This is a genomic window from Streptomyces sp. NPDC020898 (assembly GCF_044333925.1).
GTDB lineage: Bacteria > Actinomycetota > Actinomycetes > Streptomycetales > Streptomycetaceae > Streptomyces.
In genome coordinates, this window is record NZ_JBIRRV010000017.1 from 1 (window position 1) to 57,671 (window position 57,671).

A 57,671-nucleotide genomic window follows, 5' to 3' on the forward strand; every position below is an offset into this window, starting at 1 on the left:
CCGGACGGGCTGAAGATGCCGGCCCGCGCTGAGAGGTACCGCCTGGGCTGGAGAAGCGGTGGGGGCGGGTGGGTGGGAGAGAAGCCGGGCCTGGAGTGGCCTTGTTCCCGGACGCCGGACGGGCTGAAGATGCCGGCCCGCGCTGAGAGGTACCGCCTGGGCTGGAGAAGCGGTGGGGGCGGGTGGGTGGGAGAGAAGCCGGGCCTGGAGTGGCCTTGTTCCCGGACGCCGGACGGGCTGAAGATGCCGGCCCGCGCTGAGAGGTACCGCCTGGGCTGGAGAAGCGGTGGGGGCGGGTGGGTGGGAGAGAAGCCGGGCCTGGACTGGCCTTGTTCCCGGACGGCGGTCGGGCTGGGAATGCCCTCTCACGCGCCGAACATCAGGTCCGCCACGATTGCCGTCGCCGCGCGGTAGCCGCCGCTCGCCGCGTGGATGACCTGCTCGCCGAAGCCGATCGCGTTGCCCGCCGCCCAGACGCCGGGCACGGTTGTCAGGCCCGTCGCCTCGACCTTCGGGTACGTGCCGAACGGGGTCTCCGTCAGTTCGGCGCCCAACGACTCGAACAGGGCGTTGCGGGGGACAGGCCGTGGGGCGACGAACACCGTCTCGCGGGCGTACGTCGTGCCGTTCGTCAGGCGTACCCCGGTCAGACGGTCCGCGTCCGTCGTCAGGGACTCGACCTCGCCGGGGATCACCGCGACGCCTGCCGCAGCGAGCTTGCGAAGGTCGTCGTCCGTCAGGTCGTCCTCCGTGACCGTGTGCAGGAACAGGGTCACGTCCTTCGACCACCGGGTGACCAGCAGCGCCTGGTGCACGCTCGCCGGGGTCGAGGCCAGCACGCCGAACGTCCGGTCCCGTACCTCCCAGCCGTGGCAGAACGGGCAGTGGATCACGTCCCGCCCGAAGCGCTCGGCGACGCCCGGTACGGCCGGGAGTTCGTCCCGCAGCCCCGTGGCGATGACCAGCCGCCTCGCGTGCACCGTCCGGTCGCCGTTCGCCAGTGTCACCGCGAAGTCCTCGCCCTTCGTGACATCGACCGCCCGGTCCTGGACCAGCTCCACCCCGTAGCGCGCGATCTCCTCCCGACCCGCCGCCAGGAACTCGGCCGGCGGCATGCCGTCGCGGGACAGATAGCCCTGCATGTGCGCCGCCGGTGCGTTGCGCGGCTCGCCCGCGTCGATGACGAGGGTGCTGCAGCGGGCGCGGCCGAGGATCAGTGCGGCCGACAGTCCGGCCGCGCCGCCTCCGATGACGACGACCTCGTACGTCTCGGTCCTGTGCTGTTCGGTCCTCTGTTGTTCGGTCATGGTGACCACCTCCACCATGACCGTCGCTCGTTCGCTGCCGTATTGACAAACCTCTTTGCCGAAACTGCAATGAGGTCATGGACGCCAACAATGACGACGACACCGACCACGTTCTCGCGGAGGTCGGGCCGCGCCTGCGGCGGATTCGTAAGGAGAGGGGCGCGACCCTGGCCGGGTTGTCGGCCACGACCGGGATCTCCGTCAGTACGTTGTCGCGGCTGGAGTCCGGGCTGCGGCGGCCCAGCCTGGAGCTGCTGCTGCCGATCGCCCGTGCGCATCAGGTGCCGCTCGACGAGTTGGTCGGGGCCCCGGCTGTCGGGGATCCGCGGGTACGGGCCAAGCCGATCGTCCGGCACGGGGGGCGGACGTATCTTCCGCTCACCCGGCAGCCCGGCGGGCTCCAGGCGTACAAGGTGATCCTGCCGGGGCGCAGCGAGGAGCCCGAGCCGCGGACGCACGAGGGGTACGAGTGGGTGTACGTGCTGTCGGGGCGGCTGCGGCTGGTGCTCGGGGAGCATGACGTGGTGCTCGGGTCGGGGGAGGCCGCGGAGTTCGACACGCGGGTGGCGCACTGGTTCGGGGCGGCGGGGGACGGGCCCGTGGAGTTCCTGAGTCTCTTCGGGCCGCAGGGGGAGCGGATGCATGTACGGGCGCGGCCGACTCGATCGAAAGACGCGCGGTCGTGACGTACGCGACTGTTCCGGACCTCGCCTCGACGGTTCCCTGATCTGCAAGCGACCGCTTAGTATGCGGTCGAGCCCGGTCCGGTGAACAAGACGAACGCAGTCCCGTGGAGGCCCCCGATGCAGGCATGGCAAGTGCACCAGAACGGTGAGCCGGGCGAGGTGATGGTCCTCGGTGAGGTGGAGCGGCCGGTGCCCGGCGACGGTCAGGTGCTGCTGAAGGTGCGGGCCGCGACCATCAACTTCCCGGACGTACTGATGTGCCGTGGGGAGTACCAGGTCAGGCCGCCCCTGCCGTTCACCCCCGGGGTGGAGATCTGCGGTGAGACCGAGGACGGGCGCCGGGTGATCGGGAATCCCGTGCTGCCGTACGGCGGGTTCGCCGAGTACGTGCTCGCCGACCCGCGTGGCCTGTTCCCCGCCCCCGAGTCGCTGGACGACGCCGAGGCCGCCGCCCTGCTCATCGGCTACCAGACGGGCTGGTTCGGCCTGCACCGCCGGGCCGCTCTGGAGGCCGGCGAGACGCTGCTCGTGCACGCCGCCGCGGGCGGGGTCGGCAGCGCCGCCGTACAGCTCGGGAAGGCCGCCGGGGCCACCGTCATCGGGGTGGTCGGCGGGGCCGAAAAGGTCTCCGTGGCGCGGGAGTTGGGCTGCGACGTCGTCATCGACCGGCGTACGGAGGACGTTGTCGGGGCGGTGAAGGAAGCCACCGGCGGGCGTGGGGCCGACGTCGTCTACGACCCGGTCGGCGGGGACGCCTACACCCAGTCCACCAAGGTCGTCGCCTTCGAGGGGCGGATCGTCGTGGTCGGGTTCGCGAGCGGGACCATCCCCAGCCCCGGGCTCAACCACGCCCTGGTGAAGAACTACTCGATCATGGGCCTGCACTGGGGCCTGTACAACACCAAGAACCCCAAGCTGGTCCAGCACTGCCACGAGCAGCTCACCGAGCTGGCCGCCCGGGGCGCCATCAAGCCGCTGGTGAGCGAGCGGGTGCCGCTGAGCGGGGCCTCGGCCGCCGTGCAGCGTGTCGCCGACGGGGTCACCACCGGCCGGGTCGCCGTGCTGCCCTCGGCGGAGACCTCACCGGAGAACGGAGCCGCCGCATGACCGACGCCGCTGAACTCACGCGCCTGACCCGGGAGTTGCTGGCCGCGCATCCGCCCGCCACCACCGACCGGCTCGATTTCCTCAAGGCCCGCTTCGACGCCGGACTCGCCTGGGTGCACTACCCGGAGGGGCTGGGCGGGCTCGGCGCCCCGCGCACCCTCCAGGCCGTCGTGGACGCCGAGTTGGAGGCCGCCGGGGCTCCCGGCAACGACCCGCGGCGCATCGGCATCGGGCTGGGCATGGCCGCGCCCACCATCCTCGGCTTCGGTACGGAGGAGCAGAAGCGGCGTTTCCTGCGGCCGTTGTGGGTGGGGGAGGAGGTCTGGTGCCAGCTGTTCTCCGAGCCGGGGGCCGGGTCCGACCTTGCCGCGCTGGGTACTCGGGCCGTCCGGTCCGGGGACGGCTGGGTCGTCAACGGGCAGAAGGTGTGGACGTCCAGCGCCCATCTCGCCCGGTGGGCGATCCTCATCGCGCGGACCGATCCGGATGTGCCCAAGCACAAGGGGATCACGTACTTCGTCTGCGACATGACCGACCCGGGTGTCGACGTACGGCCGCTGCGGCAGGTCACCGGTGAGGCCGAGTTCAACGAGGTGTTCCTGACCGACGTCCGTATCCCGGACGCCCATCGGCTCGGCGAGGTCGGCGACGGCTGGCGGGTCGCGCAGATGACGCTGAACAACGAGCGCGTGGCCATCGGGGGCATGCGGCTGCCCCGCGAGGGGGGCATGATCGGCCCGGTCGCGAAGACCTGGCGCGAGCGCCCGGAACTGCGCACCCACGACCTGCATCAGCGGCTGCTCAAACTGTGGGTCGAGGCCGAGGTCGCGCGGCTCGCCGGCGAGCGCCTGCGTCAGCAGCTCGTCGCCGGCCAGCCCGGCCCCGAAGGCGCGGGCATGAAGCTCTCCTTCGCCCGCCTCAACCAGGAGATCAGCGGCCTGGAGGTCGAACTCCTCGGCGAGGAAGGCCTGTTGTACGAGGACTGGACCATGCGCAGGCCCGAGCTGGTGGACTTCGTCGGGCGTGACGCCGGTTACCGCTACCTCCGCTCCAAGGGCAACAGCATCGAGGGCGGGACCAGCGAGATCCTGCTGAACATCGTCGCCGAACGCGTCCTGGGCCTGCCCAGCGAACCGCGCACCGACAAGGACGTCGCCTGGAAGGACCTCGCCCGATGACTGACCTTTTGTACTCGGAGGAGGAAGAGGCGCTGCGCGCCGCCGTCCGGGATCTGCTCACCGACCACTGCGACCCGGCCGGCGTGATCACCCGCATGGAGACGGACGCCCCGCACGACCTCTCCCTGTGGAAGTCCCTCGCCGAGGGCATGGGCCTCGCCGGTCTCCTCGTCCCCGAGGAGCAGGGCGGCCAGGGTGCCTCGCACCGCGAAGCCGCCGTCGTGCTGGAGGAGTTGGGGCGCGCCGTCGCACCCGTTCCGTACCTCACGAGTGCCGTCGTCGCCACGGAGGCACTGCTGGCCTGTACGGGTGACGCGGCGGGCGAGCTGCTCACCGCGCTGTCCTCCGGGCGGCAGATCGGTGCCCTCGCCGTCGCGCTGAACGTGGCTCCCGGTGGCGCCTACAAGGTCGTCCCGCACGAAGGGGGCCTGCTGCACGGCGAGTTGACCGGCATCGCGGACGCGACGGCTGCCGACGTGCTGCTGGTGCCGGCCGACGACGGCGGGCTGTACGCGGTGTCCGCCGACGCCGATGCCGTCACCATCACCCCGCAGGTCTCCCTCGACCTCACCCGGCCCCTCGCCACGGTCACCTTCGACGGAGCGTCGGCCCGGCTGCTCGGCGACGCCGAACCCGCCGTACGACGTGCCCTGCGGGCCGGGGCCGGGCTGCTCGCCGCTGAGCAACTCGGGCTGGCCGAATGGGCGTTGACCGAGACCGTGCGCTATCTGAAGGACCGTAAGCAGTTCAACCGGCCCGTCGGCGGCTTCCAGTCGATCAAGCACCGGCTGGCCCAGCTCTGGCTGGAGGTCGTCAGCCTGCGCGCGGCTGCCCGGGGCGCGGCGGACGCCCTCGCCACCGGCGGCGCGGACACCGACGTCGCGGTCGCCGTCGCCCAGTCCTACGCCGCCCCCGTCGCCGTCCGCGCCGCCGAGGAGGCGCTCCAGCTGCACGGCGGCATCGGTATGACCTGGGAGCACCCGGCCCACCTCTGCCTCAAGCGCGCCAAGGCCGACTCGATCGCGTACGGCACCTCCGGCGGCCACCGCTCCGCCCTCGCCGAACTGATCGACCTGCGCGCCCCCTGACGTACCCGCCCCGCGTACGGCTGCGAAAGCCCGCCCCCTGGAATTCACCGAGGGGCGGGCTTTTTCGTGTGCGCGGCGCGGACGAAATGAACGCACAGCGGCACCAATGAACACACAGCGGCAGTCCGGCCAACACCCGTGCCGGGCCCTGCTGCTGGGCCCATCCGCCCCTCATACTCGCGGTGGCTCCGTACCTCGGCCAGCTCCAGAGTCAGCCCCACGTGAACTCCAGCCAGGGAGGCAGCGCATGGCCCTCACCACCCGTCGCAGAGCCCTCACCGCCTTCGGCGCGGCCCTCGCGGGCACCGTCGCCCTGCCCGCCGCACGCGCTGTCGCGGGCGAACCGACGTACGGCCCGCGCCCGTTGTGGCGCGCTCACGCCCACAACGACTACGAACACCCCCGGCCCCTCCTCGACGCCCTCGACCACCGCTTCGGCAGCGTCGAGGCTGACATCTACCTCGTCGGCGCCCAGCTCCTCGTCGCCCACGACCCGGCGGACCTCGACCCGGCCCGGACCCTCGAATCCCTCTACCTCGACACCCTCGCCGCCCGGGTGAAGGCCAACCACGGTTCCGTGTACCGGGGTTACCGCCGCTCCTTCCAGCTTCTCGTCGACATCAAGACCGAGGGCTCGTCGACCTATCTGGAACTCGACCGCCATCTCCGCCGCTACCGGCACCTGTTCACGACGTACGCCCATGGCCGCGTCCACCCCGGCCCGGTCACCGCCGTGATCTCCGGCGACCGTGCCGCCCGGCTGCCCATGGAGGCGCAGAGCGTGCGGCGGGCCTTCTACGACGGGCGCCTCGCCGACCTCGGCAGCTCGGCCCCCGCCTCCTTCGTCCCGCTGATCTCCGACAACTGGACGCTCAACTTCACCTGGCGGGGCGTCGGCACGTTCCCGGACCCCGAGCGCGCCAAGCTGCGCGGCATCGTCTCGGCGGCCCACGCGCGTGGGCAGCAGGTGCGGTTCTGGGCCACGCCCGATGTGGCGGGGCCCGCCCGGGACGCGCTGTGGGGTGAACTCCTCGCCGCCGGCGTCGACTACCTCAACACGGACGACCTGGCAGGGCTCGAAGCGTTCCTCGACGCCCACGGGACGCCGTAGACGTCACGAGAGACCACACGTTCGGCGGACACGTAAGCCGCCCGGACGAACCCTCCACTACGCCACACTTACGGCCGAAAGCCGCGAAGCGGGCGTGGCGGAGGAGGTTGACGATGGCCATTTCCATCTCTGTGGTGGTACTGCTCCTGATCCTGGCGGTGGTCTTCCTGCGCAACGGCGCGCTGAAGCTCACCCATGCCGTGGTCTGTATCCTGCTCGGCTTCTATCTGGCGAGCACGAGCGTGGCGCCGACCATCCACAGCGGGCTCACGGCGACGGCGGACATCGTGAGCAGCCTGAAGCCCTGAGCCCGTGGTCCTGGATGCGCTACGACGTCAGGAACACTCCGATGGCGTTCGGGACGAGCCGTTCGGCGCCGCCGGTCGGATGGTTGCGTACGGTGGCGGCCCCCGACCCGGGTGCTCTGGCGACGAAGGTCGTGGAGCCGCCGCCGTCCAGGCTGAAGGCATCCACTGAGCCCAACTTCCGCATGGCGACGGCGACTTCGGCGACCGTCAGCCCGCTGCGGTACTTGGGCGCACCGTCCACGGCGAGCAGCAGCAGCTTGCGCCCGCCGTTGGCGATGCCGACGGCGGTGCGCACCGCGGAGGTGTTGGTGTCGAGGCCGGTCAGCGGCCGGCCGCCTCTGAGTACCGGGTATCCGCCGAGGGCGAAGCGGTACGGGACGCGGCTCGCGGCCGCCACCAGACGGTGCTTGACCGTGACCTTCGCGCCGACCCACAGCTTCCGCAACTGCTGGGCGCCCGCCTCCCGCCCCAGGAGGACGGTGGTGTCGGCGACGATGGCACCGGCGCCGGGGGAGTCCGACAGCCGTACGACCTTGCCGCGCCGCACCGTCACCTCGTAGGTGTCCGTACTGCACGGCGCGCCCCGGTCGGTGTCCGTGCCGCACACGGCCCGCGCCCGGGAGACGCTGCCCCAGACCGGGGTGAACGCGCCGACGGAGCCCACCGGCAGCGCGTACTGGTTGAGTCCGCCGAGCGCGAACCGCCCCGAGGGTGTGCCGACGGTGCCCGACAGGGCGAGGTTGTCCAACCGGGCCTTCCTGTCGGTGCCCACCCCGAGGACGGCCGTCGTGGTGATGCCGGCCGGCATGGCGGGACCGAAGCGCTGGCCGTTCGGCACCGCCGCCTTGAGCACCGCGCCGCTCGCGATCGCCGGGCCCACGGACGCGCCCGTGACCGCGACCCCGGGATGCTGGATCTCGCTGATGTTGAAGAAGTCGCCGTTGACGGCAGCGACGGCGCCCTTGGCGTTGGCCAGCCTGGAGACGGCGGCGCGTGCCGCCACCGCTCCCGGGTGGAGGAGGTTGACCCGGACCCGCGCGTTGCTGAGATCGACGCTCAGCAAATGCGCGTGGGTCACCCCCTTGGCCGCCCTGATGTCGAAGTGCGCATAGCGCACACCCGGTGAGATCTGTATGGCTCCGGGCGCGGCGCCGGCCGGTGCCGCCCCTGTCAGGGCCGCGCCGGCCAGCGTTCCGAGTGCCGCGACTGCCGATATCGCCGTTCTGCCCGCTCTGAACCGTCCGCTTCGCCGCATTCAGACCCCCCTGATGTCCCGTCAACTGTCCCAGGGCGCCGGGGGAGCGCACCAGATGACGATGAGCCGCAGCAGGGGGCTCACGGAAGCTAAGCGCTCCGCGGGATATGCGGTTCGTTTGCCGCGGGCCGGTGGGTGCTGGTCGCGCCCCGCGGCGGAGCCGCACATCGATACAGCCCCGCGCCCCTTTGGGGCGCGGGTTGCGCACCCGACTTCACCAGGACCGCTCAGGCGTTGACTACACGGGAACGGATGAGGAAACGCACTCCTTCGGGTGCCTCCAGGGAGAAGCCGCTGCCGCGGCCCGGTACGACGTCCACGATGAGGCGGGTGTGGCTCCAGACCTCGTGCTGGCTGCGTGAGATCCAGAAGTTCACCGGTTCGTCGACACCGTCGACCGTGAGTTCCGCGAGCAGTACGTCGGAGCCGCCGGTCCGGAACTCGCCCTCCGGGTAGCACATGGGCGCGCTGCCGTCGCAGCAGCCGCCGGACTGGTGGAACATCAGCGGGCCGTGCGCCGCGCGCAACCGCCGCAGCAGTTCGGCGGCGGCCGGGGTCAGTTCGACGCGCGCGCTCTCCTCGGGCATCTCCATCGTCTCAGTGAACTCCGGACGAGGTTGCGAGAGGGTTGCGGTCCGCCCCGGACATGCGGAAGGCCGCCTCTCCGTGACCGGGGGTCACGGAGAGGCGGCCGTCGGGAAACGACTGCCGGGTCAGCTCCGGTCGGTCACGTCCGCGACCCTCCAGCGCTGGTTCGAGCCGGAGTTGGGCGTCCACGTCGTGACGGCGGCGCCTTCGTTCGTGGCCTGGCCGCCGACCTCCAGGAGGCGGCCGGTGGCCCAGTTGACCAGGGTCCACGTCCCGTCACCGGTGGTCGACATGATCCACTCGGTGGCCGGGTCCCGCTCGCCCGTGTCGGGCTCCACCACCGGCACGTTGTCGCGGACGGCCAGGCGCTTGCCCTCGGCCGGGTTGGCGAACACGTACCGCTGGCGGGCGCCCTTGTCGCCGTGCCGCGCGTCCAGCTGCCACTCCTGCGCGACCGTGCCGTTGGCCGAACCGAGGACCAGGTTCGTGCCGTTGGCGGCGACCGTCATGGCCTTGCCGCTCTGCACACCGGTCAGCGTGTAGGAGTGCCCCTTGCTGAACAGGCCGGCGTTCTTCGCGACACCCGAGACGCCCTTGACGGCGAAGGAGGTCACGGACTGCGCGGGGACGGTGTACGTCGCCTTGCCGTCGACGACCTTGACCGGGGCCTGCTTCTGGAGCTTGCCGTCGGGGCTGGTCACGGTCGGCGTGACGGTCGCGTTGCCCTTGACGGTGCGGAACTTGGACAGGTCGATGGTGACGTCACGTGCCGCGGTGGTGGAGTTGACGTGGACGAGCGAGGCGCCCTTGCCGTCCTTGGTCACGGCGGCGGCGCTGGAGGTGTCGTCCACCTTGATCAGCTTGTCGCCCGGCTTGATGAAGTGCGTGAAGTTGCGGGCGGTGTCGAACTTGGTGTTCGTGTAGATCGGGCACGACGCCAGCGTGTCCGTGGACTTGCAGCTGAACGACAGCTGGATGCTGCCCCAGTTGCCGCCCTTGGCGGACTCGCCGCCGGGCTTCATGTTGTCGTAGTCCTCGACCGGCTGCCAGAACACCCAGGCCTGGGGCTCCAGTTCACGCAGGTCGTTGACGATCTGCTGGGCGAGTCCGAGACCCGGACGCATGTCCGTGAAGCTCTGGCCATCGCCCCAGTCGCCCTCGACCTCGCTCATCCACAGCGGCTTGTCGGCCGCCTTGGCGAGGTCGCGCGCGGTGGTGCGCTGCCCGGTGCCGTAGGTGTGGACGTTCAGCTGGTCGACGAGGTCCTTGGAGGCCTGCGAGTAGGAGTTCCAGTTCGTCGCGAAGATGGACGGGTTGGTCTCGTCCATCGCCGAGATCTCGGCCTTGACCTTGGCCTTCTTCAGCGCGGGGGCAAGTGCGGCGAGGACCTTCTCCTGGAGCGCGGGGCCGATGTGAGCGCCCTCCTGGCGGCCGCCGACGGGCTGGCCGTCCGCGCCCAGACGGGTGCCCCAGTAGCCGGTGTTGGGCTCGTTGAACGGGTCGACGGTGTCGACCTTGATGCCCTCGGCCTTCTCCAGCCGCTTCGTCGCCCCCGCCACGTACGCGGCGAAGTCGTCGACCGAATCGGCCTTCAGCTGGTCGGTGTTGGCGTTGAAGCCGCCGGAGACATAGCCGCTCTCCGTCATGAACCACGGCGGGGAGTTGCTGAACGTCTCCCAGTGGGTGATGTCCTTCTTGATGCGGTCCACCCACCAGCGCTGGGTCTGGTCCGCGTTCGGGTTCCAGTCGGCCGCTTCGTCGGCGCTCCACCAGTCGGTGTCCTCGCGGGTGGTGCCCGCTGGTGCCTTCCACCAGCCCTCGACGGCCCCGCCGGCCCGCAGGTAGTCCTTCACGTCGGGGGCGTTGCCGCCGCCGATGTTGTAGCGGGCGATGTTCAGCGCCAGCCCGTCGTTGCCGAACAGCAGCTTCGCGAGCTTCTCGCGGACCGCCGGGGGATAGTCGCCGGTCGCGTTCGCGAACCAGACGAGACTGGTGCCCCAGCCCTCGAATTTGTCCTGGCTGTACGAGGGATCGGGGGTGACGGTGACGGACGAGGCCGCTGCCTCGACCGCCGCCTGCGCGTCCGGCGAGGGCGCGGAGACCAGGGCGGCCGAAGTGGCCAGAGCGGTGATGCCGACGACTCCCAGAAGGCGTCGTGTGCGGGTACGGCGTGCCAACGTGTGCTCCCAACTCAGATGTGGTCGCTGCGGTGGACCGCCGTGCCCGCACCGTACGCGGTGCGTACGGAGACGGGGCACGACGGTGTGCCCCTTGGATCAGGGGAGTTCAGGGAAGTTCAGCGGAGGTCAGAGGGCGGGTCGGCGCAGCACGGCGACCTCCCTCGGCGCGAGGACGAGGACGCCGTCGGCATCCGAACCGCCGTACAGCCGCTCGCCGTCGAGGCCCGGCAGTGGCACCGTCTCCTCGGTCCGGTTCACCAGGAACAGGAAGCGGCTTCCGCCGCCCTGCCGTACGGTCAACTCGATGCGCCCACGGGCCGGTTCGGGCAGCTCGCTGTCGACACCGGCCGTCGCGAGCAGCGTCGGCAGCAGTGCCGCGAGGCCGTCGGTGCCCAGGCGCGTGGAGACGTACGACGCCGAACCGCCGCCCGTCGTACGGCGGGTGACCGCGGGCCGGCCCGCGTAGGCACCCGTGCGGTAGTGGGCGAGGACCTCGACCTCGGGGTCGGTCACCTCGACCCGGTCGGTCCACACCGTGCCCGTACCGCCGCCGTCGACCTCGACGGACTCGCCGTCGAGCAGCGGGCCGAACTCCTCGACGCGGATGCCGAGCAGGTCGCGCAGGGCGCCCGGGTAGCCGCCGAGCCAGATGTGGTCGTTCTCGTCGACGACTCCGGAGAAGTACGTGGTGACCAGGTGGCCGCCCGTCTCGGCGTACCGCGTCAGGTCCTTGGCGAGTGTCGCCGGGACCATGTGCAGGACCGGGGTGATCAGCACGTCGTAACGGCTGAACTCGGTGCGGGTCGTGACGACGTCGGCGCGGATGCCGAGGGAGAGGAGCGCCGAGTACCAGTTCAGCCCCTCCTGGCGGTAGTCGAGGAGGGCCGTGGGGTGCGAGTCCTGCTCGCTCGCCCACCAGGACTCCCAGTCGAACACGATGCCGACGCGGGCCGTCTCGCGCTCGCTGCCCGCGATCGGTGCCAGGTCCTTCAGGGTCTGTCCGAGGGCGGCCACCGCGCGGAAGACCTCGCTGTCGGCGCCGGCGTGCGGCACCATCGCGGAGTGGTACTTCTCGGCGCCGGCCGCCGACTGGCGCCACTGGAAGTAGCAGACGGCGTCGGCGCCGTGCGCGACGTGCAGCAGCGAGTCACGGGCCAGCTCGCCGGGCCGCTTGGCCACGTTGACGTGCTGCCAGTTGACCGCGCTGGTGGAGTGCTCCATGAGGAACCACGGGCGCCCGCCCGCGATACCGCTGGTCAGGTTGGCGGAGAAGGACAGCTCGTCACGGTCCTGCGGGCCAGGGTGGACGTAGTGGTCGTTGGAGACGAAGTCGATCTCGCCCGCCCAGTCGGGGTAGTTCATGCCCTTCGTGCCGCCCATCACCATGAAGTTGGTGGTGATGGGAACCTCGGGGGTGTACTCGCGCAGGATGTCCCGCTCCGCCACCAGGTAGTCCTTCAGCGCGTCCGAGGAGAACCGCTTGAAGTCCAGTTGCTGGGTGGGGTTCGGGTGCGAGCCGGCCAGCCGGGGCGGCAGGATCTGCGCCCAGTCGCTGTAGCGCTGGGACCAGAACGCCGTGCCCCAGGCGTGGTTGAGGGCGTCGAGCGTGGTGTACCGGGCGCGCAGCCAGTCACGGAAGGCGCGGGCCGCGTCGTCCGAGAAGTCGTAGATGTTGTGGCAGCCCAGCTCGTTGGAGATGTGCCAGGCCACGAGGGCGGGGTGGTTGGCGTATCGTTCCGCCATCTTCCGTACCAGGCCGAGCGCATGGGTACGGAAGACGGGCGAGGTGGGGCGCCAGTGCTGGCGCGCGCCCGGCCAGACCGTCTCGCCGGCGGCGGTCACCGGGAGGATCTCCGGGTGCGCGGTGGTGAGCCAGGGCGGCGGGGACGCGGTCGCGGTCGCCAGGTCGACGCTGATACCGCCCTCGTGCAGCAGGTCCATGACATCGTCGAGCCACCCGAAGTCCCACGCGTCCGCGGTCGGCTGGATGCGGGCCCAGGAGAAGATCCCCACCGAGACGACGTTGACGCCGGCCTCGCGCATCAGTCGTACGTCCTCCTCCCACACCTCCCGGGGCCACTGCTCGGGGTTGTAGTCGGCGCCGTACATGAGACGGGGCGCGGAGTCACCGTCCGGCCCGTACGGGAGACGGGACGGGGAGGCGGAGGTCATGGTGGTCCCCAAGAAAGGTCGGCGGTGTGCTGCGGGGGGTGTACGAGGAGCGGCCGGCGGTGATGCTGTCCGGCCGCTCCTCGGCTGTTACTGCCCAACTGTTACTTCGTGAGAGCTACTACTCGACGGTGAAGCCCTGCTCCGTGCCGTACTTGATGGACGCGTCCTGCCAGGTCTTCAGGGCCTCGGGGAGCTTGGTGCTCGAGACGTAGGCCTTGCCGACGGTGTCGTTGAAGATCGAGTTGGCGTACTGCTGGAAGGGCAGGTACGACCAGTCGCTCGCGACGTTGGCGGCGGACTCGGCGAAGATCTTGTTGGCCTCCTGGCCGTCGAAGTACTCGAACTTCTTGCTCAGGAACGCCGGGTCCTGGAGCTGAGCGGTGGTCGCCGGGAAGGCGCCCTCGTCGACGCGGGTCTGCACACCGTCACCGGCGTTCGCGTACTCGACGAACGCGTAGGCGAGCTCCTTGTTCTTGCCGAGCTCGGGAAGGGCCAGCGAGCTGCCGCCGTTCTCCGCGCTCGCCTTGTCGCCCTTGGTCCAGGCCGGCATCGGGGCCGCGCGCCAGTCACCGGCCGCCTGCGGGACACCGGTGACGAAGTTGGCGGGCATCCAGGCGCCGGTGGTCAGGGTGGCGATGGTGCCGTCGCCCAGACCCTTGTACCAATCGTCGGTCCAGCCGTTGATGGGCGAGACCAGCTTCTGGTCGATCAGCTTCTGCCAGGTGTCCGTGTACTTCTTGGCGCCCGCGTCGTCGAAGTTGACCGACACCTTGGTGCCGTCGACCTTGTAGGGGCGCGAACCGGCCTGCCACAGCATGCTGGTGGTGAAGCCCGCGTCGCCGGCGTCGTTGGCGATGTAGACCTTGGGGTCGGCCTTGTGCAGCTTGGCGGCCGCGTCGACGTACTCGTCCCAGGTGGTCGGGACGGCGACCTTGTGCTTGTCGAAGACCTTCTTGTTGTAGAACATCGCCATGGGGCCGGAGTCCATCGGCAGGCCGTAGACGGCGTCACCGTCGCTCACGGCGTTCCACGGGCCGGGGGTGTACTGGGCCTTGAGCTTGTCGGCACCGTAGGGGGCCAGGTCGGTCAGGCCCTTGGTGAGGGAGTACTGGCTCAGCGCGAAGTACTCGACCTGCGCGACGTCGGGGACGCCCTTCTTGGCCGAGATGGCGTTCGACAGAGCCGTGTAGTGCTTGTCGCCGGACCGTTCGGCCAACAGGTTGATCTTGACCTTGGGGTACTTCTTCTGGAAGTTGGCCGCGACCGACTTCAGCGTGGGCTCCCAGGCCCAGACATCGACCGTGCCGCCCTTCTTGAGGGCCGCCTGGATGTCCGCGGCGGAGACGGCCTTCTGGTCCGAGCTGTCGTCGTCGGAGCTGCCGCAGGCGGTCGCGCCGAGGGCGAGGACGGAGAGCAGGGTTATGCCGCGCATCAGGCGGCCGGTGGTTCTACGCATCGAGGTGCTTCCACTTCTTCGTGGGTGGGACGGGGTGAGGGTGAATGCGGTGAAGCCGAGGGGGGTGTGGGGCTTGAGGGTGGGGTTACTCCTTGACACTTCCGGCGGCGAGGCCGGACTGCCAGTACTTCTGCAGCAGCAGGAACGCGGCGATCAGCGGGATGATGGTGAGCAGCGAACCGGTGATCACCAGGTTGGTGACGACGTCGCCGCCGATCGTCTGGGCCTGGTTGTTCCAGGCGTCCAGTCCCAGGGTCAGCGGGTACCAGTTCGAGTCCTTGAGCATGATCAGCGGCAGGAAGTAGTTGTTCCAGGTCGCGACCGTGGTGAACAGCAGGACGGTCACAGTGCCGGGGGCGAGCAGGGGCATGGCGACCTGGAAGAAGGTGCGCACCTCGCCCGCTCCGTCGATGCGGGCCGCCTCCATCAGTTCGGTGGGAATGGCCTCGGTCGCGAAGACCCACATCAGATACAGACCGAAGGGCGACACGAGCGAGGGGATGATCACCGCCCACGGGGTGTCGGTGAGGCCCATCTTGCTGAACATCAGGAAGGTGGGCACCGCCAGGGCCGTGCCGGGGACGGCGACGGCACCGATGACCGCCGCGAACACGGCACGCTTGCCGGGGAAGGTGAACTTCGCCAGCGCGTAGCCGCCGAGGATCGCCAGCAGGGTGGCGCCGCCGGCACCGAGCACGACGTACAGCAGGGTGTTCAGCAGCCAGCGGACGAAGATGCCGTCGTGGTACGTGAACGTGTCGTGGATGTTCTGCCAGAGGGCGAAGTCGCTGCTGAACCACATTCCGGACGAATTGGCCAGCCCGGTCTGGGTCTTGGTGGCGCTGATGACCAGCCAGATCAGTGGCACGACCGTGTAGACCAGGATCAGGCCGGTGAGCACGGTCAGCAGGATGCTGCGCTTGGGCCGGCCGGGGGAGTGCTTACGGCGGGTACGCAGCCGGGGTGCGCCCTTCGAGCCGCCGGTGGCCTGTGCGGTTGCGTCCGGGGAGGTGGTGGTGACGGAGCTGCTCATGCTTCACGCTCCCTTGCGCATGCCGCGGAGCTGCACGACATAGGCGATGACCATGGTGATCAGCCCCATGATGATGGCGACCGCCGCGGAGTAGTTGTGCTGCTGGCCGTTGAAGGACAGCGAGTAGGTGTAGAAGTTCGGGGTGAAGTCGGTCGTGATGGCGTTGCGCGCGATCAGCCGCAGGACGGCCGGCTCGTTGAAGAGCTGGAAGCTGCCGATGATCGAGAAGATCGTCGCGATGACGAGGGCGCCGCGGATCGCCGGGAGCTTGATGGCGGTGATGACGCGGAACTGCCCGGCGCCGTCGATCTCCGCGGCCTCGTAGAGCGAGAGCGGGATGACCCGCAGCGCGGAGTAGAAGATCAGCATGTTGTAGCCGATGAACTCCCAGGTGACGATGTTGCCGATCGACGCCAGGACCAGGTCGGTGGAGAGCGGGTCGGGCAGGGTGACGCCGAACGCGCTGTTGATGTCACCCACCAGCCCGTACTTGGTGCCGTACATGAAGCCCCACATCAGGGTGGCGACCACGGAGGGCACCGCGTACGGCAGGAAGATCGCGATGCGGAAGAAGTCCTTGCCGAACAGACGGCCGCTGTCCAGGGCGAGGGCGATCAGCAGGGCGATGCCCAGCATGATCGGCACCTGGACGACCAGGAACAGCGACACCCGTATCAGGGAGTCCCAGAAGTGGTCGTCCTCCAGAGCCTGCTGGTAGTTGTCCAGCCCGACGAACTGCGTGCCGCCGATCAGCTGGTCCCTGAAGAGACTGAGGTAGATCGAGTACGCGATGGGTGCCAGGAAGACGAGGGCGAACACCGCCACGAACGGGCCTATGAACCCCCATCCCGTCCATGAGCGGCGGTCCCTCTTCGCCGCGGGCGGGGCCGGGGCGCGCTTAGCGGCCACCGGCGGTTCTAGGGTCGTCATGTGTCGTGCCTCGCTCGTCCGTCTCGGAACCGGCGCTGGTCCGCCGCCGCCCCGATGTTTACGTAAACATCCGTCCCCGCAGGAACCCCACGAGAGGTCCACCGGCTGTTATGTTTACGTAAACATCTGATGGCGGCATGTCTACACCGCTCCCCCGACGCTGGTCAAGGGTCGTCCGGAGCAACTGTGGACCGGGCAGCGAGGGTTGAACGGGTGGACACAGCGGACGGCACGTCGGCGGAGCCGGCGCGGGCGCGCCCACGCACCAGGAAGCGGGCCGCCCGCCGTACACAGAGCGCCTCCATGGCGGACGTCGCCGGGCTCGCCGGTGTCTCCTCGCAGACCGTCTCCCGGGTGTCGAACGGCTTCCCCGGTGTCAACGAGGAGACCCGGCGCCTGGTCCTGACGGCCATGAAGGAGCTGGGCTACCGGCCCAACAGCGCCGCCCGGGCCCTCAAACGCGGCGAGTTCCGCACCATCGGCGTCATCACCTTCGGTCTGTCCACCACGGGCAACGTCCGCACCCTGGAGGCGATCGCCACCTCGGCGGCGCACGAGGGGTACTCGATCACCCTGCTGCCGGTCGCCGTGCCGACGCAGGACGAGGTGCGCGGCGCCTTCTCGCGGCTCGGTGAACTCGCCGTCGACGCGGTCATCGTCATCCTCGAAGTGCACCTCCTCGATGCGTCGACCCTCTCCATGCCGCCCCACGTCCAGGTGGTCGTGGCCGACTCCGACGCGGGCGACCGCTACACCGTGGTCGACACCGACCAGGCGGGCGGCACCCGGACCGCTGTACGGCATCTCCTGGACCTCGGGCACCGCACGGTCTGGCATCTCGCCGGCCCCGAGGGCTCGTACGCGGCGCAGCGTCGCACCGACGCCTGGCGGGCCGAACTCCTCGCGGCGGGACGGATCGCGCCGCCGCTGGTGCACGGTGACTGGTCGGCGGAGTCCGGCTACCGTGCCGGGCTGCGGATCGCCGAACTGCCGGACTGCACAGCGGTGTTCGTGGCCAACGACCAGATGGCGCTGGGGCTGCTGCGGGCCCTGCACGAGAGCGGGCGCCGGGTCCCCGAGGACGTCAGCGTGATCGGCTTCGACGACATCCCGGAGGCGGGCTCCTTCCTGCCGCCGCTGACCACCGTGCACCAGGACTTCGCCGAGGTGGGGCGGCTGTGCGTGGAGGGCGTCCTGCGGCAGATGCGGCAGGACGCGACGGAACACGGGACGACGCTGGTGCCGACACGGCTGGTCGTGCGGAAGAGCACGGCTCCGCCGTCTTCCCCGTGAGCCGTCCTTTTTGTGCGCCGTCCTGACCGTCGAACCGTGCGTTCACGCGGGCTTCGGGCGCCCCGAACGGGGGTGCCCGAAGCCCGTCTGTGTCCGCCCAGGTGCTCAGTCGCCCGGAAAACGTCAAGACATTCTTAGCGACCGGGGGTACTGGGCTGCCCGGTGATCGGTGAACGGCGGCCCGGCTGACCTGGGCGGACTCTTTCGAACCACCCGAATGAGTAGCCCCGCTGCGTCGAAAACCTTGTGGGCTCTACTCGGTTGGGTGGTGACGGTTCAAGCACCGGCAATGAATCTTGAAACCACAACTGAGGTGAACTCGCGGCAGTGCGAAGCCGCCGTGGTCGTGGGAGGTGCCGCGCATGTCGTCCACCGAATTCGCTGACGCCGCCCGCCTGTCGGCCGCGAGACGCACGAGCCGCCGACGCCGGCGCGCAGCCCAGTGCCACGACCCCGCCCGCCCCGGGGGCCGGCTCGTGTCCGCGCTCCCCGGGTGACGGACGCGACCGGCGGGCCCGGGCGGCCCGGCACGGCGGATGACGGTGACACGGCGCGAGGCGCACGGCACACGGCAGTCAGGAACGTGGACATGGCCAGCAGGAACCCGGAAACGGCGGGCAGCGACATGGACAGGAACGACAAGCGCACGGCACTGCTGCGCCTCCTGCGGGACGCCCGGGCCGCAGGCCCCAAGGCACCCGAAGGGATCGCCGTCATCGGACTGGCCGGCCGCTACCCGCGGTCCGCCACCCCCGACGAACTGTGGACACGTGTACGCGACGGGGAGAACTGCGTCACCGAGTTCACACCGGGGCACGGCCGCGGGGAGCCCGGCACGGAGGCGTACGGGGAGCCGGGGGCCGACGGGGGAGCGGAGCGGCGGCGCTGGTGGGCCGGGCTCATCGACGACGCCGACGCCTTCGACCCGCTGTTCTTCGGCATCGCGCCCGTCGACGCCGAGAACATGGACCCGCAGGAGCGCGTCTTCCTGGAGACCGTCTGGGCCACCCTGGAGGACGCCGGATACCCGCCCCGGCGCCTCGCCCGCCAGAACAACCCCGTCGGGGTGTTCGTCGGCGTGATGAACAGCGACTACGAGTGGATGGGCGGCCACGCGGCGGCCCTCGGCGCGGCCAACGCCGCCCGCTCCAGCCATTGGTCGATCGCCAACCGGGTCTCCTACGTGCTGGACCTGACCGGCCCCAGCCTCACCGTCAACACGGCGTGCGCCGCCTCCCTCACCGCTGTCCACCTGGCCTGCGAGAGCCTGCGCGCCGGGGAGTGCACGGTCGCCGTCGCCGGCGGGGTCAACCTGATCCTGCACACCTCCCACCTGCGCACCCTCGCCGACAACGGCATGACCTCCCCCTCGGACACCCTCCGCAGCTTCGGCAAGGGCGCCGACGGCTTCGTCGACGGCGAAGGAACCGGCGCCGTCCTGCTCAAGCCGCTCGCGCGGGCGGTGGCCGACGGCGACCGGATCTACGGGGTCATCAGGGCCTCCGCGGTCAACGCGGGCGGCAAGACCGGCGGTTACACCGTGCCCAGCCCGCACGCCCAGGCCGAGGTGATCCGGGCCTGCCTGCGCCGGGCCGGGATCGACCCCCGCACCGTCGGCTGTGTCGAGGCCCACGGCACCGGCACGCCGCTCGGGGATCCGATCGAGATGTCCGGGCTGGCCGAGGCGTTCCGCGAACGCATCGACAACGGGCTGGTGCGGGGCGTGGAACGCGTCGCGGTGGGCTCCGTGAAGTCGAACATCGGGCACCTCGAATCCGCGGCCGGCATCGCGGGCCTGACGAAGGTGCTGATGCAGTTACGGCACGGCACCATCGCGCCCTCGCTGCACTCGGCCGAGCTGAACCCGGCCATCGATCTCACCGGCACGCCCTTCCACATCCCCCAGGAGGCGCTGCCCTGGACCCGGACGATCGCCGAACACGCCGACGGCAGGCGGGTGGAGCTGCCCCGGCGGGCCGGCATCAGTTCCTTCGGCGGGGGCGGCGCCAACGCGCACCTGATCGTGGAGGAGTACCGCACCGACGGTGCCACGCCGCGTGTCTCCACCCGCCGCCCCGAACTCGTCGTCGTGTCGGCGCGCGACGAGGAACGCCTGCGGGCATCCGCCGCCCGGCTGGCCGCGTTCCTGGAGCCGTCCCCGACCCCGGCCTCGGACCAGGCCGGGACTCCGCCCGTCGGCGCCGAGGTGGACTGCCTGCGGCTCGCCGCCGAGGTCGTCCAGGCCGACGCCACGGATCTCGACGCCGTGACACCACTGGGGGAGTACGGCTTCGGCGCCGCCGAACTGGCGCTGCTCGGCAAGAGGATCGACGGGGCCTTCGGCGTACGGCCGAGTCCGGAAACCCTGGTCGGCAGCGCCACCGTAAGGGCGCTCGCCCTGGCACTGGCCGGCCCTCCGGCGGAGCGGCCGGACGCCGAGCACTCCCTCGCGCTCTCCGACGTCGCCCACACCCTGCAGACGGGGCGCGAGCCGCTGGAGGCCCGGCTGGCCTTCGTCGCCACCGACCTGACCCAGGTCCGCGACACCCTGCGCGCGTACGCCGCCGACGGCTCGGCACCCGGCGCGAGCACCGGTCGCGCGCCCGCCCGTCCGGCCGCCGAGGACCGCGACCGGCTCGCCGACGCGCTGAGGGACGGGGATCTCGAAGCGGTGGGGCGCTGCTGGACGCGCGGCGCCGACGTGGACTGGGGGCAGGCGCGGGGCGAGGACACGCCGGTGCGGCGGGTCGGGCTGCCGACGTATCCGTTCGCACGGAAGCGGTACTGGCTGCCCGAGCCTCCGGCGCGGACGGAGGGCAGCGCACAGGTGCCGCCGGCCGCCGTCGCGGAGCGGTCCGCCGGGCGAGCCGTGGTGGACGCGCGGATCGCCCCGGAGGGACCGGCCAGCGACGCCGGGACGGTTCCGGCTGCCGCGCCGGCCGGCGTGAACACCCCGTCGGTGACTGCCGGTTCGGCCTCGGACCTGCCGCCGGCCGGCGCTCCTGCCGGTCTTGCGGGCACCGTCTCCGCCCTGCTGAACAACCCCACCGCTCCGTCGCAGCAGTCCCCGTCCACCGCACCCTCGGGCATGGTCTGCCACCGGCCGACCTGGGTGCCGGAGGCGCGTCCCGTGGCCGGTACGCCGGTGGAGCGACGGCTCCGGGTGCTGGTGCTGACCACCGCCGACGCGGGCGGGCTCGCCGACGGGCTTGGCCGGTACCACCGGTACGACGACGTCCGCACTGTCGACCTGGAGCGCGACGACCTCCCGCAGGCCCTCGCCGAGGCCGGGCCGGTGGACCGGGTCTACCACCTCGGAGGCATCCGAGGCAGTCGGTCGGACGGTCCCGGTCCGCTCGACGGCAGCCTCCGTCGTGGCGTCCTCGCGTTGTTCCAGGTGGCCCGGCAGCTGCCCCGCGCCGAGCGGCCGACGCAGCTGACCGTCGTCACGGACGATGCCGTCGCCGCCTTCGGCGGGCCGGTGGCCAACCCGTTCGCCGCCGGACTGCACGGGCTGACCCGGGTGCTGCCGAAGGAGCGCGCCGACGTCAGGGCCGTGTGTGTGGACTTCGCCCGGCAGGAGCTTGCCGACGACGCCCCCGACGCCTGGGACGGACTGGCCGCCGCCGTCGCGGCCGAGACCTGCGACGCGTCCGGCCGTACCGTGCTGCTGCGCGGCGGCGGACGCTACACCCTCGCGCTCCAGCCCGTGGAGCTGCCCGTCCCCGAACGGCCGCCGTTCCGCGAGCGCGGCGTCTATGTGATCGTCGGCGGCACCGGTGGCATCGGCCGTGAACTCACCGCACTGCTCGCCGAGTCGTACCGCGCCCGCGTCGTCTGGATCAGCCGGGGCGAACTCACCGCCGAACAGCGGGAGTCGGCCGACCGTGCGGAACTGCTCGGCGGCGAGGTACTGCATCTGCGGGCCGACTGCTCCGACGTCGACGAGCTGCGGCGGGCCGCCGCCGAGGCCAAGGCCCGGTTCGGCGCCGTGCACGGTGTGATCCACGCCGGGATGACCTTCGACCCCGGCCCCTTGGCCACCCTGGACGAACGGGACTTCCGCGCCGCGCTCGCCGTCAAGGCCGACGGCAGTGTGGCCGTCGACGCGGTCTTCGGCGACGAACCCCTCGACTTCCTCGCGTTCTTCTCCTCGGTGGGCGCCTTCGTCGGTACGACGGCCAACGGCGCCTACAGCTGTGCAGCCGCCCTCCAGGACGCCTACGCCCTGCACCTGGGCCACCGGCGCCCGTACCCCGTCCGGGTCGTCAACTGGGGCTACTGGGGCGGGATCGGCTCCGGTGCCCGGCCCGGGCTGAAGGAGATCTTCCAGGGCCTGGGCATCGGTGAACTCTCCGTCGCCGAAGGGCTCGACGCCGTCCACCGGGTGCTCGGCAACCGGCTGCCGCAGGTGATCTCCATCAACGCCCGCGACTTCGCCCTCGCGGCCCTCGGGGCCCGGGTCGCAGCGCCCGCACAACTCGTCGCGGGCGGCGGCGGACCGTCCCTGCGTGACACCGCGGACGCCCTGGGCCACCTCCGCACCGACGGCGCCGACGAGGTCGACCATGTGCTGGCCGGCCACCGCCGGCTCGCCGCCCTGTGCGGACCCGCCGTACTCGGCGTCCTCCGCCGCATGGGCGTGCTCCGCGCCCCGGGCGACAGCCACGACCGGGCCACGCTGCCGGACCGGCTGGGCATCCAGCCCAAGTACCGGCGGCTGGCCGAGGCGCTCCTCAACATCCTGCGGAACGCCGGTTACGCCGAGTTCGAGGGCGATGTCGTACGGCTGCTGCCGGGCGCCCCGCCGGAGTCCGCCGGCGCGGAAGGGCTGTCGGCCGAGCAGGAGGCCGAGTTCGACCGTATCGGCGCCGACCATCCCGACCTGGCCGCCACGGTGACGCTGACCCGGCTGTTCCTGCGCTCCTACCCGGAGATCCTGCGCGGCGAGATCCGGGCCACCGAGATCATGTTCCCGGGCTCGTCGCTGACCCTGGTGGAGGGCTTCTACAAGGCGAACGCGCTGACCGACTCCTTCAACGAGCTGGTCCGCGACGCGGTCAAGGCCCATCTCGACCGCCGGATACGGGAGTTGGCCCCCGGTGAGCGGCTGCGCGTTGTCGAACTCGGCGCGGGCACCGGAGCCACGACCGAACGGGTGCTGCCCGCGCTCGCACCCCACGCCGACCGCGTCACGTACTCCTACACCGACATCTCACCGCGCTTCCTCGAACTGGCCGAGGAACGCCTCGCCCCCAGATACGGCACCCCCGGTTTCGTGGAGTACAAGGTCCTCGACCTCGAACGGTCCATCGAGGAGCAGGGGTTCGTCCCCGGCGGCCACGACCTGGTGCTCGCCACCAACGTGGTGCACGCCACCGGCGATCTGCGCGCCTCGCTCCGCAAGGCCAAGGCGCTGCTGCGACCGCACGGCTGGCTGGTGCTCAACGAACTCACCGAAGTGTGGGACCACACCACGGTCGTGGGTGGACTGCTCGACGGCTGGTGGCTGTTCGACGACGGGCAACTGCGCATGCCCGACTCGCCGTTGGCGACCCCGGCGACCTGGCGGCGGCTGCTGTGGGAAGAGGGGTTCGGCGATGTGGTGGTGGCCGGCGGCACCGGCCCCGACGGTCACACGCGCGGCCAGCATGTGATCGTGGGGGAGAGCGACGGCCTGCGGCCCGCTGCCCCCCGCCCGGCCTCGTCATCGTCCTCGTCCCCGTCTGCCGGGCAGGACCCGGCCGTCGCCGAGATTCCGGCAGGCCCCGGCGCCCCGGAACTGCTCGGTACCCTCGCGGCCATCGTGACGCGGGCCCTGAAGCTCGACGACGAGCTGGACCCCGACCGCGAACTGGCCGCCTACGGCTTCGACTCGCTCACCGGCATGAAGATCGTCTCCGTCATCGCCGAAGAGTTCGGCGTGACCGTGTCGCTCGGTGACTTCTACGACCATCCCACGCTGCGTGAACTGGCCCGCCACTACGAGGAGCAGGACATCCTCGGTCTCCGGCCGGCGGCAACTCCGGCGGCGACAGCAGTCGCGCCCGCGGCGACCGGCGGGACCTCTCCCGAGTCCCTGGCAGTGTCCGAGCCCGCGTACGCCGCCCCGCCCGCCCCCGTGGTGACACCGCGCCCCCGTCGAACCCTTCCGCTCGCCCCCGCCGTCCCGCTCCCGCCCGTCGACCACCCCCTCTCCGAGGGCCAGCGCGCCCTCTGGGTCATCGAGCGCACCGCACCGGGCACGTACGCCTACAACCTGCCGCTGGCCTTCCGGCTGGACCCGGATGTCGATGTCGCCGCCCTCCACGAGGCGTTGCAGCACATCGTCGACCGGCACGACAGCCTGCGCTCCACGATCCGCGCCACTGCCGAAGGACCGGTGCGCACCGTCGCGTCCTGGCAGGAACTGTCCTTCCAGCAGCGCTACTTGGCGGTCACCGACGAGAAGGCCGTACGGCAGCGGATCGTCGAGGAGGTCCGCCGGCCCTTCGACCTGGAGCGCGGACCGCTGCTGCGGGTCACCCTGTTCACGACGGCCGACGGCGGCCAGGTGCTCCTGCTCCTCTTCCACCACATCGTCTTCGACGGGGTGTCCATCGCCGCGTTCCTGCGTGAACTCACCGCCGGATACCGGGCGGTGCGTTCCGGCGCCGATCAGCACGCACCGACGCCCGCCGCGACCTTCGCCGAATTCACCGACTGGCAGCGGGAGTTGCTCGCCGGGACAGAGGGTGAACGGCTGCGCGCCCACTGGCTGCGACGGCTGGGCGCACCCGCCGAGCCCCTCGCGCTGCCCTACGACCGGCCGCGTCCGGACGTACCCGGCCACCGAGGGGCCGCCGTCGAGGGCCGGATCGACGCCCAACTCGCGCGCCGGATAAGGGAGTTCGCCACGGAGCGGCGCATCTCCCCGTTCACGGTACTGCTCTCCGGGTTCTTCACCCTGCTGCACCGCTACACCGGTCAGAGCGACATCCGGGTCGGCACACCGGCCGCGGGCCGGCCGGCGGCACGGTTCGAGGACACGCTCGGCTACTTCATGAACATGGTCGTCCTGCAGGCCGACATCGACCCCGACCGGGGTTTCGACGCACTGGCCGGACAGCTGCACCGCACGGTCCTGGAGGCCCTGGAGCACTCCCACTACCCGCTGCTCACGCTCGCCGAGGACCTGCGCCGGGCGGGCCGCACGGACACCGCCGAACTGTTCCGCACGGCCTTCTACTTCCAGAACTGGGTGGAACCCGGCGACCAGGACCCCGTACGGGACGTCTTCCCGGGAGTCCACCAGGAGGGCGAGTTCGATCTGACCCTGGAGGTGATCGAGGGCGAGGACGCGTGCGGCTTCACCCTCAAGTACGACCCGGACCTCTTCGACGAGGACACCGTACGGCGGTTGTGCGCCCACTATCTCCGGCTCCTGGACGCCGAGTTGGCGCAGCCAGGGTATGCCCTGGGACAGCTGCCCCTGCTCACGGACGACGAGCGGCGCGGGCTGGAAGAGAGGTGGCGGGGGGCCCGCCGTGACTACCCGCGCGAGCGCACCCTGACCGACCTGATCGAGGAACAGGCCGCGCGCACACCCGACGCCACCGCCGTGACCTGCGCCGACGAGGCGTTCACCTACGGCGAGTTGGCCGCACGAGTCGACCGACTCGCCGCGCATCTGCGGGAACGCGGGGCGGCAACCGGCAAGGCGGTGGGCGTCCTGGTGGACCGGTCGCCGGGGCTTCTCGTCGCCCTGCTGGCGGTGCTCAAATCGGGTGCCTGCTATGTGCCGTTGGACCCCACCTACCCGGCGGACCGACTCCAGTACATGGCGGAGGACGCCCGCCTGCACCTGATCGTGACCACGACCGCCGCCCAGGACGCGCTCGCCGACATCCCCGTGCCGCGCGTACACCTCGACCGGATCGACCTCGGTGAGGGCGCCCTCAGCGGTGGCTCGCACAGCGCCGCCTCCCCCGAGGACACCGCGTACGTCATCTACACCTCGGGCTCGACCGGACGCCCCAAGGGGGTCGCGGTGCCGCACCGCGCCCTCGTCAACTTCCTCACCTCGATGCGCCACGAACCCGGCTTCGGCCCCGGCGACACCCTGCTCGCCCTGACCACCGTCTGCTTCGACATCGCCGGCTTGGAGCTGTACCTGCCCCTGGTGGCAGGCGGCCGGGTGGACATCGCGCCCGAGGGGACCGCGAAGGACGGCATACGGCTGCGCCGGTATCTGGAGGAGAGCGGCGCCACCGTCGTCCAGGCGACCCCGACCACCTGGAAAATGCTGTTCGCGGCGGGCTGGGAGGGCGATCCGGCGCTGACGGTGCTGTGCGGCGGCGAAGCCGTCGACCAGGACACCGCGGACGCCCTCGCCACCCGGACCCGCGCCGCCTGGAACCTCTACGGCCCCACCGAGACGACCATCTGGTCCGCCGTCGGACGACTGCGCGCCGGTGAGTCCGTGACCCTCGGCGAGCCCGTCGCCAACACCCAGCTGCTGGTCCTCGACACGCACCGCCGGCTCCTCCCGGCCGGTGTACCCGGCGAGCTGTACATCGGCGGCGACGGCCTGGCCGAGGGCTACTTCGGCCGCCCCGAACTGACCGCCGAACGGTTCGTGCCCAACCCGTACGACACCTCCCTCTCCGCGCGGCTGTACCGCACCGGGGACCTCGTACGGGCCCTGCCGGACGGGCGCCTGGAGTACCTGGGCCGCGAGGACGCCCAGGTGAAGATCCGGGGGCACCGCGTCGAGCCCGGCGAGGCCGAGGCGGCGCTGCGGCGACTGCCCGGGGTCGCGGAGGCCGTCGTGGTGCCCGCGCGGGCGGCGGGCGGCACCGGCCTGATGCTGCGCGGCTTCTACACGGTGCCGGACGGCGACTCCGCCGCGCCGATCGACGCCGGGCCGCTGAGCGACTGGCTGCCTGAATACCTGGTCCCCGATGTCCTCGTTCCGCTGGCGGGCTTCCCCCAGACGCTCAACGGCAAGATCGACCGAGGCCGCCTCGGCACGGCGCCTCTGGAAGAGCTCCGTACGCATTTCGGTACGGCGGCGGACACGGCGGGTGGAGTGGGTACGGCGGGTGCGGCGGGTGCGGCTCCGTCGGCTTCCGGGGGTACGGCGGACCGGCTCACCGAGGAGCTCGTCCAGCTGATCGCCGAGGTCGCGGAGGTGGCGCCGGACCGGGTGCCCCGGGACCGCCCGCTGGGTGAACTCGGCCTGAACTCGGTCGGGTTCACCACGCTCAGCACCCGCCTGGGCACGATCCTCGGCGTCGAGATCTACCCGACCGCCTTCTACCAGTACCCCACCCCCATGGCCATGGCCGCACATCTGTCGCAGGCACACCCGGACGTGCTCCGGGACCGCTACGGCACGTCGGCCGAACAGACTGCCCCGCAGAGCAGGGCGGCCAACTCACGCTCTGCGGGGCTTGTTTCCCCCGTCCCCTCCACCGCCGCCCTCGTCCCCTCCACCCCCGCCTCCTCCGGTGCCGTCGGCGTGATCGGCATGGCCGGCAGGCTGCCGGGCTCGCCCGATCTGGAGACGTTCTGGGACCACCTGGCCGCCGGGCGCGACCTGGTCGAGGAGATACCGGCCGACCGGTGGGACTGGCGGGCCCTCCAGGGCGACCCGCGCGAGGGCGAGTTCTCACGTTCCCGCTGGGGCGGATTCACCCCGGACGTCGACCGCTTCGACGCGGCGTTCTTCGGGATCTCGCCGCGCGAGGCGGAGTTGATGGACCCGCAGCAGCGACTGCTGCTCGAAGTGGTGTGGACGGCCCTGGAGGACGCCGGACTGCGCCCCTCGGAGCTGGCCGGCCGCCGGGTCGGGGTCTTCGTGGGCGTCACCAACTCCGACTACGTCCAGGTCCAGCGCGCCGCAGGCCGTGGCACCGACCCGCACACGATCACCGGCGCCGCCCTGTCGGTGATCCCCAACCGGGTCTCGTACCTGCTCGACCTGCGTGGACCCAGCATCGCCGTCGACACCGCGTGTTCCAGCTCCCTCACCGCGATCCAGCAGGCCGACGCGGCGCTGCGCGACGGCAGTTGCGAGCTGGCGATCGCCGGAGCGGTGAGCCTGATCCTCGACCCGTCGCTGTATGTCGCCCTCAGCAAGAACGAGATGCTCAGCGAGGACGGCCGCTGCCGCGCCTTCGACAGCGGCGCGAGCGGATACGTACGCGGCGAGGGCGTCGGCGCGGTCGTCCTGAAGGACCTGGCCGCCGCCGAGCGTGACGGCGACCCCGTGCACGCGGTGATCCGGGGCGTGGCCGTCAGCCACAACGGCCGCACCAACTCGCTCACCGCGCCCGGCCCCGACGCCCAGGCCGACGTCATCGTCCGGGCACACCGCGCGGCGGGCACCGACCCGGCCACCGTCGGCTACGTCGAGGCACACGGCACGGGCACACCGCTGGGCGACCCCATCGAGGTCACCGGCCTCAAGTCGGCGTTCGCCCGGCTGTACGAGGAGACGGGCCGGCCGGTGCCGGACGGCCCGACGTGCGGTATCGGATCGGTGAAGAGCAACGTCGGCCACCTGGAGGCGACCGCCGGTCTGGCCGGGCTGTTCAAGGTGGTCCTCGCCCTGCGGCACAGGACACTGCCGGCCAGCCTGCACGTCGTCGAACAGAACCCCTATCTGGACCTGGACGGCAGCCCGTTCACGGTGGTGACGGAGACCGCGCCCTGGGAACGGCCGTACGACGACCGGGGTGAGCCGCTGCCGCGCCGGGCAGGGCTGAGCTCCTTCGGATTCGGCGGGGCCGGCGCCCATCTGGTCCTGGAGGAAGCCCCCGACCGGGGCTCCGCCGCCGGCACCGGAGCGGACGGCGGCCCGGTCCTGCTGGTGCTGTCGGCCCGTACCCGCACGGCACTGAACGCCTCCGCGGTCCGCCTCGCCGACCTGCTCCGGCAGGACCCCGGGGCGCCCGGTCTGGCCGACATCGCCTACACCCTCCAGACGGGCCGCGACCCCATGGAGGAACGCCTCGCGCTGGTCGCCGAGGACCGTGAGACGGCCGCCGGACTGCTGCGGGCGTTCGCCGACGGCGACGCGCAGCCGGTGCCAGGCCTTGTCCACGGCCGGATCGGCGGCGGCCGTCCGAAGGACGGGTCCTCCCGGTCCCGGGGGACGGCTTGGCAGCGGTACGTCGAGACGGTCGTCGCCGAGCGGGATCTGCATGCCCTGGCCGAACTCTGGACCGGCGGCGAGCAGTTCGACTGGCGGCTGCTGCACGAGGGCGCCGAACGACGCCGGGTGCGGATCCCCACGTACCCCTTCGCACGGGTTCGGCACTGGATCACCGCGTCCGAGGGCGAGCACGGGGGCGGTGTGGTGGCGACAGCGGGGCCGCATCCGCTGCTGGACGCCAACGTGTCCACGTTCGGCCGCCAGGAGTTCGTCAAGCGGCTCACCGGACGCGAGTTCTATCTGCGCGATCACGTGGTCGGCGGTACCCCGATGCTGCCCGGCGTGGTCCTGGTGGAGATGGCGCGCGCGGCCGGCCGTTTCTCCCGCACGGACGGCGTGCCGGTCACCCGTATCGAGGAACTGTCGTGGGCGGCGCCGATTCCCGTCGCCGGGAAGGCGGGCGTGACCCTGCGCATCCGTCTCACTCCGCAGTCGGACAGCGCCGACCGCGCCGGCTTCGAGATCCTCACCTCCGGCGACGACAGCGACACCGAACGGCTGCACGCCCGGGGAGTCCTGGTCGCCGCCCCGGTGACGCCCGGCGAGCGGCTCGACCCGGCCGCCATCCGGGCGCGCTGCCCGCAGGAGACGACCGGCGCCGAGTGCTACCGCGAATTCACGGAGCTGGGCTTCGGTTACGGGCCCTCCTTCCAGGTGGTGCAGCACATGGCGGTCGGTGCCACAGAGGCGATCGCCCTGCTTCGGCTACCGGCCCATCTGCGCGCCGACGCCGACGAGTACGGCGCCCACCCGGCGCTCTTCGACGCGGCCCTGCAGACCGCGGGCAGCATCCTCACCGGTCCGCCCGGCTCCGGACGGCCCGTCTGTCTGCCGTACTCGGTGGGCGCGGCCGAACTCACCGTCGAACACCTCCCCCAGACGTGCCACGCCTACGCCCGCCGTACGGACGACGGCGCCGCCCCCGGCATCCGGACCTTCGACGTCCGGTTGCTGACCGAGGACGGGACGGTGGTGGCCCGCATCGATCGGTTCACCCTCCGCGCCGTCCCAGCGGCTGCGGAGCGCTCCGCTGGAAGTGCCGCGAGGGGCCGTCGGTCCGCTGCGGCACCGTCGTGGCTGGTCGCGCCCCGCGGCGGAGCCGCAGATCGACACAGCCCCGCGCCCCTGCAGGACGCTGCCGAACCGCAGCCGATTTCGCCCGACCTGCTCGGCGCGGAGGCGCTGTGCTTCGAGCCGTACTGGCAGCCCGCCGAGGAAGCCGCTCCGTCAACTCACAGCACCGGGGGACACCTGGTGCTCCTCGACGGAAACGGCGACGGCAGTGGCAGCGGGCGTGACCTCGCCGCCGCGCTGGCCGAGTCGACCGGTGCCCTGGTGACCCGGGTGGATCTGGCCGCCGGGCCCGACCTCGCCCAGCTGGTGGACACGGTGGTGGAGCGTGGCCCGCAGCCCGTGCGGATCGTCCATGTCCCGGCCCGGGACGGTGAGTTGGGGCAGTTGCTCGACAGCGGCTTCCACACCGCGCTGGCGTTCTGCAGGGCCTGGATCGCCCGGCGCGCGGGCCGGGTGCGCTATCTGTACGTGCACCCCGAGGACACCGCGGCCCACGCGGCGATGAGCGGCTTCGCCCGCGCAGTGCGCGCCGAACAGCCGGGCCTGGCGCTGACCGCCCTGGCCCACCCGGCCTCGGCCGACCTGCCCCGGCTGATCGCGGCCGAGCTGGCCGCCGAGGACGCCCCCGTCGTCGTACGCGCCGACGGCGACGCACGGCACCGGTCGGTACCCGCCTGGCGGACGCTCGCCCTGCCGCCCGCGTCCACCCCCTCGCCGTTCGCCGCGCCCGGCGCACACCTGATTACCGGAGGCACCGGCGGCATCGGACTGCACCTGGCCGAGCGACTGGCGTCGTACGGCAGGGCGGCGGGGGAGGAAGCGGGCATCGTTCTCGTCTCACGCTCCGAGCCTTCACCTGAAGTGCGGGACCGCATCCGGCAGTTGACGGACAGCGGCGCCCGGATCGTGCACTTCTGCGCCGATGTGACGTCCCGTCAGGACATGGTCGAGCTGGTGCGGTTGGCCCGGGAGCGGTTCGGCCGTGTGGCCGGGGTGCTGCACGCGGCGGGCGAGTTGCGCGACGGGTTCGTCCTGCGCAAGAGCCGGGCCGACGCCGAGGCGGTCCTCGCGCCGAAGGTACGGGGCGCCGAACTGCTCGACGAGGCGACCCGGGACGAGCCGTTGGCGTACTTCGTGCTGTTCTCCTCGACCGCCGCCGTCCTCGCCAGCGCGGGCCAGAGCGACTACGCCTTCGCCAACGCGCACCTCGACCACTTCGCCGAACGACGTGAACAGCGGCTCCTGCGGGGCGAGTCGACCGGCCGTACCCTCTCCGTGAACTGGCCGCTGTGGCGCGACGGCGGTATGGCCATGGACACCGCGACCCAGGACGCCATGCGGCGCGAACTGGGCTTCCGCCCGCTCCCCGCCGACCTGGCCCTGAACGCCCTGGAACGCGCCCTCGCGACCGACGCGCCCCGCCTGCTGCTGGCCACCGGCGACGCCACCGTGATCGCCCGCGCCCTGCGGACCGGCGGCGCACCCACCGCCGTCGAACCGTCGCCCGAGACCACGGCGGCAGGGAAGCTGCCCGGAGCCGGTGACGACTTCCGACCGCGCATGGAGCGCTTCCTCGTGGAACTGCTCGCCGCGGAACTGAAGATGACCGCCGACGACATCGCCCTGGACGAGCCGTTCGACCGCTACGGCATCGACTCGCTGATGGTGATGAGCCTGACGCGGTCCCTGGAGGAATCCTTCGGCACCCTGTCCAAGACGCTGTTCTTCGAGTACTTCGACGTGGCCGAACTGGCCGGCCACTTCCTGACCGAACACGCCGACCGGCTCCCGGAGGTCCTGGGCACCGGTGAGCGGGCACCGTCCGAAGAACTTCTGCTGCCGAAGGCATCGCCGACTCCCGTACAGGAAACGGCAGTTGAGCCGCCCGCCCGGCACGACGACGACATCGTGATCGTCGGAGTCAGCGGACGCTATCCGCAGGCCGACGACCTGGCGGAGTTCTGGCAGAACCTGCGGGCGGGCCGCGACTGTGTCGAGGAGATCCCGAAGGAGCGCTGGGACCACTCCCTCTACTACGACCCGGACCAGCGGAACTCCGGTAAGGCGTACGCCAAGTGGGGCGGATTCCTGCGGGACGTCGACCGGTTCGACCCCCTGTTCTTCCGTATGAGCCAGCTGGAGGCCGAGCACATCGACCCCCAGGAGCGGATCTTCCTGGAGACCGTCTGGCACCTGCTGGAGGACGCGGGCATGCCCCGCGACCGGATGGCGGGCACCCGCACCGGTGTGTTCGTCGGCATGATGTACGGCCACTACCAGCTCTACGGCGTCGAGGAGGCGCTGCGCGGCGAGGGCGTGGCGACGTCGTCGTCCTACGCGTCCGTCGCCAACCGGGTGTCGTACTTCTTCGACTTCGACGGGCCGAGCGTCGGCCTGGACACCATGTGCTCGTCCTCGCTCACCGCCATCCACCTGGCCTGCCAGGCCATCCGGAACGGCGACTGCGACACGGCCGTGGCCGGCGGGGTCAACATCTCCAGCCACCCCCTGAAGTACCTCCAGCTCAGCCGCGGCGGATTCCTGTCCACGGACGGGCGCTGCCGCAGTTTCGGTGAGGGCGGCGACGGCTATGTGCCCGCCGAGGGTTCCGGCGCGGTGCTGCTCAAGCGGCGCTCCGCGGCCGAGGCAGACGGTGACCGCATCCTCGCCGTGGTGGCGGCCTCCGCGGTCAACCACGGCGGCGCCGGGAAGGGCTTCAGCGTCCCGAACGCCCGCGCCCAAGGCGGACTCGTCGCCGACGCCCTGGCCCGCGCGGGCTGGACACCGGGCGACCTCGACTACATCGAGGCGCACGGCACGGGCACCGGGCTCGGCGACCCGATCGAGGTCACCGGTCTGCTCCGCGCCTTCGGCGACCACGACCTGGGGGGCCGGAAGATTCCCGTCGGGTCGGTGAAGTCGAACATCGGGCATGCGGAATCGGCGGCCGGTATGGCCGCCGTCACCAAGGTCCTGCTCCAGTTCCGGCACGGCGAACTGGTGCCGTCCCTGCACGCGGACCGGCTCAACCCGAACATCGACTTCGACGCGTCGCCGCTGCGTGTCCAGCGTGAACTCGCCGTGTGGCCGGCGCGCCAGGACGCGGCGGGCCGCCCGCTGCCGAGGACGGCAGCCGTGAGCGCCTTCGGCGCCGGCGGCAGCAACGCCCACGTCCTGCTGGAGGAGTACGTGCCGTCCGCCGCCCGCCCGCAGCCCGGCCACGCACGGGCCGCCGCCCGCCCGCCGTACGTCTTCGCCCTGTCGGCGAAGGACCCCGGCCGGCTGGACGCCTACACCCGGCGGATGGCGGACTTCCTCGGAAACGGGGCGAACGGGGCGCAGACCGACCCGGCAGCCCTCGCCCACACCTCGCAGTCCGGCCGCGAGCCGATGGCCCACCGGCTGGCCGTCGTCTACTCCGACCACGCCGAACTCCTCGACCGGCTCCACGCCCACCTGGCGGGCCGCACGGACATCCCCGGCGTACGGACCGGCACCGCCCGACGCGGCACCCGCCCGCAGCCGCCCCTGCAGCCCACCCCCGAGGCACTCGCCGAGGCCTGGGCAGCGGGCGCCACCGTGGACTGGACCCAGCTGTACGACGGCCCCCCGCCCACCCGAGTGGACCTGCCCCTCTACCCGTTCGCCCAGGACAGGTGCTGGTACGGGGGTGCGACCCGGCTTGTCCCCGAGCCTGCCTCCGGACCTCTCACGGAACCGGGCGCTCCCGGGTTCGTCTCCGGGCTCCCCGCGAGCCCTGACGGTCGCGGCGGCCTCGCTCCCGGGTCGGCCTCCGGGCTCCTCGCGGAACCGGGCGCTCCCGGGTTCGTCTCCGGGCTCCCTGCGAGCCCTGACGGCCGCGGTGCCCTTGCGCCCGGGTCGGCCTCCGGGCCCTTCGCGGAACCGGGCGCGCCTAGGTTCGTCTCCGGGCTCCCCGCGAGCCCCGACGGCCCCGGCGGACTCGCGCCCGAGCCCGCCCCAGGGCTTCTCGCGGAACCGGCCACGCCCCGGCAAGCCCACGTGTACGAGGAAATCGCCCTCACCGCCACCACCCCCGTTGTCGCCGGTCATCAGGTGGACGGCGACCCGCTGCTGCCGGCCCTCGCTCACATCGACCTCGTCCACCATGCCTTCCGTAAACACGGGTACCTCTACGACGAGTTGGACCTGCGCGATCTCACGGTCCTGCGCCCGCTGACCGTCACCGCTCAGGCGCCGGTCCGGATCGCGCTGGAAGGCCGGCCCACGGAACCGGGGCGCTGGGCCGTGCGTATCGGGGACAGTGCCGCTCCGGACGCGCAGCCCTACGCCACCGCCGAGATGGTGACGGCGGGCCGGCCGGCCTTCGCGGACGCGCCCCCCGACGCTGCCCGACCGCCGCTGTCCGCCGGGGCGGTGGGCCTGGGTGACGTGTACGACCGGGACGCTCATCTCGGCCAGGTCTACAGCGGTGCGGTGCGGTGTGGCGGCCAAGTGGCGGCGGGCGAGCGGGAGTTGCTCGCCGAACTGTCCCCGCCGCCCGGCGCCGCGTCCAGCGGGCACCTTTTCCACCCAGGGCTGCTGCTCGGCGGCGCGGTGGCGGCAGGGCTATTGCTGCCCGACACCGGCGACGGGGCGACCTACCTGCCGATGTACGTGGAGTCCTTCCGTGCGACGGCACCACTGACCGGTCCCTGCACCGCCCGCGTCCGCCGGTCCTCCCTCACCCTGCGGGACGAACTCGCCCGGCTCACCCTCGAGTTCCTCGACGGGGACGGGCGTGTCGTGGCCGAACTGCGCGGTCTCTCCAGCAAGCTCATCCGCTCCGGCACGCGGCCCGACCGGACTCCGGGCCCGACTCCGGGCCGGGTTCCCGGTGAGGCTCCGGGTCTGCCGACGCTCCTGACGGGCACTCAAAACCGGCTGCGCCGCCTCATGGCGGACCGGCTCGGCCGCGCCCCGGAGACGCTGGACCCCGCCGCCGGCTACTACGACCTGGGCATCGACTCGGTCAGCGTCGTGGATCTTCTCGCCCCGATCGAGGAGGCTGTCGGGCAGAAGCTGACGCCCACCCTTCTCTTCGAGTACACGAGCATCCGCGCTCTCGCCGAGTACCTGGACGACAACCATCCCGGTGCCTTCGCCGCGTACGAAGGGGGAGCGGGCCGCCGGTCGCCCGCGGCAGCCCCGCCGCCCGGAACCCGGCTGCTGGTCAAGGGCTGGGAGCCGGCCGAGCCGGTTCCCGTCGGGCCGCTGCCCGGCCCGGTCGCCGTCCTCGCCACCCCACAGACCCGCGCCCTGGCGGACCGGCTCGCCGATGCGCTGCCCGGGGCCGAGGTCCTGGAGCCGCACCAGCTGGCCGACGGTCCCGAACCGGGGCGGTTCCGGGCGTGCGTCGACCTGACCGGATGCGAGTCCGCCCGGCCCGGCGCGTCCGGCGCGCAGGACGACCCGGCCGCCTGGCTGCCCTGGGTGCAGCGGTTCGTCGCCCGGAACCGGGAGCCGGTGGTCCTGCTCGGCGTCACCCGGGGCCTGGAGACCCCGGAGCCGGGTGGTACGGCGGTCGGTCTCGCCGGGGCGGCGCGGGCAGGCCTGTACCGGATGCTGCAGAGCGAGTACACCCGGGTGCGGTCGCGTCACGTGGACCTCGACCCGCTCGGTGACGACGGCTCGGCGATCGCACAGATCGTCGCCGAGCTGACGGACACCGGCGAGGACCCCGAGGTGAGCCTGCGCGCCGGCCGCCGCTACCGGGCGGTGCTGCGCGAGTCGTCGGCGACGGCGACGGGTGACGGCGCGCCGGTGCCGTTCCCCGAGGGGCAGACGCTGTGGATCACCGGCGGCACCGGTGGACTCGGCCTGGCCTTCGCACGGCACGCGGTGGCCCACTGGGGTGTGCGCCGGCTGGTGCTCACCGGGCGGACCCGGCTGCCGGAGCGGGCCGAGTGGGAGGCCAGCCTGGACGACGGTCAACTCGGCCGCAGGCTCCGCGCGTTGATCGACCTGGAGCGCGCCGGTGCACGGGTACGCGTGCTGTCGCTCCCGCTGGACGGCTCCGCCACGGGCGAGCTCGACCGTGCCGTACGTGCGGTCGAACGCGAACTGGGGCCGGTGGGCGGGGTCATCCACTGCGCCGGGTTCGCCGACCGCGACCATCTGGCCTTCGTGAGCAAGCCGGCCGACGCGGTCCACGCAGTGACCGCACCCAAGATCGCCGGCCTGGACGCACTGGTCGAGTGCTTCGCCGGCCGTCCGCTGCGGTTCTTCGCGCTGTGCTCGTCCGCTGCGGCCGTGGTGCCGAGCGCGGCCGTGGGACAGAGCGACTACGCCGTGGCCAACGCCTACATGGACTACCTGGCGACGGCGAGGCCGCACGGCCTGCCGCTGCTGAGCGTCCAGTGGCCCGCCTGGAGCGGCGTCGGCATGGGTGAGGGGGAACAGGGTCCCGGCTATCTGCGCACCGGCCTCGGCAGTGTGACCGAGGCGGAGGGAACCGCCCTGCTCGACCATCTGCTGGCCCACGACGTCGGCCCCGTGGTGCTCCCCGCGGTCGTACGGGACCCCGCGACGTGGCGCCCCGAACTGCTCCTGCGGCGCCGCATAGAGGAGCCGGCCGTACACCCCGCCCCCGTGCGGGAGCCGGTGCCCGAGCGGGCCACGGCTTCCGGGGTACCCGCTGGGAGCGGTCTGCCTGTAGGGACACTTGAGGCCGCTGCCGCGTTCGTCCTCGGACTCCTCGCGGAGAACCTGGGCTTCGACGCAGGACGGCTCGCGGCCGACGTACCGATCGAGGACTACGGAACCGACTCGATCGTCTCCGTCCAGCTGCTGAACGCCGTCGCGAAACGGATCGGCACCGACCTCGACCCCTCCGCGTTCATCGAACACCCCACAGTGGAGGCCTTCGTGGCCTGGCTGGCGGCGGAACACCCGACGGAACTCGCAACCGCCTTCGCCGCCTCGCCGGAGGCCGAGCCGGCGGCCGGGATGACGGCTGAGTCGACGGTCGGGCCGACGACCGGGCCCGTGCTGGCTGCCGACGCCGTGGCCACGCCCGGCCGGGCATCCGCCACCGTGACTCTGCCCGCTCCCGCTCCCGCTCCCGCTCCCGCTCCCGCTCCCGTTCCCGCCCCCGCTCCTGTTCCTGGCCCCGCCGCCCAGGCGTCCGATGCCCGCACGCAGGGCGCCCGGCACACCGACCAGGACGAGGTCCGAAGCGTCGAACAGAGCGCCGACCCCGGCGACATGGCCGTGATCGGGATGTCCTGCCGGTTCCCCGGCGCGCCGGACCTGGACGCGTACGGGCGGCTGCTCAGCGAAGGGCGTTGCGCCATCGCGCCGGTCCCGGCGCACCGTTGGGGCGGCGCCGAGGGGCTGGTCGCCGGGCTCATCGACCGGGACGGGTTCGACCCGGAGGCCTTTCTGCTCTCCGAGCAGGACGCCGCCGCCATGGACCCGCAGGCACTGGTCCTCCTTGAGGAGACCCTCTTCGCCCTGAGCGACGCCGGTTACCGGCCCGCCGACCTCAAGGGCCGGGACATCGGTGTCTACATCGGCGCCCGCAGCCGGCACCTGCCCGACGAGGACACGCTCCGTACGACCAGGAACCCCATCAGGGCGGTGGGCCAGAACTACCTCGCCGCCAACGTCTCCCACTTCTTCGACCTGCGCGGGCCGAGCATGGTCGTGGACACCGCCTGCTCCTCCGCCCTGGTCGCCCTGAACGCCGCCGTCCAGGCGCTGCGCGACGGCGACGCCGAAGCGGCCGTGGTGGGCGGTGTGACCCTGCTGGCCGACGACACGGGCCACCGGCTCTTCGAACAGCGGGGCCTGCTCAGCCAGGAACCCGCCTTCCACGTCTTCGACCGGCGGGCCGGCGGTGTCGTCCTCGCCGAGGGCGTCGGTGTGGTGGTGCTCAAGCCGCTCGCCCGCGCGCTCGCCGACGGCGACCGGGTGCAGGCGGTCGTCAAGGGCATCGCGGTCAACAACGACGGCCGTACGGCGGGTCCCGCCTCCCCCAACCTGGCCGCGCAGCAGGACGTGATGGCCAAGGCCCTGGCGCGCAGCGGCAGGCGCGCCGACGACGTGACCCACATCGAGACGAACGCGGCCGGCTCACCGGTGCACGATCTGACCGAACTGAAGGCGATCCGGTCCGTGTACCGCGACTCCTCCCAGGCGCCGTGCAGTCTCGGCTCGGTCAAGCCGAACATCGGCCACCCGCAGTGCGCGGAGGGCATCGCCGCCTTCATCAAGGTCGTACTGATGCTGCGTGAACGGCAGTTGGTGCCCTTCCTCTCGGGGCAGGAGCCGCTGGACCACTTCGATCTGGCCGCGACGCCCTTCACCTTCGCCCGCGAGCTCACGCCCTGGCCCGACGCACCCCTCGTCGCGGCGGTGAGCTGCTTCGCCGACGGCGGCACCAACGCCCATGTGATCGTGGAGGGTTGGACCGGCGGCCCGGGCGCCGGAACCCGCCCGGCGCTGGACCGGCCGGCCCTGGCCCGCCGTACGCTCCCGGCCGAGCCCTCACCGGCGCTCCCCCCGGCCCCTGTCCAGGCCCCGACCCCATCCGCCCCCGCCCTCGTCCCCGCACCCGCTCCCACCCCCGTTCCGGTCGCCGTCGTCGGTATGGCCGGCCGGTATCCGGGAGCGGACGATCTGGGCGCGTTCTGGGAGGGGCTTCGCGAGGGCCGTGACACGGTCACCGAGATACCCGCCGACCGCTGGAACTGGTCGTCGATACCCGCCGGGAGTGACCGGCCGGTCTCCCGGTGGGGCGGTTTCCTCGCCGGTGTCGACCGGTTCGACTCCGAGTTCTTCCGGGTCTCCCGGCCGGAGGCGGAGATCACCGACCCGCAGGAACGGCTCTTCCTGGAGACCTGCTGGGCGGCGATCGAGGACGCGGGCTACACCCCCGCCACACTGGCCGAGCCGCGCGGCCCGGAGAAGCGCCGAGCCGTCGGTGTCTTCGCGGGTGTCATGCACAAGGACTACGCCTTGCTGGGCGCCGAGGCGCCGCCCGTGGACGGCCGGCCGCTGCCCATCACCCTCAACCAGGGGCAGATAGCCAACCGCGTCTCCTTCTTCTGCGACTTCCACGGGCCGAGCATGTCGGTGGACACCCTCTGCTCCGCCTCGCTCACCGCGGTGCACCTGGCCGTCGAGAGCCTGGCCCGCGGCGAGAGCGAGGTGGCGCTCGTCGGCGGGGTGAACCTGTCGCTGCACCCGGCCAAGTACCAGAGCTACAGCACGGTCAACATGTACTCCAGCGAAGGGCATTGCCGGTCCTTCGGTGAGGGCGGCGACGGATACGTCTCCTCGGAAGGCGTCGGCGCCGTCGTACTCAAGCCGCTCGACCGGGCGGAGCGCGACGGCGACCACATCTACGCCGTCATCAGGTCCACGGCCGTGGGCCACGTCGGCAGCGGCGGCGGCCTCACCGTGCCAAGTCCCCTCGCTCAGGCCGCAGTTGTCTCGGAGGCCCTCGACCGGGCCGGGATCGACGCGCGCACGATCGGCAGCGTCGAGGCGCACGCCACGGGCACCGCGCTCGGCGACCCCATCGAATTCCAGGGCCTGGTACGGGCGTTCCGCCGGCACACCGACGACGACGGTTTCTGCGCGATCGGGTCGGTGAAGTCCAACATCGGCCATGCCGAGGCCGCGGGCGGCGTCGCCGGGCTGACGAAGGCGGTGCTCCAGCTGCACCACCGTACGCTCGTGCCCTCGCTGCACTCCGAGACCGTCAACCCCATGATCGACCTGGAGCACACGCCGTTCCGCCTCCAGCACCGGACGGAGCCCTGGCCCGAGCCGGTGGCGGGCAGTCCCCGGCGCAGCAGCCTCAACTCCTTCGGTGCCACCGGGTCCACGGCCCATGTCGTGCTGGAGGAGTACGTCTCCCAGCGCGTCCTCGGTGAGCGTCCGGACCGAGCGGCGGACGGGCCGCACCTCGTCCCGCTCTCGGCGCGGGACACGGGCCGCCTGCGGGCCCAGGCGGAGCGGTTGCTGGCGTTCCTTGACGGGGAGACGCCGCCCGGCCTGGCCGGCCTCGCGCACACCCTCCAGACCGGGCGCACCGGGTTCGGCACCCGGGTGGCCTTCGTCGTCCCGGACGTCGGCGCACTGCGCCGGCGGCTGGCGGAGTACCTCGCCGGACCGGCCGAAGCCGACCCACCCGGCCCGTGGGACGTGGGCGCCCAGCCGGCCGCACCGGAGACCGTCGAGGCGTGGCTCGCGCAGCGCGCGTTGCCCGAACTCGCCGCGCACTGGGAAGCCGGCGGAGAGCTCGACTGGAGGCGGCTGTGGACGGGGACGGGGACGGGACCCCGGCCCTGCAGGGTGCCGCTGCCGAGCTACCCCTTCGCCGGAGACCGCCACTGGTACCCGGCTCCGGCATCGGCCCGCACCTCCACAGCATCCGAAGCCGCCGGGAAAACCCTGCCCGGCCGGCCCCCGCTGCGCGAACTGCTGGTCGCGAGCCTCGCCGACGCGCTGTGGGTCGCCCCGGACGGCATCCCGCCGGGCGCCGCCTTCGCCGACCTGGGAGTGGACGCGATCACGGGCTCGTCCTTCGCCACCTCGCTCGGCGAGGCACTGGGCCTCTCCCTGAACGCCGCCGTCGTCTACGACTACCCGACGATCGACCTCCTGGCGGAGCACCTCGCCGGCCGGGTCGCGACTGCCGCTTCCCCCCTGTCAGGAGCCCCACGGTGACCGCGCCCCTCGTCTTCATGTTCTCCGGACAGGGTTCCCAGTACCACCAGATGGGCCGCAGCCTCTACGAGACCGAGCCGGTCTTCCGCGACACCCTGCGCCGGCTGGACGCCCTCGTCGCCCCGGCGGCGGGCGGCTCCGTCGTGGAGCGGCTGTACGACCCCGTCCACTCGGCCGCCGAACCCTTCGTGGAGACGGCCGTCACCCACCCGGCGATCGTCATGGTGGAACTGGCGCTCGCCGAGACCCTCATGTCGTACGGCGTCACCCCCGACCTCCTGCTCGGCGCCAGCCTCGGCGAGTACACGGCGTCGGTGCTCGCCGGGGTCATGGAAGCGGGGGAGTGTCTGAACCGGCTGGTGGCGATGGCCCGTTCGGCGGGCGACGGCGCCCCCGGGGGCATGCTCGCCGTCCTGGCCGGGACCGGGCTGTACGACCGGGAACCGGCGCTCCACCGGGACCTGGACCTCGCCGCCCGCAACTACCACTCCCACTTCGTGGTGTCCGGCCCGCTGGACGCCGTGGCCGACGCGGAATCTTTCCTGACGGCACGCCAGATCCCGTACCAGCGGGTTCCCGTGGAGCACGGGTTCCACTCCCGGCTGATGGACCCGTCCCGGCCCGCCTTCGACGCCCTGTGGGACGGCGTCGACCTGCGCCCGCCCCGCATCCCGCTGTTCTCCAGCGCCTCGGCGGGACCGCTCCTGGAGGTCACCCCCGGGCATCTGTGGCGGGTCGCCCGCGACCCGATCGAGTTGAGCGCGACGATCGCCGCGTTGGAGGCGCGGGGACCCCACCGGTACATCGACGCGGGCCCCGCGGGGACCCTGCACAACTTCGTCCGCGCCCACATCTCCAGCGCCCCCGGCTCCTCCTCGGAGTCGACGGCCCTGCTCTCACCGTTCGCCCAGGACGCCAGGCGGGTGCTGCGGCGGGTGGTCCAGGAGACGCGGCAGCACGAACATCCGGCGACGCCCGCGCAGGACGGCGGAACCACCGACGACAGCACGAGCACAAGCGCGAGTACAAGTACGGGCACGAGTACGCGGAGGAGGAATCAGGTGAAGGTGTACGGGTTTCCGGGACAGGGTTCCCAGGCCAAGGGCATGGGAGCGGACCTGTTCGACGCGTTCCCCGAGGAGGTCGCCGAGGCCGACGCGATCTTCGGGTACTCCGTGCGGGAGTTGTGCCTGGACAACCCCGAAGGACGGCTGCGGCGCACCGAGTTCACGCAGCCCGCGCTGTACGTCGTCGAGGCCCTGTCCTACCTGCGGCGCCGGCAGGAGGATCCGGTGCCGCCGGACTTCCTGGTCGGTCACAGCCTGGGCGAGTACACGGCGCTCTTCGCCGCGGACGCCTTCGACTTCGGCACCGGCCTTCGACTGGTCGCCCGGCGCGGTGAGTTGATGGGCCGGGCCACCGGGGGCGGGATGGCCGCCGTACTGGGCATGGACGTCGACGCGGTCGAACGGCTGCTGGACGAGGCCGGGGTGACGGACCTCGACATCGCCAACCACAACACGCCGGAGCAGACCGTGCTCGCCGGCCCTGCGGCGGACCTCGACCGGGCCCGTGCGGTCTTCGAGGACCGGGGCGCCCGGCTGGTGCTCCTCAATGTGAGCGCGCCGTTCCACTCCCGGTACATGCGCGCGGCGGCCGACGAGTTCCAGGAACTGCTGGACGCGACCGAGTTCCGGCCGCCGCGGATTCCAGTGATCGCCAACCTGGACGCCCGTCCGTACCGCCCGGAACACCTGCGGCGGACCCTGACCGAGCAGATCACCGGCCGCGTGCACTGGGTGGACACCATCCGCAGCCTCATGGGCGTCGACCAGGGCGACTTCGCCTTCGAGGAACTGGGTCCGGGCAAGGCGCTGACCAAGATGGTCGCGAAGATCCGTGAGCTCGCCACCCCCCTCCCGGCGCCGGTCGTCGCGGCTCCGGAAGCTGCACCGGCGGAAGTGCCGGCCCTGGTGATCGCCGCACCAACTCCTTTGGAACGGCCCCTCCTTGACGCCGAGGATCTCGGTGCCGCCTCCTTCCGGGACCGCTACGGGCTGCGGCTGGCCTATCTCGGGGGCGGTATGTACGGCGGGATCTCGTCCCCCCAGCTGGTCGTGCGGCTGGCCAAGGCCGGCTGTATGGGGTTCTTCGGTACGGGGGGACTGACGCCTGCGGAGGTCGAGGACGGCCTGGGCGAGATCCGCAACACCCTCGGCCCCGCAGGGCCGTTCGGGGCGAACCTGCTGCACCGGCACGCCCACCCGGAACAGGAACAGGCCCTCGTCGACCAGCTGTTGCGACTGCGCGTCGGCACGGTCGAGGCGTCCGGTTTCCTGCGTATCACCCCCGCCCTGGTGAAGTACCGCCTCAAGGGCGGCCGGATCATCGCGAAGGTGTCCCGTACGGACATGGCGGAGGCGTTCCTGCGCCCCGCGCCGGAGGACGTCGTACGCGCACTCGCCGACAGCGGTGAGGTGACCGAGGCGGAGGCGGCCCGCGCACCCTCGCTGGCCATGGCGGACGACGTGTGCGTCGAGGCCGACGCCGGCTGGTGCACGGCCGACGCCGGCCCGGCCACGCTGCTGCCCGCCGTACTGCGCCTGCGGGACGAACTCGCCGGGCCCTGGCCGCGCGTCCACGTGGGCATCGCGGGTGGCATCGGCACCCCGGAGGCCGCGGCGGCCTCGTTCGTGCTCGGCGCCGAGTTCCTGGTCACCGGCTCCGTGAACCAGTGCACGGTGGAGGCGGGGACCAGCCCCGAAGTGAAGGACATGCTCCAGCGCGTCGAGATCCACGACACCGAACCGGCGCCCTGGAGCGAGATGTTCGAGCTCGGCGAACGGGCCCGGGTGGTCAAACGCGGTGTCTTCCTCGCGGCCCGGGCCGACCGGCTCTACCAACTGTGGCGCCTGTACGACTCGTTCGGCGATGTCGGGGCCGAGACGCGCCGCCAGGTCGAGGAGACGTATCTGCGGCGCCCCTTCGAGGAGGCCTGGCGCGAAGCCCTCGACCGACACGGTCCCACCCCGGTCGCCGACCGGGACGTACCCGAGAAACGCCGCATGGCCCTCGCCTTCCGCTCGTACCTGGACCGCGGATTCGACCTGGCCCGCACGGGCAGCCCGGGGCGGAAGGTGGACTACCTGGTGTACTGCGGCCCGGCCATGGGCGCCTTCAACCACTGGGTGCGGGGCACCGGTCTAGAGCCGTGGCAGGCCCGGAACGTGGATGTGGTGGCCGACCGGCTCCTCACGGAGACGGCCCGACTGCTGCGGGAGCGCGGCCAGTTGTTCCGGGCGGCCGCCTAGGACCGGTCAGGCCGTTTCGGTCGAACTGTCCGAACTGCCCCCGTGATCGCGGTCGTTCCGGGAAAGCATCCCTTGGGTGCGACCTGCGTGTTGCTGGTTTCTGACGTCGTTCACCTGCTCAACATGCCCTGGAGGAATATGATTTGGCCACCCGCTCCCCTCACAGCACACCCCCGGAGAGTCCCCCCATGTGTTCTCCTGGTCGCTCCTTGCCCGGCCGCCCCCACGGCCTACCGCCGCATCGACGGACGACTTTCCGAACGCATGACGACCGCACGTGGTGAGCGACGACGCCCGACCCCTGCGGGGCCGCACTGCTGAACTCCGCGACCTGGACGACGCGTTGTCCGCCGCGGCCGCGGGCCGCAGCGAAACCGCGCTGATCCTGGGCGACCACGGGTACGGCAAGACCCGGCTGGTGGACGAGATGCGGCGGCTGGCCCGGGAGCGTGGCTTCCTCGTGGATCCGCCCGGCGCGCGCGACACCGGCAGCGGACGGATACGGTTCGACCGCCCGGTCCTGACCGTCCTCGACGACACGCTGCTGAACGCCGAACCCGTCGAGTTCGCCCGGATGACGGCGCTGCTGGAGGCACACCGCGACGAGCCGAGGCTGAGCCTGATCACGTTGCGCAAAGGCGCCTACGGACTGGACGGGCACCGGTTCGTTTCCGCGCTGGAGGAGCGGAGGAGCACCCGCGTCGAACTCGGGGCACTCGACGCCGACGCCGTCAAGGACATCCTCACCGACGTCCTCGGCACCCCGCCGGACCCCGACCTCGTGGAACTCGCCGACACGGCCGCGGGGAACCCGCTGTACGTGGTGTCCCTGGCCCAGGGGTTGGTAGAGGACGGCCAGGTGGAGATCGGGCAGGGCGCAGCCGCCCGCCGGAGCGACGCGGTGCCCGAACGGCTGCGGACCATGGCGACGTGCCAGCTCAACGAACTCGCGCCCGAGGCCCAGCACTTGGTGCGGGCAGCCGCGGCCCTGGGGCCGGTCTGCGGCGTCGACAGCCTCATCGCCGTCTTCACCGGGCCGGCCGCCCGGCTCGTCGCGAGCATCCAGCAGATCGTCGACGCGGGCATCATGGAACGCCACGGCGACGAACTGGTGTTCCGGTACGAACTGATGCGCTGGGCGTTCGCCGAGACGACCCCGCCCGCCGTACGGCAGAAGATGGTCGAGGAAGTCACCTCGGTCCTGCTCGGCGGCCTGGGCCGGCGACCGGCCCTCCGCCCGCCGGCTTCCCCGGCACCCACCGGACTCTCCGCACGGCCGGGGGCTCCCGAACCGGCGGCGGAGCGGAGCGCCGACCTGCCCCGCCGGATCTTCGCCCGCCTGGTCGAGGGCCGGCTGGACGAGGTGCACGAGCTCGCGATCTCGCTCCTCGGTACCTGCCGGCCGTTCGGGGACACCCCGGCCCGGATCCAGGCGCTGATGGCGCTCTCGGTCTGTGCCCGGCTCGGCGGCCAGCCTTCCGCCGCCCTGCGGCGCAGCCGGGAGGCCGCCGCCCTCACCCTGGGGATGCGTGAGCGGGACGCCTTCCTCGACCTGGCTCCCCTCACCGCCCTGGAACTCACCTGGCTCGGCGAGTCCACGATCGCCCGCTGGCTGCTGGAATGGGCCGACACCCACGAGGCGTTCCGCACCGATCCCCTCCGGCACAGCGTGGCGGGGTTCACCGAGGCGAAACTGCTGCTCCGTGACGGCGAGTTGCAGCGGGCCGACCAGGTGGCCGAGGCCGTCATCGACAGGGCGATCGGCAGCAGGCACGACGTGGTCATGCCGCTGTGCTGGGCGATCCGGGCCCTGGTGGCCCTGCGCGCCGGCCAACTGCACACCGCGGAACGGATGGTGGCGCGTTACCGGGGGAGCGAGCGGAGCAGCCTGGGCGCGTGCAGCGCCCTGCCCGCCTGGGTCGCTGTGCAGACAGCGGTCGAACGGGGTGGTCCGACGTACGGGATCGACCTGCTGCTCGGGCGCTACGACTACCTCGTCGACTCACCCGCCCTGTTCGTGGAGGAACCGGGCGCGGCGGCCTGGATCGTACGCATCGCACAGGCGGTGGGCGCCTCCGAGGTGGCGAACGAGGCGGTGGCGGCCGTCCGGCGACTCGCCGACACGAACCCTGACTTCGCGCCGGTCGTCACGGCGGCGACGCATGCCGAAGGGCTCCATCGGCAGGACCCCCACCTGCTGACCGAGGCCCTGTACGCGCACAGCGATCCATGGGGGACGGCCTGGGCCGCGGAGGACCTGGCCGGGCTGCCGGAGCGCGGGGACGCACTGGACAGGCTCCCCGTTGTCCTCAACCTGGCCAGGGCCCACCTCGGATTCGAGCAGGCGGGGGACACGGCCCGGGCGGCCAGGGCGGGCCGCCTGCTGAGCGGCCTCACCACGGCACAGGTGCCGCATCCCCTCCCACGCCCCGTCGTCGGCCGGCAGCCGCTGTCCGGCTCCGAGCGGGCGGTGGTCGAACTGGTGGTACAGGGCCTGACGAACCGTCAGGCCGCCGAGCGGCTCGACCTCTCCCCGAACACCGTGAACTTCCATCTCCGCAACGTCTTCCGGAAGTTCGGCATCAGTTCCCGCGTCGAACTCGCCCGCCTGTACCAGAGCCCCCGGGCGAGCGGGACCCCCTCGGGGACGTGACCCCGTTCCCGGCGGCCCGGAACGGGGTCACGGGCGGGGTGGATCAGAGGCCCGCCGCGGCGCTGTGCAGGTTCTTCGCCGCCAAGGCCAGGCCCTCGGTCTGGGAGTAGGCGGCGTCCTCGTGCTCGATGTTCACGGCCATGTCCGGGTCGATCTCGGCGAGGGCGCGCAGGAACTCCGTCCAGAAGGCGACGTCGTTCCCGATGCCGACGGCGACGAACTTCCAGGCCGGGTTCTCGGGCCAGGAGTTGCACCAGAATCCGTAGCCGGTGGGCACCTTGCCGGGGTCGTCGGCCGGCACGCGGGTGAACGACGTGTCCAGTACGCCGCGGATGTCGGCGCCCGGGCAGAGCGTCGCGTCCTTCGCCGCGGCATGGAAGACCAGCGGGCCCAGCCACTTGATGGACGCGACGATGTCCATGCCCTGCCACATCAGGTGGGAGGGGTCCATCTCGGCACCGACATGCGTCAGGCCGCCCTCGTCGACGAGACGCCTGAGTGTGACGGGGGAGAACACCACGTTGTGCGGGTGCATCTCGATGGCGACCCGGACGTCGTTCTCGCGGGCGAGCGCGTCGATCTCCTTCCAGAACCCGACGGCCACGCCCCACTGGTAGTCCAGGACGTCCATGTAGACGCCGTCCCACGGGTTGACGACCCAGGACGGGTACTTGGCATCGGGGTCGGAGCCCGGCGTACCGGACATGGTGACGACGTGCCTGACCCCGAGCAGGCCCGCGAGGCGGATCGTGCGGCGCAGGTCGTCGGCGTGCTTCGGGCCGACGCCCGGGAGCGGGTTGAGCGGGTTGCCGTTGCAGTTGAGGCCGGTCAGTTCCATGCCCCGGTCGGCGAAGGCCGCCAGGTACTCCTCGCGCGCGGTGGCCGAGGACAGCAGCAGGTCGACCGGGCAGTGCGGGGAGGGGATGAACCCACCGGTGTTGACCTCCACCGAGGTCAGCCCGTTCTCCTTGAGGATGTCGAGGGCCTCGGGGAGGGTGCGGTCGTGCAGACAGGCGGTGTAGGCGCCGAGCTTGAGGGCCATCGGTCTCTTCCTTCTCTACGGGCTCTTTCGGGCTCTACGGGTGGTCAGGCGACGGGCGGGACCGTGACGGCCCTGCCACCGGCCTCGGAGGACTCGACGACGGCCTTGATGATCTCCATCGTCCGCAGCGCGTCGGCGAACGTCGCGCAGGCCGGCAGCGGCTCGGCGACACCCGCGACCTGGTCGAGGAAGGCGCGGGCCTGATAGGTGAAGTTGTCGGCGTTGCTGGCGCCCACCCCCGGCGCCTCCATCGGGACGCCGCCTGCGAAGTACGGCAGCTGCGGCCCGGCGATGATCTGCCGGGCGCCGCGCGTACGGGCGTCGGGCTGGGCGTCGTCGAAGAGGTACTCGGCGGGCCGGTGCTGGTCGAAAGCGGCCCGGCCGCCGAGGCCCAGCACGTCGAAGGCGAGCCCGTTGGGCAGACCGAAGCCGGTGCGCGTGACGGAGAAGGTGCCCACGAGCCCGGACTCGAAGCGGACCGTGAACGATGCGGTGTCCTCGTTCTCGACCTCCCCGAACTCGTCGGACACGGGGGCGGCGTTGTGCCCGACGACCGCGCCCAGCGGCAGCGGCCGCTTGGGGATCTGGGTCGACAGCGAGGCACCGGAGACCGAGGCGATGGGCCCGGCCACGTACTCTGCGGCGTCGATGATGTGCGAACCGACGTCCCCGAGCGCACCGGAACCCGGGCCGCCCTTGAAGCGCCAACTGAGCGGGCCGTTGGGGTCGGTGGCGTAGTCGCACCAGTAGCGGCCGCTGAACAGCGTGAGGTCACCCAGCTCGCCGCGCCGGACGTGCTCGCGGATCGCGGCGATGCCGGGGGAGCGACGGAAGGTGTAGCCGACGGAGGTCACGACCTTGGCGGTGCGCTCCAATTCAGCCATCGCGCGGGCGTCTTCGAGCGACCCGGCCAGCGGCTTCTCACACAGCACGTGCTTGCCCGCCGCGACCAGGGCTTCGGCGATCGGCCGGTGCAGGGCGTTGCCCACGACGATGCTCACGGCGTCGATCGTCGGGTCCTCGGCGACGGCCTCCCAGCCCGGCAGCGCCTTCTCGAACCCGTAGCGGCGGGCGGCGTCCTCACCGAGTGCGGTGTTGGCGTCGGCGATCGCGGCCAGCCGGACCGGCGGCAGACCGGCGCCGAAGACGGTGTTGACGTTGCGGTACCCGGCGGCGTGGCTGCGGCCGGCCATACCGGCACCGATCACCGCGACGGAGATCGGCTTGCTGGACGTGGTCATCACGTGTCCTTAAAGGGTGGGGGATCAGCTGGAGGTGGGAAAGTCGAACCCGGCGTTCACCTGCTGGGCGGGCTGCGGCCAGCGCGTGGTGACGACCTTCGGGCGGGTGTAGAAGCGGATGCCTTCGGGGCCGTGGACGGGGGAGTCGCCGATGAGGGAGTCCTTCCAGCCGCCGAAGGAGTAGTACGACATCGGCACCGGCACGGGGACGTTGATGCCGATCATGCCGACCTTGATCCGGCGCTGGAAGCGGCGTGCTGCCTCGCCGGAGGCGGTGAACAGGGCGGTGCCGTTGCCGTAGGGGTTGGCGTTGACGAGGTCGATGGCCTCGTCGAGCGAGTCGACCCGGACGACGGCGAGCACCGGCCCGAACAGCTCTTCCTTGTAGGCGTCCATGTCGGTGGTGACCCGGTCGAGGAGAGACGGTCCGGTGAAGAAGCCCTCCTCGTGACCGTCGACCTTCAGGCCGCGTCCGTCGACGACGACGGTGGCGCCCTGTGTGGCGGCGACGCCGACGGCGTTCTCGACGCGTTCCTGCGACGCCTTGGTGACGAGCGGCCCCATCTCGGTGCCGGGCACGTCACCGGGACCGACCTTCACTTCGCGGGCCTTGGTCGCCAGGGCTTCGACGAGCGCATTGGCCGCGGCGTCACCGACGGCGACGGCCACCGAGACGGCCATGCAGCGTTCGCCGGCGGAGCCGTAGGCGCCGGCGGTGATGTGGTTGGCCGTGAACTCCAGGTCGGCGTCCGGGAGGACGACGGCGTGGTTCTTGGCGCCGCCGAGGGCCTGGACGCGCTTGCCGTGGGCGGTGGCCTGTTCGTGCACGTACTTGGCGATCGGGGTCGACCCGACGAAGGAGACGGCTTCGATTCCGGGGTGGGTGAGGATCGCGTCGACGGCCGGCTTGCCGCCGTGCACGACGTTGAAGACGCCGTCGGGGAGGCCGGCCTTCTTGTACAGGGCGGCGACGAAGTTGGCGGCGGAGGGGTCGCGCTCGCTGGGCTTGAGGATGAAGGTGTTGCCGGTGGCGATGGCCATGGGGTGCATCCACAGGGGCACCATGGCGGGGAAGTTGAAGGGCGTGATGCCCGCGACGACACCGAGGGGCTGGCGGAAGTCGTGTACGTCGACGCCGCGGGAGACCTGGTCGGAGAAGTTGCCCTTGAGGACGTCGCCGAGCCCGCACGCGAACTCGACGACCTCCCGGCCGCGGGTGATCTCGCCGCGCGCGTCGTCGACCGTCTTGCCGTGCTCGGCCGAGATGATCCGGCCGAGTTCCTCCTCGTGCTCCACGAGCAACTGCCGCAAGGCGAACATCACTTGGGTGCGCTGCGAGAGCGACGACTCCGACCACGTCTCGAACGCGGCAGCGGCGGCCACCACGGCGGCATCGACCTCGGCGGCGCCGCCGAGCACGACCCGCGCCTGCTCCTGGCCGGTGGCCGGGTTGAACACCGGTGCCGTGGTGGAGGTGCTTCCGGTGACCGCGGACCCGTTGATCCAGTGCTGGATGGTTGTCACGTCAGGGGTGTCCTTACAGGTAGTGGCGCTGGTCGAGCTTGTGGGAGGCGTACGTCTCGTACGCGGCACGGGTGGAGTCCAGGGCGGAGGTCTGGGCGACGGGGACGTCCCACCAGCCGTGGCCGGGCGGGTTGGGACCGTAGAGGTCGGTCTCGACGTGAACGACCGTGGTGCGGGTGGCCGCCTTGGCCTTCTCCATCGCGGCGCGGAACTCGTCGACGGAGGTGGCGTGCAGAACGTCCGCGCCCAGGCTGGAGGCGTTCGCGGCGAGGTCGACAGGGAGGACATCGCCGTCGAGCTGGCCCGAATCGCCGTCGCGGTAGCGGTACTTGGTGCCGAACCGCTGCGAGCCGAGCGCCTCGGAAAGCGCCCCGATGGAGGCGAATCCGTGGTTCTGGACGAGGACGACGATGACCTTCAGGCCTTCGGAGATCATGGTCACGATCTCCTGGGCCATCATCAGATACGAGCCGTCGCCGACCAGTACGACGACCTCGCGCGACGGGTCGGCCATCTTCGCGCCGACGCCGGCGGCGACCTCGTAGCCCATGCAGGAGTAGGCGTACTCGACGTGGTAGGCCTTCGGATCCCGGGCCCGCCACAGTTGTTGCAGGTCGCCGGGCATGGAGCCGGCCGCGTTGATGACGACGTCGCGGTCGCTGAGTACGTCGTTGAGGGCGCCCAGGATCTGGGTCTGGGCGGGGAGGTGGCCGGTGGTGCGCTCCGGTGCGAAGCAGATCGCCTCTATCTCCCTTGTACGGGCGATGAGTTGGCGTGTCCGGTCCCGGTACTCCGGGTCGACCTCCCAGTCCGTCAGCGCGCCCGCCAACGCCTGGATGCCGAGGCGGGCGTCGGCGACCAGGGGTTCGGCGGAGTGCTTGACGGCGTCCAGGCGGGCCACATTGAGGTTGACGAACGTGACGTCCGGGTTGGCGAAGACGGTGTGGCTGGCGGTGGTGAAGTCGGAGTAGCGGGTGCCGATACCGAGGACGACATCGGCATCGCGAGCCAGTTCATTGGCCGCGTACGAGCCGGTCGAGCCGAGGCCCCCGACGGCGTACGGGTGGTCCCAGGGCACCGCGCCCTTGCCGGCATGCGTGTCGGCGACGGGGATGCCGGTGGCCTCGGCGAAGGCGCGCAGCGCGGTCTCGGCACCGGAGTAGACGGCGCCGCCGCCGGCCACGATCAGCGGCTTCCTGGCGTTGCGGAGAAGGGCGGCGGCCCGCTGCACGGACGCCGGCTCCGGCACCGGGCGACCGATGTGCCACACCCGCCGCCGGAAGAAGGCGACGGGCCAGTCGTAGGCCTCCGCCTGCACGTCCTGCGGCAGGGCGAGGGTGACGGCGCCGGTCTCGACGGGGTCGGTGAGTACCCGCATGGCGGCGAGTGCGGCCGGGATGAGCTGTTCGGGCCGGGAGATGCGGTCGAAGTACTTGGACACGGCGCGGAAGGTGTCGTTGACGGTGATGTCCCCGGCCCGGGTGTCTTCCAGTTGCTGGAGGACGGGGTCGGCGGCGCGGGTGGCGAACATGTCGGAGGGCAGCAGCAGGACCGGGATGCGGTTGGTGGTGGCCAGCGCCGCGCCGGTGATCATGTTCGTCGAGCCGGGGCCGGTCGAGGCAGAGCAGGCGAAGGTGGCGAGCCGGTCGCGCATCTTGGCGTAGGCCACCGACGCGTGGACCATGCCCTGCTCGTTGCGGGCCAGGTAGTAGGGCAGGTCGGCCTCGCCGGTGACGGCGGCCTGGAGGAGTGCCTGTCCGAAGCCGGCCACGTTGCCGTGGCCGAAGATGCCCCACACGCCGGGGATGAGGCGCTGTTGCTGGCCGTCGCGCTCGCTGTACTGGTTCGCGAGGAAGCGGACCAGGGCCTGGGCGGTGGTGAGTCGTAGGGTGTTCATCGCTCTTCGTCCCCTCCGAAGGGAAGCCGGGCGTCGACGTCCTGGGACTGCCAGGTCGCGCGCACCCACCCGTGTGCCGGGTCGTCGCAGATCAGCCAGGCGCGGTCCTGACCGGGACCCGCCATGACGTTGAGGTAGTAGAGGTCGTAGCCGGGCGCGGCGACCGAGGGTCCGTGCCAGCCGTGCGGGATCAGGACGGTGTCGCCGGAGTGGACCTCGGCGAGCACGTCGATCGGCCGGTCCTCGGTGCCGTACACCCGCTGGTAGCCGAAGGCCCGTTCTCCGCCGTCGACCTGGAAGTAGTAGATCTCCTCCAGCTCCGACTCCGCCCCCGGCCGCGCCTCGTCGTGCTTGTGGGGTGGGTAGGAGGACCAGTTGCCGCCGGGTGTGAGCACCTCGCAGACCAGCAGCTGCTCGGCCTCGAAGGTGCCCGGCAGGCAGTAGTTGTTGACCTGGCGGGAGCAGGCCCCGGCGCCACGCAGCTCGACGGGCACGTTCTCTCTGGGCCCGTACCGAGCGGAGAGTGAGCTCCGCTCGGTACGGGCGGAGGGCAGCGCGAACGTCCCACCGGACGCGCTGCTGATCAGGGCCTCCGCCTTGGGCGGCAGGTAGGCGAAGTCGGTGGCTGAGGCGAACACGCCTGTCCGCCCGGCGAGTTCGAAGGCCCTGCCGTCCGTGGTGACAGTGCAGGAGCCCGTCAGCGGCAGGACCAGGAACTCGCAGTCCCGGGTGGACAGGGCGTGCGCCTCGCCCGGCTTCAGGGTCAGGATCCTGAGGCCGGAGTATCCCCAGCCCGCCGACTCGGGCGTGACCAGGAGGTCGTAGGGTCCGTCGGCCGAACTCCCCGCAGGGAGGTGGTACTTGCTCGTGTCGCTCACAGCAGGCTCACCGCCTTGTCCACTGCCCCGGCGACATCGCCGCCTGCGGGATAGAGAAGGGAGCGGCCCACGACCAGACCCTGCGCGGTGGGCAGCTTGAGGGCCTTGCCCCAGGACGCGAACGCGGCGGCGGCGTCCTTGACCTCGCCGCCCAGCAGCAGCGCGGGCAGCGTCGAGGCGGACAGCACCCGCTCCATGTCGTCCACGACCGGCAGCTTCAGCCAGGTGTAGGCGGTGCGCCGGCCCAGCCCCGAGGCGATGGTGATCGACTTGACGACGGCATCGGCGGAGAGATCGTTACAGACCTTCCCGTCCTGCCAAGAACTGAGGAACGGCTCGACCATGGCGATGAGTTGACGGTCGTTCAGCTCGTCCACGGCCCGCGCGGTGTTCTCCAGCGCGGCCGGGGTCGCCGGGTCGTCGAGCGCGATGCGGGTGAGCATCTTGCCGCCGTCGAAGCCCATCGCCGCGATCGTCTCGGCGTCGTACCCGGTGAACCGGTCGTCGATCTCGAAGACGGAACCGGCGAGCCCGGCCCGGTTCATCGAACCGAAGACGCTCTTCCCGTCGAGTACGCCGAGCAGCAGCAAGTCTTCGAGGATGTCGGCGGTGCCCAGTACTCCGGTCACGCCGGGCCGCTCCAGCGCGGTGCACAGCCGGTCGAGGAGTTCGAAGCGATCAGCCATGGCCGTCGGGTCGCCGCCCACGCCGTTGGCGCCGCGTGCGGGATGGTCGGCCGCGATGATCATCGCCCTGCCGTGCTCACCGAGCGGCGAGGTGGCCTTCACCCGGCGCGCGGCGGCCGCCGCGATGGCACCGGGGTCGCCCACCCGGGCCGCCACGATCCGGTTCACGTTGTCGGACAACACGTCGTCACACCTTTCGTTCGGTGAGGTGGAGGGCGAGGGTCGCCTCGCGGAGTTTGGCCTCGACCTCGGTCTCGGTCGGCATGGCGTCGGAGCAGGACAGCCGGCCCGCGACGATGGCGCCGGCCGCGTTGGCGAAGGTGACCGTGCGGCGGGTGTCCCAGCCGGACAGCAGGCCGTGGCAGAGGGCGCCGCCGAAGGCGTCACCGGCACCGAGGCCGTTGACGACGTCCACCGGGACCGGCGGGATCTCGGCGGCCGAGCCGTCGCGGCCCATGGCCAGCACACCCTTCGGCCCCTGCTTCACCACCGCCAGCTCCACACCGGCGGCGAGCAGCGCCTTCGCGGCGGCATACGGCTCGCGCTCACCGGTCGCCACCTCGCACTCGTCGAGATTGCCCACGGCGACGGTGGTGTGGCGCAGGGCCTCGGCGTAGTAGGCGCTCGCCTCGGTCGGGTCCGTCCAGAACATGGGCCGCCAGTCGAGATCGAACACCGTCGCCCCCGCCTTCGCCCGGTGCGCCAGCGCGGCCAGCGTGGCCGAACGGCTCGGCTCCTCACTCAGGCCGGTCCCGGTCACCCAGAGGATCAGGGCGTCGCGTACGGCCGCGAGGTCCAGCTCGTCCGGGCGGATGTCCAGGTCGGGGGCCTTCGGCAGTCGGTAGAAGTACAGGGGGAAGTCGTCCGGCGGGAAGATCTCGCAGAACGTCACCGGGGTCGGCGCGATGTCCGACGTACCGACGAAGCCGGTGTCGACGCCGTAGCCCTCAAGGGCCGACCGCACGAAGTCGCCGAAGGGGTCCCGGCCCGTCTTGGTGATCACAGCCGCGGAGCGGCCGTAACGGGCGGCGGCCACGGCGACATTCGTCGGGCTGCCGCCCAGGTACTTGCCGAACGAGGTGACCTCCGCCAGCCCCACACCGGTCTGGAGCGGATACACATCCACCCCCACGCGGCCCATGGTCAGCACGTCGAACGGCATCGGATCGGTTTCCTTTCAACAGGATTTAAAGCGCTTTAAAAAGAGGGCAGTGACGCCCCACGCCCAAATGTCGTGCAGTGGGGCGTCGCTGTCAGACGGCCAGGTACTCGTCGATCTTCTTCCGCATGAAGACGGAGGACTCCTTGGCCCGTTCCTCCCAGGCGAAGACACACGCCGTGAGGGTGCCGTCGAAGCCGTTCGCGCGCAGCGCGCCGAAGAGCTCGTCGAAGTCGACCTCGCCCTGCCCGATGTCCAGGTGCTGGTGGACCCGGGCGGTGGTGCCGGGCGGGTTGAGGATGTAGCGGTTGCCCGACGACGCGTTGTGGTCGAAGACGTCCGCGAGGTGGACGTGGGTGAGCAGGTCCCCCGCGTACTCGATGATGCCAGGGGCGTCGTTGCCGATGTGGAAGGTGTGCGGGGCGCAGTAGAGGAAGCTGACCTGAGGATGGTTGATCCCGCGGATCAGGTTGACCGCGTCGTAGCCGTTCTCGATGAAGTCGTCGGGATGCGGCTCCAGAGCGAGCCGGATTCCCTCCTGCTCCAGCAGCGGCAGCAGGTCGTCCATCGACTTCCAGAACTGCGCCTCACTGCGGTCCGGGTCCTCGGGCCGGCCGTTGAACTCGGAGATCATGCTGTCGACACCGAGGTCCGAGGCGATCTGGATGGACCGCTTCCAGTAGCGCACGGCGGCCTGGCGGGCGTCCTCGTCCGGCCCCGACCAGCGGAACAGGGGCAGTACGGAGGAGATGCCGACGCCCGCCGCGTCCAGTGCCTTGCGGAACTTCCGTACGGTCGCGTCGTCGACGCGTGGGTGCCGGAAGAAGGGGATGAAGTCCTCCCGTGGGGAGAGCTCGATCCATTCGTATCCCAACTCGGCTACCACGGCGGGCAGTTCGAGGAGCGGGACGTTGCGGATCATGTAGGGGTCGAGGGCGATCTTCACTGGGTGTTCCTTCCGGTCACGGGGAGACGGTGGGGCGTTGCTCTCGCCGTGGTCATGCCGTCTTCCTTTCCGGGGAGGAAGCGACGGGTGCCTGGAGGTCTTCGGCTTCGGGAAGTTTCTCGACGTCGACGCCGCTGACCTGGGCCAGTTCGTGTTTGAGGGCGGCGAGTTCGGCGCCGCCGGCCATGTGGTTGGTGAGTTCTTCGAGGCTGACCTCGCTGCGGGCGGCGCTCAGTTCCATGGTGCCCAGGCGCAGGACGCTGAAGTGGTCGCCGACCATGTAGGCGTGGTGCGGGTTGTGGGTGATGAAGATGACCCCGAGGCCCTTGTCCCGCGCGGCGGCGATGTATTTCAGCACCACGCCCGACTGCTTGACACCCAGCGCGGCGGTCGGCTCGTCCAGGATCAGAACGCGGGCGCCGAAGTAGACGGCGCGGGCGATGGCGACGGACTGGCGCTGGCCGCCGGAGAGGGTGCCGATGGGCTGGTCGAGGTCGTCCAGGACGATGCCCATGTTGCGCAGTTCCGCGTCCGCGGTCTGCTTCATCTTCTCGATGTCGAGGCGGCGGACGGGCCAGGGGCCCTTGGTCATCTCGGAGCCGAGGAAGAAGTTGCGCCACACCGGCATCAGCGGGACCGTCGCCAGATCCTGGTAGACGGTGGCGATCCCGGCGTCCAGTGCTTCACGGGGGGTGGCGAAGTGGACGGGGTTGCCGTCGATGAGGAGTTCGCCCTCGGTGTGCTGGTGCAGTCCGGAGATGATTTTGATGAGGGTGGACTTGCCGGCGCCGTTGTCGCCCAGGACGCAGGTGACCTGGCCGGAGCGGACGGTGAGGTCGACGCCGTGCAGGGCACGCACGTTGCCGTACGCCTTGCCCGTGTTGCGCAGCTCGACGATCGGCGCGGCGTCCGCAGGCGAAGTCTCTTGGGTGAGCGTGCCGTTGGGGGAAGACTGGGAGGTGGTTTCGTTGGTTGTCATCAGTTCACCTCCGGGTCGCCTGGCGGCGGACCCACAGATTGACGAGGGCGGCGACCAGGAGCATCACGCCGAGGAACGCTTTGAACCAGTCGGGGTTCCAGTTGGCGTAGACGATGCCCTGGGAGACCATGCCGAAGATGAAGGCACCGATGACCGGGCCGATGGCGGAGCCGTAGCCGCCGGTGAGCAGGCAGCCGCCGATGACGGCGGCGATGATGTACAGGAATTCGTTGCCGACGCCTTCGCCGGACTGCACGGTGTTGAACGAGAACAGCAGGTGCATGCCGACGAACCAGGCGCCCGCGCCGACGCCCATGAACAGGGCGATCTTCGTGAACTTGACCGGGACGCCGACCGCGCGGGCGCTGGCCTCGCTGCCGCCGACGGCGAAGATCCAGTTGCCGAACTTGGTGCGCAGCAGCAGCCAGGTCGCGATCGCGGCGAACACCAGCCAGTACACGATCGTGATCTTGAAGTCGACGCCGCCGATGGTGAACTCGGACGCGAAGACGCTCTTGGCCTGGTCGAAGCCGTCCATGTCGGCGATCGAGTCGGAGGCGACGTTGCCGGTGAAGATTTTCGTGACGGCGAGGTTGGCGCCCTGGAGGATCAGGAACGAGCCGAGGGTGACCAGGAAGCTGGGCAGCCCGGTCTTGATGAGCAGCCAGCCGTTGAACGCACCGACGGCGAG

At 71.5% G+C, this 57,671-nt stretch carries 28 protein-coding genes (1 of these 28 running past the window's edge); 10 read left to right on the forward strand and 18 right to left on the reverse strand.

The genetic code is table 11. The annotated features are described in order from the left end of the window. Positions 1-365 precede the first annotated feature (365 nt). Positions 366-1,307: an NAD(P)/FAD-dependent oxidoreductase gene (locus ACH4TV_RS37845; protein ID WP_398405850.1), complete on the reverse strand. Its 942-nt coding sequence runs from the start codon at positions 1,305-1,307 to the stop codon at positions 366-368. Positions 1,308-1,384: 77 nt separating this feature from the next. Here ACH4TV_RS37845 and ACH4TV_RS37850 point away from each other — a divergent pair, with 77 nt between their 5' ends. The 6 genes from ACH4TV_RS37850 to ACH4TV_RS37875 all read left to right on the forward strand — a co-directional run bounded on the left by ACH4TV_RS37850 (position 1,385) and on the right by ACH4TV_RS37875 (position 6,785). Next, entirely contained in the window at positions 1,385-1,993 is a 609-nt protein-coding gene (locus ACH4TV_RS37850; RefSeq protein WP_398405851.1) for a helix-turn-helix domain-containing protein, read from the forward strand. Between the two features lie 117 nt (positions 1,994-2,110). Beyond that, positions 2,111-3,100, forward strand: coding sequence for an NADPH:quinone oxidoreductase family protein (locus ACH4TV_RS37855; protein WP_398405852.1), 990 nt, complete (start codon positions 2,111-2,113; stop codon positions 3,098-3,100). After that, positions 3,097-4,278 (forward strand): acyl-CoA dehydrogenase family protein, encoded by a 1,182-nt coding sequence (locus ACH4TV_RS37860; protein WP_398405853.1) that lies wholly within the window; start codon positions 3,097-3,099, stop codon positions 4,276-4,278. The genes ACH4TV_RS37855 and ACH4TV_RS37860 overlap by 4 nt, the downstream gene beginning before the upstream one ends. Next, a complete protein-coding gene (locus ACH4TV_RS37865; RefSeq protein WP_398405854.1) occupies positions 4,275-5,366 on the forward strand; it encodes an acyl-CoA dehydrogenase family protein in 1,092 nt (363 codons plus the stop codon). The genes ACH4TV_RS37860 and ACH4TV_RS37865 overlap by 4 nt, the downstream gene beginning before the upstream one ends. A gap of 247 nt (positions 5,367-5,613) precedes the next feature. Next, a complete protein-coding gene (locus ACH4TV_RS37870; RefSeq protein WP_398405855.1) occupies positions 5,614-6,477 on the forward strand; it encodes a phosphatidylinositol-specific phospholipase C/glycerophosphodiester phosphodiesterase family protein in 864 nt (287 codons plus the stop codon). Positions 6,478-6,590: 113 nt separating this feature from the next. Further along, positions 6,591-6,785, forward strand: a complete 195-nt coding sequence (locus tag ACH4TV_RS37875; protein ID WP_398405856.1) for a hypothetical protein — start codon at positions 6,591-6,593, stop codon at positions 6,783-6,785. A 19-nt stretch (positions 6,786-6,804) separates the two neighbouring features. Here ACH4TV_RS37875 and ACH4TV_RS37880 read toward each other — a convergent pair whose 3' ends face one another. The 7 genes from ACH4TV_RS37880 to ACH4TV_RS37910 form a co-directional block, all read right to left on the reverse strand. Further along, positions 6,805-8,040 (reverse strand): phosphodiester glycosidase family protein, encoded by a 1,236-nt coding sequence (locus ACH4TV_RS37880; protein ID WP_398405857.1) that lies wholly within the window; start codon positions 8,038-8,040, stop codon positions 6,805-6,807. A 227-nt stretch (positions 8,041-8,267) separates the two neighbouring features. Beyond that, positions 8,268-8,627 carry a DUF779 domain-containing protein gene (locus tag ACH4TV_RS37885; RefSeq protein ID WP_398405975.1) on the reverse strand — a complete coding sequence of 120 codons (360 nt, stop codon included), beginning with the start codon at positions 8,625-8,627 and terminating at the stop codon, positions 8,268-8,270. A gap of 126 nt (positions 8,628-8,753) precedes the next feature. Further along, positions 8,754-10,805 carry an RICIN domain-containing protein gene (locus ACH4TV_RS37890; RefSeq protein ID WP_398405858.1) on the reverse strand — a complete coding sequence of 684 codons (2,052 nt, stop codon included), beginning with the start codon at positions 10,803-10,805 and terminating at the stop codon, positions 8,754-8,756. Between the two features lie 129 nt (positions 10,806-10,934). Further along, positions 10,935-12,980, reverse strand: coding sequence for a beta-galactosidase (locus ACH4TV_RS37895; protein ID WP_398405859.1), 2,046 nt, complete (start codon positions 12,978-12,980; stop codon positions 10,935-10,937). 118 nt (positions 12,981-13,098) lie between these two features. Beyond that, a complete protein-coding gene (locus ACH4TV_RS37900; RefSeq protein ID WP_398405860.1) occupies positions 13,099-14,436 on the reverse strand; it encodes an ABC transporter substrate-binding protein in 1,338 nt (445 codons plus the stop codon). Between the two features lie 85 nt (positions 14,437-14,521). Continuing rightward, positions 14,522-15,469 carry a carbohydrate ABC transporter permease gene (locus ACH4TV_RS37905; protein ID WP_398405861.1) on the reverse strand — a complete coding sequence of 316 codons (948 nt, stop codon included), beginning with the start codon at positions 15,467-15,469 and terminating at the stop codon, positions 14,522-14,524. A 3-nt stretch (positions 15,470-15,472) separates the two neighbouring features. After that, the gene (locus ACH4TV_RS37910) at positions 15,473-16,399 is read right to left on the reverse strand and encodes a carbohydrate ABC transporter permease (protein WP_398405862.1); all 927 of its coding nucleotides are present in this window, start codon (positions 16,397-16,399) and stop codon (positions 15,473-15,475) included. 213 nt (positions 16,400-16,612) lie between these two features. Between ACH4TV_RS37910 and ACH4TV_RS37915 the strand changes: the two genes are divergently transcribed. The 4 genes from ACH4TV_RS37915 (at position 16,613) to ACH4TV_RS37930 (ending at position 46,628) form a co-directional block, all read left to right on the forward strand. Continuing rightward, positions 16,613-17,692, forward strand: coding sequence for a LacI family DNA-binding transcriptional regulator (locus ACH4TV_RS37915; RefSeq protein ID WP_398405863.1), 1,080 nt, complete (start codon positions 16,613-16,615; stop codon positions 17,690-17,692). Between the two features lie 589 nt (positions 17,693-18,281). After that, on the forward strand, positions 18,282-40,664 hold the full coding sequence (locus ACH4TV_RS37920; RefSeq protein ID WP_398405864.1) for an amino acid adenylation domain-containing protein: 22,383 nt from the start codon (positions 18,282-18,284) through the stop codon (positions 40,662-40,664). Then, on the forward strand, positions 40,661-43,975 hold the full coding sequence (fabD, locus tag ACH4TV_RS37925) for an ACP S-malonyltransferase (RefSeq protein ID WP_398405865.1): 3,315 nt from the start codon (positions 40,661-40,663) through the stop codon (positions 43,973-43,975). Before ACH4TV_RS37920 ends, fabD begins: the two co-directional genes overlap by 4 nt. 280 nt (positions 43,976-44,255) lie before the next feature. Beyond that, positions 44,256-46,628 carry a LuxR C-terminal-related transcriptional regulator gene (locus ACH4TV_RS37930; protein ID WP_398405866.1) on the forward strand — a complete coding sequence of 791 codons (2,373 nt, stop codon included), beginning with the start codon at positions 44,256-44,258 and terminating at the stop codon, positions 46,626-46,628. A gap of 43 nt (positions 46,629-46,671) precedes the next feature. On the opposite strand, the gene ACH4TV_RS37935 is transcribed toward ACH4TV_RS37930, so the two are convergent. From ACH4TV_RS37935 to ACH4TV_RS37980, 10 genes are all read right to left on the reverse strand, one after another. After that, positions 46,672-47,670 (reverse strand): sugar phosphate isomerase/epimerase family protein, encoded by a 999-nt coding sequence (locus ACH4TV_RS37935; RefSeq protein ID WP_398405867.1) that lies wholly within the window; start codon positions 47,668-47,670, stop codon positions 46,672-46,674. Positions 47,671-47,714: 44 nt separating this feature from the next. Next, the gene (locus ACH4TV_RS37940; protein WP_398405868.1) at positions 47,715-48,911 is read right to left on the reverse strand and encodes a Gfo/Idh/MocA family protein; all 1,197 of its coding nucleotides are present in this window, start codon (positions 48,909-48,911) and stop codon (positions 47,715-47,717) included. 24 nt (positions 48,912-48,935) lie between these two features. Further along, on the reverse strand, positions 48,936-50,435 hold the full coding sequence (locus ACH4TV_RS37945; RefSeq protein WP_398405869.1) for a CoA-acylating methylmalonate-semialdehyde dehydrogenase: 1,500 nt from the start codon (positions 50,433-50,435) through the stop codon (positions 48,936-48,938). Between the two features lie 13 nt (positions 50,436-50,448). Then, entirely contained in the window at positions 50,449-52,332 is a 1,884-nt protein-coding gene (gene iolD / locus ACH4TV_RS37950; protein WP_398405870.1) for a 3D-(3,5/4)-trihydroxycyclohexane-1,2-dione acylhydrolase (decyclizing), read from the reverse strand. After that, a complete protein-coding gene (gene iolB, locus ACH4TV_RS37955; RefSeq protein ID WP_398405871.1) occupies positions 52,329-53,210 on the reverse strand; it encodes a 5-deoxy-glucuronate isomerase in 882 nt (293 codons plus the stop codon). Before iolB ends, iolD begins: the two co-directional genes overlap by 4 nt. Beyond that, a complete protein-coding gene (locus ACH4TV_RS37960) occupies positions 53,207-54,079 on the reverse strand; it encodes an aldolase (protein WP_398405872.1) in 873 nt (290 codons plus the stop codon). Before ACH4TV_RS37960 ends, iolB begins: the two co-directional genes overlap by 4 nt. Before the next feature lie 4 nt (positions 54,080-54,083). Next, on the reverse strand, positions 54,084-55,058 hold the full coding sequence (gene iolC / locus ACH4TV_RS37965) for a 5-dehydro-2-deoxygluconokinase (RefSeq protein ID WP_398405873.1): 975 nt from the start codon (positions 55,056-55,058) through the stop codon (positions 54,084-54,086). A 91-nt stretch (positions 55,059-55,149) separates the two neighbouring features. Continuing rightward, entirely contained in the window at positions 55,150-56,001 is an 852-nt protein-coding gene (locus tag ACH4TV_RS37970; RefSeq protein WP_398405874.1) for a sugar phosphate isomerase/epimerase family protein, read from the reverse strand. A gap of 52 nt (positions 56,002-56,053) precedes the next feature. Then, positions 56,054-56,980, reverse strand: coding sequence for an ATP-binding cassette domain-containing protein (locus tag ACH4TV_RS37975; protein ID WP_398405875.1), 927 nt, complete (start codon positions 56,978-56,980; stop codon positions 56,054-56,056). 4 nt (positions 56,981-56,984) lie between these two features. Continuing rightward, positions 56,985-57,671, reverse strand: partial view of an ABC transporter permease gene (locus ACH4TV_RS37980; protein ID WP_398405876.1) — the 3' portion only. The gene runs 387 nt beyond the window's last position; the window shows 687 of its 1,074 coding nt (coding positions 388-1,074); its start codon lies off the right edge, out of view; it ends in the stop codon at positions 56,985-56,987.

Coding starts and splice junctions, on each gene's coding strand:
- ACH4TV_RS37850 (WP_398405851.1), top strand. CDS start 1,385: ATGGACGCCAACAATGACGACGACACCGACCACGTTCTCGCGGAGGTC.
- ACH4TV_RS37975 (WP_398405875.1), bottom strand. CDS start 56,980: ATGACAACCAACGAAACCACCTCCCAGTCTTCCCCCAACGGCACGCTC.
- ACH4TV_RS37860 (WP_398405853.1), top strand. CDS start 3,097: ATGACCGACGCCGCTGAACTCACGCGCCTGACCCGGGAGTTGCTGGCC.
- ACH4TV_RS37875 (WP_398405856.1), top strand. CDS start 6,591: ATGGCCATTTCCATCTCTGTGGTGGTACTGCTCCTGATCCTGGCGGTG.
- ACH4TV_RS37920 (WP_398405864.1), top strand. CDS start 18,282: ATGGCCAGCAGGAACCCGGAAACGGCGGGCAGCGACATGGACAGGAAC.
- ACH4TV_RS37895 (WP_398405859.1), bottom strand. CDS start 12,980: ATGACCTCCGCCTCCCCGTCCCGTCTCCCGTACGGGCCGGACGGTGAC.
- ACH4TV_RS37940 (WP_398405868.1), bottom strand. CDS start 48,911: ATGACCACGTCCAGCAAGCCGATCTCCGTCGCGGTGATCGGTGCCGGT.
- ACH4TV_RS37885 (WP_398405975.1), bottom strand. CDS start 8,627: ATGCCCGAGGAGAGCGCGCGCGTCGAACTGACCCCGGCCGCCGCCGAA.
- ACH4TV_RS37845 (WP_398405850.1), bottom strand. CDS start 1,307: ATGACCGAACAACAGAGGACCGAACAGCACAGGACCGAGACGTACGAG.
- ACH4TV_RS37870 (WP_398405855.1), top strand. CDS start 5,614: ATGGCCCTCACCACCCGTCGCAGAGCCCTCACCGCCTTCGGCGCGGCC.
- ACH4TV_RS37880 (WP_398405857.1), bottom strand. CDS start 8,040: ATGCGGCGAAGCGGACGGTTCAGAGCGGGCAGAACGGCGATATCGGCA.
- iolD (WP_398405870.1), bottom strand. CDS start 52,332: ATGAACACCCTACGACTCACCACCGCCCAGGCCCTGGTCCGCTTCCTC.
- ACH4TV_RS37935 (WP_398405867.1), bottom strand. CDS start 47,670: ATGGCCCTCAAGCTCGGCGCCTACACCGCCTGTCTGCACGACCGCACC.
- iolC (WP_398405873.1), bottom strand. CDS start 55,058: ATGCCGTTCGACGTGCTGACCATGGGCCGCGTGGGGGTGGATGTGTAT.
- ACH4TV_RS37910 (WP_398405862.1), bottom strand. CDS start 16,399: ATGACGACCCTAGAACCGCCGGTGGCCGCTAAGCGCGCCCCGGCCCCG.
- ACH4TV_RS37900 (WP_398405860.1), bottom strand. CDS start 14,436: ATGCGTAGAACCACCGGCCGCCTGATGCGCGGCATAACCCTGCTCTCC.
- ACH4TV_RS37865 (WP_398405854.1), top strand. CDS start 4,275: ATGACTGACCTTTTGTACTCGGAGGAGGAAGAGGCGCTGCGCGCCGCC.
- ACH4TV_RS37855 (WP_398405852.1), top strand. CDS start 2,111: ATGCAGGCATGGCAAGTGCACCAGAACGGTGAGCCGGGCGAGGTGATG.
- ACH4TV_RS37905 (WP_398405861.1), bottom strand. CDS start 15,469: ATGAGCAGCTCCGTCACCACCACCTCCCCGGACGCAACCGCACAGGCC.